This window comes from Curtobacterium sp. PhB128 (assembly GCF_004340725.1).
Taxonomy (GTDB): Bacteria; Actinomycetota; Actinomycetes; order Actinomycetales; family Microbacteriaceae; genus Curtobacterium.
Genome location: NZ_SLUR01000005.1, coordinates 228136 through 285806, shown reverse-complemented (window position 1 = coordinate 285806; position 57671 = coordinate 228136). Strand labels below are relative to the sequence as shown.

At 70.7% G+C, this 57671-nt stretch carries 50 protein-coding genes and 2 tRNA genes (2 of these 52 only partly in view); 19 read left to right on the top strand and 33 right to left on the bottom strand.

Translation table 11 applies throughout. The features are described from left to right. A protein-coding gene (locus EDF23_RS11150; RefSeq protein WP_131921676.1) for a hypothetical protein crosses the window boundary here: on the bottom strand, window positions 1-477 show its beginning. The gene continues 486 nt to the left of window position 1, outside the view; 477 of the gene's 963 nt are visible here — the first part of the coding sequence; its start codon is at window positions 475-477; its stop codon lies beyond the left edge, outside the window. A gap of 2 nt (window positions 478-479) precedes the next feature. After that, complete coding sequence (locus EDF23_RS11145; protein WP_131921675.1) at window positions 480-3368, bottom strand: Rne/Rng family ribonuclease; 2889 nt, start codon at window positions 3366-3368, stop codon at window positions 480-482. A 349-nt stretch (window positions 3369-3717) separates the two neighbouring features. Between EDF23_RS11145 and EDF23_RS11140 the strand changes: the two genes are divergently transcribed. Continuing rightward, window positions 3718-4320 (top strand): vitamin K epoxide reductase family protein, encoded by a 603-nt coding sequence (locus EDF23_RS11140; protein ID WP_243648896.1) that lies wholly within the window; start codon window positions 3718-3720, stop codon window positions 4318-4320. A gap of 122 nt (window positions 4321-4442) precedes the next feature. Further along, the gene (locus tag EDF23_RS11135) at window positions 4443-5294 is read left to right on the top strand and encodes a thioredoxin domain-containing protein (protein WP_131921674.1); all 852 of its coding nucleotides are present in this window, start codon (window positions 4443-4445) and stop codon (window positions 5292-5294) included. Window positions 5295-5366: 72 nt separating this feature from the next. Here the strand turns inward: EDF23_RS11135 and EDF23_RS11130 are convergent, their stop codons facing one another. The 5 genes from EDF23_RS11130 to ileS are packed head-to-tail and all read right to left on the bottom strand — an operon-like array spanning window position 5367 to window position 11823. Then, the gene (locus tag EDF23_RS11130) at window positions 5367-6215 is read right to left on the bottom strand and encodes a thioredoxin domain-containing protein (protein ID WP_123673367.1); all 849 of its coding nucleotides are present in this window, start codon (window positions 6213-6215) and stop codon (window positions 5367-5369) included. Between the two features lie 19 nt (window positions 6216-6234). Continuing rightward, on the bottom strand, window positions 6235-6654 hold the full coding sequence (ndk, locus tag EDF23_RS11125) for a nucleoside-diphosphate kinase (protein WP_111084529.1): 420 nt from the start codon (window positions 6652-6654) through the stop codon (window positions 6235-6237). A gap of 38 nt (window positions 6655-6692) precedes the next feature. After that, complete coding sequence (locus tag EDF23_RS11120; RefSeq protein ID WP_131921673.1) at window positions 6693-7109, bottom strand: DUF4233 domain-containing protein; 417 nt, start codon at window positions 7107-7109, stop codon at window positions 6693-6695. Continuing rightward, window positions 7106-8572, bottom strand: a complete 1467-nt coding sequence (locus tag EDF23_RS11115) for a folylpolyglutamate synthase/dihydrofolate synthase family protein (RefSeq protein ID WP_207895481.1) — start codon at window positions 8570-8572, stop codon at window positions 7106-7108. The genes EDF23_RS11120 and EDF23_RS11115 overlap by 4 nt, the downstream gene beginning before the upstream one ends. Beyond that, window positions 8569-11823, bottom strand: coding sequence for an isoleucine--tRNA ligase (ileS, locus tag EDF23_RS11110; RefSeq protein ID WP_131921672.1), 3255 nt, complete (start codon window positions 11821-11823; stop codon window positions 8569-8571). Before ileS ends, EDF23_RS11115 begins: the two co-directional genes overlap by 4 nt. 244 nt (window positions 11824-12067) lie before the next feature. On the opposite strand from ileS, the gene EDF23_RS11105 reads away from it, so the two are divergent. Beyond that, window positions 12068-13102: a cation diffusion facilitator family transporter gene (locus EDF23_RS11105; protein WP_131845445.1), complete on the top strand. Its 1035-nt coding sequence runs from the start codon at window positions 12068-12070 to the stop codon at window positions 13100-13102. Between the two features lie 23 nt (window positions 13103-13125). Here the strand turns inward: EDF23_RS11105 and EDF23_RS11100 are convergent, their stop codons facing one another. Then, the gene (locus EDF23_RS11100; protein WP_123293967.1) at window positions 13126-13725 is read right to left on the bottom strand and encodes a TetR/AcrR family transcriptional regulator; all 600 of its coding nucleotides are present in this window, start codon (window positions 13723-13725) and stop codon (window positions 13126-13128) included. 32 nt (window positions 13726-13757) lie between these two features. Between EDF23_RS11100 and EDF23_RS11095 the strand changes: the two genes are divergently transcribed. Genes EDF23_RS11095 through EDF23_RS11080 form a run of 4 tightly spaced genes read left to right on the top strand, consistent with a single transcriptional unit; the run spans window position 13758 to window position 18968 of the window. Next, window positions 13758-15377 carry an ABC transporter substrate-binding protein gene (locus EDF23_RS11095; RefSeq protein WP_131921671.1) on the top strand — a complete coding sequence of 540 codons (1620 nt, stop codon included), beginning with the start codon at window positions 13758-13760 and terminating at the stop codon, window positions 15375-15377. A gap of 5 nt (window positions 15378-15382) precedes the next feature. Next, a complete protein-coding gene (locus EDF23_RS11090) occupies window positions 15383-16405 on the top strand; it encodes an ABC transporter permease (protein ID WP_243648895.1) in 1023 nt (340 codons plus the stop codon). Next, a complete protein-coding gene (locus EDF23_RS11085) occupies window positions 16402-17298 on the top strand; it encodes an ABC transporter permease (protein ID WP_243648894.1) in 897 nt (298 codons plus the stop codon). Before EDF23_RS11090 ends, EDF23_RS11085 begins: the two co-directional genes overlap by 4 nt. Further along, window positions 17295-18968, top strand: coding sequence for an ABC transporter ATP-binding protein (locus EDF23_RS11080; RefSeq protein ID WP_131921670.1), 1674 nt, complete (start codon window positions 17295-17297; stop codon window positions 18966-18968). Before EDF23_RS11085 ends, EDF23_RS11080 begins: the two co-directional genes overlap by 4 nt. A gap of 116 nt (window positions 18969-19084) precedes the next feature. Here the strand turns inward: EDF23_RS11080 and proP are convergent, their stop codons facing one another. After that, the gene (proP, locus tag EDF23_RS11075) at window positions 19085-20671 is read right to left on the bottom strand and encodes a glycine betaine/L-proline transporter ProP (RefSeq protein WP_243648893.1); all 1587 of its coding nucleotides are present in this window, start codon (window positions 20669-20671) and stop codon (window positions 19085-19087) included. Between the two features lie 153 nt (window positions 20672-20824). Further along, a complete protein-coding gene (locus EDF23_RS11070; RefSeq protein ID WP_131921669.1) occupies window positions 20825-22087 on the bottom strand; it encodes a hypothetical protein in 1263 nt (420 codons plus the stop codon). Between the two features lie 213 nt (window positions 22088-22300). Between EDF23_RS11070 and valS the strand changes: the two genes are divergently transcribed. Then, window positions 22301-24895 carry a valine--tRNA ligase gene (valS, locus tag EDF23_RS11065; RefSeq protein WP_165901100.1) on the top strand — a complete coding sequence of 865 codons (2595 nt, stop codon included), beginning with the start codon at window positions 22301-22303 and terminating at the stop codon, window positions 24893-24895. A gap of 65 nt (window positions 24896-24960) precedes the next feature. Next, the gene (locus EDF23_RS11060) at window positions 24961-25212 is read left to right on the top strand and encodes a hypothetical protein (RefSeq protein WP_131921668.1); all 252 of its coding nucleotides are present in this window, start codon (window positions 24961-24963) and stop codon (window positions 25210-25212) included. 81 nt (window positions 25213-25293) lie between these two features. Here EDF23_RS11060 and EDF23_RS11055 read toward each other — a convergent pair whose 3' ends face one another. Continuing rightward, on the bottom strand, window positions 25294-26130 hold the full coding sequence (locus EDF23_RS11055) for an alpha/beta hydrolase (RefSeq protein WP_123938855.1): 837 nt from the start codon (window positions 26128-26130) through the stop codon (window positions 25294-25296). A 122-nt stretch (window positions 26131-26252) separates the two neighbouring features. Between EDF23_RS11055 and EDF23_RS11050 the strand changes: the two genes are divergently transcribed. Both EDF23_RS11050 and EDF23_RS11045 read left to right on the top strand, forming a co-directional pair. Then, window positions 26253-26852, top strand: a complete 600-nt coding sequence (locus EDF23_RS11050; protein WP_131921667.1) for a TetR/AcrR family transcriptional regulator — start codon at window positions 26253-26255, stop codon at window positions 26850-26852. 196 nt (window positions 26853-27048) lie between these two features. Continuing rightward, entirely contained in the window at window positions 27049-29073 is a 2025-nt protein-coding gene (locus EDF23_RS11045) for a M3 family metallopeptidase (RefSeq protein ID WP_131921666.1), read from the top strand. Between the two features lie 204 nt (window positions 29074-29277). Here the strand turns inward: EDF23_RS11045 and clpX are convergent, their stop codons facing one another. Then, window positions 29278-30558 (bottom strand): ATP-dependent Clp protease ATP-binding subunit ClpX, encoded by a 1281-nt coding sequence (gene clpX / locus EDF23_RS11040; protein WP_111084519.1) that lies wholly within the window; start codon window positions 30556-30558, stop codon window positions 29278-29280. 233 nt (window positions 30559-30791) lie between these two features. Here clpX and EDF23_RS11035 point away from each other — a divergent pair, with 233 nt between their 5' ends. After that, window positions 30792-31520, top strand: coding sequence for a YcnI family protein (locus EDF23_RS11035; RefSeq protein ID WP_123341090.1), 729 nt, complete (start codon window positions 30792-30794; stop codon window positions 31518-31520). 50 nt (window positions 31521-31570) lie between these two features. Further along, window positions 31571-32176 (top strand): copper resistance CopC family protein, encoded by a 606-nt coding sequence (locus tag EDF23_RS11030; protein WP_165901099.1) that lies wholly within the window; start codon window positions 31571-31573, stop codon window positions 32174-32176. Between the two features lie 62 nt (window positions 32177-32238). Here the strand turns inward: EDF23_RS11030 and EDF23_RS11025 are convergent, their stop codons facing one another. The 5 genes from EDF23_RS11025 to EDF23_RS11005 form a co-directional block, all read right to left on the bottom strand. Beyond that, window positions 32239-32898, bottom strand: coding sequence for an ATP-dependent Clp protease proteolytic subunit (locus EDF23_RS11025; RefSeq protein ID WP_111075987.1), 660 nt, complete (start codon window positions 32896-32898; stop codon window positions 32239-32241). Window positions 32899-32924: 26 nt separating this feature from the next. After that, window positions 32925-33554 carry an ATP-dependent Clp protease proteolytic subunit gene (locus EDF23_RS11020; protein WP_111084515.1) on the bottom strand — a complete coding sequence of 210 codons (630 nt, stop codon included), beginning with the start codon at window positions 33552-33554 and terminating at the stop codon, window positions 32925-32927. A gap of 169 nt (window positions 33555-33723) precedes the next feature. Then, a complete protein-coding gene (tig, locus tag EDF23_RS11015; RefSeq protein WP_159572754.1) occupies window positions 33724-35031 on the bottom strand; it encodes a trigger factor in 1308 nt (435 codons plus the stop codon). 52 nt (window positions 35032-35083) lie between these two features. Then, window positions 35084-35160, bottom strand: a tRNA-Pro gene (locus EDF23_RS11010). 93 nt (window positions 35161-35253) lie between these two features. After that, on the bottom strand, window positions 35254-35529 hold the full coding sequence (locus tag EDF23_RS11005; RefSeq protein ID WP_131921664.1) for a hypothetical protein: 276 nt from the start codon (window positions 35527-35529) through the stop codon (window positions 35254-35256). Window positions 35530-35582: 53 nt separating this feature from the next. Here EDF23_RS11005 and EDF23_RS11000 point away from each other — a divergent pair. Then, window positions 35583-35653: transfer RNA gene (locus EDF23_RS11000), tRNA-Gly, on the top strand. Between the two features lie 101 nt (window positions 35654-35754). Here EDF23_RS11000 and EDF23_RS10995 read toward each other — a convergent pair. The 7 genes from EDF23_RS10995 to EDF23_RS10965 all read right to left on the bottom strand — a co-directional run bounded on the left by EDF23_RS10995 (window position 35755) and on the right by EDF23_RS10965 (window position 44853). Next, complete coding sequence (locus tag EDF23_RS10995; RefSeq protein WP_131921663.1) at window positions 35755-36045, bottom strand: DUF1905 domain-containing protein; 291 nt, start codon at window positions 36043-36045, stop codon at window positions 35755-35757. Window positions 36046-36270: 225 nt separating this feature from the next. Further along, entirely contained in the window at window positions 36271-37191 is a 921-nt protein-coding gene (locus tag EDF23_RS10990; protein WP_131921662.1) for an endo-beta-N-acetylglucosaminidase H, read from the bottom strand. 49 nt (window positions 37192-37240) lie between these two features. Further along, window positions 37241-40240 (bottom strand): glycoside hydrolase family 38 C-terminal domain-containing protein, encoded by a 3000-nt coding sequence (locus tag EDF23_RS10985; RefSeq protein ID WP_131921661.1) that lies wholly within the window; start codon window positions 40238-40240, stop codon window positions 37241-37243. Between the two features lie 50 nt (window positions 40241-40290). Further along, on the bottom strand, window positions 40291-41685 hold the full coding sequence (locus EDF23_RS10980) for a cellulase family glycosylhydrolase (RefSeq protein WP_131921660.1): 1395 nt from the start codon (window positions 41683-41685) through the stop codon (window positions 40291-40293). Continuing rightward, window positions 41685-42506 (bottom strand): carbohydrate ABC transporter permease, encoded by an 822-nt coding sequence (locus tag EDF23_RS10975; RefSeq protein WP_123294190.1) that lies wholly within the window; start codon window positions 42504-42506, stop codon window positions 41685-41687. Before EDF23_RS10975 ends, EDF23_RS10980 begins: the two co-directional genes overlap by 1 nt. Before the next feature lie 176 nt (window positions 42507-42682). Further along, window positions 42683-43561: a sugar ABC transporter permease gene (locus EDF23_RS10970; RefSeq protein WP_131878500.1), complete on the bottom strand. Its 879-nt coding sequence runs from the start codon at window positions 43559-43561 to the stop codon at window positions 42683-42685. Then, window positions 43561-44853: a sugar ABC transporter substrate-binding protein gene (locus EDF23_RS10965; protein WP_131921659.1), complete on the bottom strand. Its 1293-nt coding sequence runs from the start codon at window positions 44851-44853 to the stop codon at window positions 43561-43563. The genes EDF23_RS10970 and EDF23_RS10965 overlap by 1 nt, the downstream gene beginning before the upstream one ends. 115 nt (window positions 44854-44968) lie before the next feature. Between EDF23_RS10965 and EDF23_RS10960 the strand changes: the two genes are divergently transcribed. The 3 genes from EDF23_RS10960 to EDF23_RS19230 all read left to right on the top strand — a co-directional run bounded on the left by EDF23_RS10960 (window position 44969) and on the right by EDF23_RS19230 (window position 46679). Beyond that, window positions 44969-46000: a LacI family DNA-binding transcriptional regulator gene (locus EDF23_RS10960; protein WP_123938866.1), complete on the top strand. Its 1032-nt coding sequence runs from the start codon at window positions 44969-44971 to the stop codon at window positions 45998-46000. Window positions 46001-46091: 91 nt separating this feature from the next. Then, window positions 46092-46424 carry a hypothetical protein gene (locus EDF23_RS10955; RefSeq protein ID WP_123293983.1) on the top strand — a complete coding sequence of 111 codons (333 nt, stop codon included), beginning with the start codon at window positions 46092-46094 and terminating at the stop codon, window positions 46422-46424. A 102-nt stretch (window positions 46425-46526) separates the two neighbouring features. Further along, window positions 46527-46679 carry a hypothetical protein gene (locus EDF23_RS19230; RefSeq protein WP_159572741.1) on the top strand — a complete coding sequence of 51 codons (153 nt, stop codon included), beginning with the start codon at window positions 46527-46529 and terminating at the stop codon, window positions 46677-46679. An 8-nt stretch (window positions 46680-46687) separates the two neighbouring features. Here EDF23_RS19230 and EDF23_RS10950 read toward each other — a convergent pair whose 3' ends face one another. The 3 genes from EDF23_RS10950 to EDF23_RS10940 are packed head-to-tail and all read right to left on the bottom strand — an operon-like array spanning window position 46688 to window position 49823. Then, complete coding sequence (locus tag EDF23_RS10950) at window positions 46688-47551, bottom strand: EamA family transporter (RefSeq protein ID WP_131878496.1); 864 nt, start codon at window positions 47549-47551, stop codon at window positions 46688-46690. Window positions 47552-47564: 13 nt separating this feature from the next. Continuing rightward, the gene (locus tag EDF23_RS10945; RefSeq protein WP_111084503.1) at window positions 47565-48227 is read right to left on the bottom strand and encodes a response regulator transcription factor; all 663 of its coding nucleotides are present in this window, start codon (window positions 48225-48227) and stop codon (window positions 47565-47567) included. A 39-nt stretch (window positions 48228-48266) separates the two neighbouring features. After that, a complete protein-coding gene (locus EDF23_RS10940; protein WP_123293985.1) occupies window positions 48267-49823 on the bottom strand; it encodes a sensor histidine kinase in 1557 nt (518 codons plus the stop codon). A 133-nt stretch (window positions 49824-49956) separates the two neighbouring features. Between EDF23_RS10940 and EDF23_RS10935 the strand changes: the two genes are divergently transcribed. Together EDF23_RS10935 and EDF23_RS10930 are read left to right on the top strand one after the other, a co-directional pair. Then, complete coding sequence (locus EDF23_RS10935) at window positions 49957-50799, top strand: helix-turn-helix domain-containing protein (RefSeq protein ID WP_165901098.1); 843 nt, start codon at window positions 49957-49959, stop codon at window positions 50797-50799. A gap of 101 nt (window positions 50800-50900) precedes the next feature. After that, window positions 50901-51482, top strand: a complete 582-nt coding sequence (locus EDF23_RS10930) for a hypothetical protein (protein ID WP_131921657.1) — start codon at window positions 50901-50903, stop codon at window positions 51480-51482. Window positions 51483-51531: 49 nt separating this feature from the next. Here EDF23_RS10930 and EDF23_RS10925 read toward each other — a convergent pair whose 3' ends face one another. The 6 genes from EDF23_RS10925 to EDF23_RS10900 all read right to left on the bottom strand — a co-directional run. After that, on the bottom strand, window positions 51532-53184 hold the full coding sequence (locus tag EDF23_RS10925; RefSeq protein WP_131921656.1) for an ABC transporter ATP-binding protein: 1653 nt from the start codon (window positions 53182-53184) through the stop codon (window positions 51532-51534). Continuing rightward, window positions 53181-53765: a MarR family transcriptional regulator gene (locus tag EDF23_RS10920; protein ID WP_123293989.1), complete on the bottom strand. Its 585-nt coding sequence runs from the start codon at window positions 53763-53765 to the stop codon at window positions 53181-53183. The genes EDF23_RS10925 and EDF23_RS10920 overlap by 4 nt, the downstream gene beginning before the upstream one ends. Then, window positions 53762-55171, bottom strand: coding sequence for a serine hydrolase (locus tag EDF23_RS10915; protein ID WP_243648892.1), 1410 nt, complete (start codon window positions 55169-55171; stop codon window positions 53762-53764). The genes EDF23_RS10920 and EDF23_RS10915 overlap by 4 nt, the downstream gene beginning before the upstream one ends. 84 nt (window positions 55172-55255) lie before the next feature. Further along, window positions 55256-56146, bottom strand: a complete 891-nt coding sequence (locus EDF23_RS10910) for an ABC transporter permease (RefSeq protein ID WP_123938873.1) — start codon at window positions 56144-56146, stop codon at window positions 55256-55258. Further along, window positions 56143-57084, bottom strand: coding sequence for an ABC transporter permease (locus tag EDF23_RS10905; protein WP_123293990.1), 942 nt, complete (start codon window positions 57082-57084; stop codon window positions 56143-56145). Before EDF23_RS10905 ends, EDF23_RS10910 begins: the two co-directional genes overlap by 4 nt. Continuing rightward, window positions 57084-57671, bottom strand: the end of a protein-coding gene (locus EDF23_RS10900; protein WP_131921655.1) for a M14 family zinc carboxypeptidase. The gene runs 807 nt beyond the window's last position; only the last 588 of its 1395 coding nucleotides appear in the window; its start codon lies off the right edge, out of view; its stop codon occupies window positions 57084-57086. The genes EDF23_RS10905 and EDF23_RS10900 overlap by 1 nt, the downstream gene beginning before the upstream one ends.

Genomic DNA, 57671 nt, shown 5'->3' with positions numbered 1-57671 from the left:
CAGCGCCAGGAACGCCCCCGCGTAGAACGGGAACGGCGCCAGGAACACCGAGGCGATGAAGCTGCCGACCAGGCTGGCACCCGCGCCGTAGTGCGCGAACGGGCTGACGACGAGGGACGTCCCGATGAGCCCGACGATGCCGGACACGAACTCGACCAGCACGAGGGACACCACGGCGATGAGCGCCCCGGCGGTGTTGTTCACCGAGGCGCCGGGCGCGAAGGCCCGACGCGGATCGGCCGGCGCACGGGGCGGTCGCGGCGGGGCGTAGGGCACCCCGGCAGTGGGCTGGACGCCGTGCGGCGGCTGCCCAACAGGCTGCCCGCCAGGTTGCCCACCGTACGGCGGCTGCCCACCAGGCTGCCCACCGTACGGCGGCGCGGAACCGCCGGCTCCCCCGGGTCCGGGCGGTGCGGGCTGCTGCCAGCCCGCACCGTAGTACCCACGATCCTGCTGCGGGTCACCGGGGTTCGTCACGCTCAGTTCCCCAGGATGACGGAGCCGTCGGTGTCCTCGCCGGATGCACTCTCGGTCGTGGCCGGCGCACTGATGCTCGGCGACGACACCCGGCGGGACCGCGAACGACCCTGACCCGGCTGCTTCGGCTCGGGCAACGCCTGGAGCACGGAGTCCAACAGCGACTCGGCGTCCGGGGCGACCTGGCGCGGCTCGCGCTTCGGGGCCGCGTTGAGCGGGATGTCCAGGATCGCGACCGTGTTGTCGGTCGGGGTCACCGTCGCGCTGGAGCTGACCCGACGGCGGGCCGGGGCCTTGGCCTTCGGTTCGGCGGCAGGAGCAGCAGCCTCGGCGACCGCCCGCTTCGGCGCAGCCTGCTTCGGCTCGTCGCGCTTCGGCTCGTCGCGCTTCGGCTCGACAGCGGCCTCCGCCTCGACTGCGACGGGCACCGACTCAGCGACCTCGGTGGCTTCGGTCGCGGCAGCGTTCGACTGCTCACCGCTCCGTCCACCACGGCCGCCACGGCGCCGACGCTTCGACCCGGTGGGCTGTTCGCCCGCTCCGGAGTCGTCGGACGCGGACGTCGCTGCGGGGACGTCAGCCGAGGCCGGTGCCTCCGCCGAGGTCGGCGAAGCCGGCGAGTCCTCGTGCGGGATCGTCGAGGCGGCGATCCGCGACAGCGCGCTCTTCACGTCGTCGGTGATCTGGTGCGCCTGGCTCGACTGCCCGTTCGACGAACCGGAACCCGAGCCACCGCCGGAGTTGCCCCCGCCGTTGCCGTGCCCGTTGCCACCGTTGCCGTTGCTGCCGTTGCCGTTGCCGCCGGCACCGCTGCGCCCCTTGCGACGCCCCTTGCTCGGGCCCGGGTCGGCGTTGTTGTCGTTGACCTTCGCGTTGACCTCGTCGAGCGACTCGCGCAGGCCGACGCCGATCTTCTTGCGGGTCATCTGCACGAGGCCGAGCGAGGTGACCTCGGCGACCTGGTGCTTCGTGCGGTCGCGGCTCAGGCACTCGATCAGGCGGCGGAGCACGAGGTCGCGGTTCTCCTCGAGCACCATGTCGATGAAGTCGACGACGATGATGCCGCCGATGTCGCGCAGGCGGAGCTGGCGGACGAGTTCCTCGGCGGCCTCGAGGTTGTTCTTCGTGACCGTCTCCTCGAGGTTGCCCCCGGAGCCGACGAACTTGCCCGTGTTGACGTCGACGACCGTCATGGCCTCGGTGCGGTCGATGACGAGCGAACCACCGGAGGGCAGCCAGACCTTGCGGTCGAGCGCCTTGTCGATCTGCTCGTTCAGGCGGTACTCCTCGAAGGAGTCCGGGCCCTCGTAGCGGACGACGCGGTCCTTCAGGTCGGGCGCGACGGCCGACAGGTACTCGTCGATGGTGCCGCCGGCGGCCTCGCCGTCGATGATGAGCTTCGTGAAGTCCTCGTTGAAGACGTCACGCACGATCTTGACGAGCAGGTCCGGCTCCGAGTGCAGCATCACCGGGGCCTGGCCACCGGCGACCTTCTTCTGGATGGCCTCCCACTGGCTGGTCAGGCGCTGGACGTCGCGGGTGAGCTGCTCCTCCGTCGCACCTTCGGCAGCGGTGCGCACGATGACGCCCGCGTGCTCCGGCAGGACCTCTTTCAGGATCTTCTTCAGGCGCGCACGCTCGGTGTCGGGCAGCTTGCGCGAGATCCCGTTCATCGAGCCGTTCGGCACGTAGACCAGGTAGCGACCGGGCAGCGAGACCTGGCTGGTCAGGCGGGCGCCCTTGTGGCCGACGGGGTCCTTCGTGACCTGGACCAGGACCTTGTCGCCCGGCTTGAGCGCGGCCTCGATGCGACGGCCGTGGCTGGTGTCGACCGAGTTCCAGTCGACCTCGCCGGCGTACAGCACGGCGTTGCGGCCGCGGCCGATGTCGACGAAGGCGGCCTCCATCGAGGGCAGGACGTTCTGCACCTTGCCGAGGTAGACGTTGCCGATCAGCGACACGTTCTCGGACTTGGTGATGTAGTGCTCGGCGAGGATGCCGTCCTCGAGCACGCCGATCTCGATGGTCGACGAGCTGGAGCGCACGATCATCTGGCGGTCGACGCTCTCGCGGCGGGCGAGGAACTCGTCCTCGCTCACGACCTGGCGGCGGCGTCCGGCGTCACGGCCGTCGCGGCGACGCTGCTTCTTCGCCTCGAGCCGGGTCGAGCCCTTGATGCGCTGCGGCTCGGTGATGAGCTCGGGTTCGCGGCGGCGGGGCTCCTGGTGGTCGCGCGGCTCGCGGGGCGCACGGGCCTCGCGGTCGGCGCTGCTCCCCCGACGACGCGAGCGTCGGCGGGATCCGCCCTGCTCCTCACGCTCGTCGGTGTCGTACCGGTCATCGCGGTCGAACCGGTCCTCCCGCTCCGAGCGCTCGGAGCGCTCGTAGCGGTCGTCTCGGTCGTCCTCGTCGCGTTCGTACCGCGCGGCACGGCGCGGCAGCTCCGGCAGGACGGGGGCGTGGAAGATCAGGCTGAGTGTGCTCGTCGCCTTCGGGACGAACGGCTCGGCTGGGGCGGCGGGTTCGCTCGCCTCGGCCGTCGGCTCGGTCTCGGTCGGACGGGAGGCACCACTCGGCTCCGCCACGTCGGCTGCGGGCTCGGTCGGCTCGGCCGTGACCACCGGCAGGTCGCCGGTCAGCGTGCTCACGTCGTCCGGCTCGGCGCTCTGCGCGGAGACGGCCTCGACCGCGACGGACACGGCTTCTGCCGGTGCCCCGTCCGCCGGTGCCCCGTCCCTCAGTGCGAGGGACTCGTCGACGGCCGGCACCTGCACGGCGTCGGCCGCGACCTGCTGGCCGGACGACCGGGCGCGGCGTCCGCCGAACAGGCGGGTCCGACGCTTCGGGGCGTTCTCGTCGTTGGTCGTGTTGTCGTTGTTCTGCTCCACCATGGACTGGCGCACTCCTCGGCCCCACTCGCACCCTTGTCAGGCGGCGGGAATTCTTTGGTTGTGGCGGTGGCGTCGACGCCCCGCGCTCGCTGTCTTCGTGATCGGTCTGCGTCAACTTCTCGTTGCGTCCGCTGCCGTTCCGGTCCGGGCACCCGGCCCGGGTCGGCTCGGCGTCGGAGTGACGCTGTCCCGACCACGGTGCGCTCTCACCGCACCTGATCGTCCGGACACTGCCCCGTGGGGCACTGCCCGGAAAGCTCTCTTCGGTCTGCGGTTGCCCGCACGACCTCCGGCCAGTATCGCACGCCGCTCCCGGAAAGGACCGGAAGCCACATGCGATGATGACGGCGTGAGCACGTCAGCGCCTGCCCCCCGTCGTCCGATCGCGATGGCCGTCTTCCTCTTGATCACCGGGTTCGTCGGCCTGTACGGGTCCTTCTCCCTGGTGCTCGACGAGTTCAAGAAGTACGCCGACCCCGACACGGTGCTCTCGTGCGACGTGAACCCGTTCATCAGCTGCTCGGACGTGATGGCGAGCTGGCAGGGCCACCTGTTCGGGTTCCCGAACCCACTGCTCGGCGTGATGGGCTTCGTGGCGCCGATCGCCGTCGCGGTGATGATGCTCGCGGGCTTCCGCAACGGTTCGCGGTGGTTCTGGATCGCGTTCAACGCCGGCGTGTTCCTGGCGTGGGTCTTCGTGACATGGCTCTTCACCCAGACCGTCTGGTTCATCGGCGCGCTGTGCCCGTGGTGCATGCTCGTGTGGTCGATGACGATCCCGATGTTCTGGGTGTTCACGATCTGGAACGCCGCGCAGGGCCGCTTCGGTGCCCGCACCCAGCGGGTCGGCCGGGCACTGCTCCCGTTCTGCTGGGCGTTCCCGCTGGCGAACTACCTGTTCATCGTCGTGACGATCATCATCAAGTTCCCGACCATCCTGACGGTCTTCTGATCCGCTGCTGGGCGTCCCCGATGCGGCGCCCATGACGCTTCGATGACGCGTCACCGAATTCCTGGGGGCTTCCCAGGCAGGACGCCCGATCGACCTCCGGGCAGCACCTACGCTCGATCTCGATGAGCGAGAACGAGAGCAAGAAGGTCCGTCGCGACGCCGCCCGAGAGCGCGCTCGCGAAGCCCGGGTGCAGGAGCAGGCGCGACGTCGCCGCAACAAGACGCTCGGGATCAGCGGCATCATCGTCGGCAGCCTGGCGGTCGTCGCCGTGGTCGTCCTGGTGATCGCGAACTCGGTGCAACCCGCGGGGCCCGGACCGCGCAACATGGCGAGCGACGGCATCCTGTTCACCGGCCAGAGCGGCGAGATCGTGCCCGTCGAGACGAAGGCGACACCCGACGGTGGGACCCCGACGGCGACGGAGCAGGACAACTCGGTGGCGAACATCACCGTGTACTCGGACTACATGTGCCCGTACTGCAACCAGTTCGAGACGGCGCAGATGGACCAGATCGAGCAGTGGGTGAAGGCCGGGTCCGCGACGCTCGAACTGCACCCGTTCAACCTGCTCGACCGGGTGTCGCTCGGGTCGAAGTACTCCACCCGCTCCGCCGCCGCGGCCGCCTGTGTGGCGAACTACGACCCCGACGCGTTCCTGGCGTACAACACGTCGCTCTACGAGAACCAGCCGTCCGAGAGCACCAAGGGCCTGACGAACGACGAGCTGGCGTCCCTGGCGAAGGACGCCGGCGCGACGAACAGCAAGGTCACCTCGTGCATCACCGGGCAGCACTTCGCCGGGTGGGTCGCCGACGCCACGAACCGGGTGATGAACGACCCGATCCCGAACTCGTCACTCGACAAGGTGACGAGCACCCCGACGATCATCGTGAACGGCAAGCAGTTCACCGGCTCCCTGACCGACACCGACGCCTTCGCGTCGTTCGTCGAGCAGAACGGCGGCGCCGCGTAGGCACGAGGCAGCGCGACGACGAAGGCCCCCGCTTCCGGATGGAAGCGGGGGCCTTCGCTCGTGCGGGTGGTGCTACTTCGCCGCGGCGTCGATCGCGGTGATGACCGTGCTGAGGTCGTCGAGACGCTTGCCGTTGACGACCACGGTCGGCGTGCCGAAGCCCTGCGTGCCCTGCAGCGCCTCGTCCGCGGTGACGAGCTTCGTGGACTTGGTCACCCAGCCCTTGAACTGCTCGGTCGACAGGCACTCGGAGACGTTCGACCCGGTCGCGCCGCCCGCCTTCACGAGCTTCGCGATCTCGGCGTTCGTCAGGCCCGAGGTGCCCTCGGTGGGCTGGTTGTCGAAGAACTGCGTCTGGACGTCCAGGAACTTGTCCGGCGCGTAGTTCGCGACGCACATCGCGGCGTTCGCGGCCCGGCTGGCGTAGCGCGAGCTCTGGTAGCTGCGGTCGAGGATCGACACCGGCTGGATGGCCAGCGTCGCGTCGCCCGACTTCACCTTGTCCAGGATCTGGTCGGCGTAGGCGGCCTCGAACTGCTTGCAGACCGGGCAGGCCCAGTCGACGTACTCGGTGACCGCGACCGCACCGTCGGTGTTCGACGTCGGGACTGCCGACGGGGTTCCCTTCGCGGTGACGGCCTTCGTGGTCACCGGGGTGACCTCGCCGCCCTCGCCGGTGAACTGGATCGCGCCGGTGGCCATGTTCTTCGGCCCGGCAGCGGACACGGCGGGCGCGTTGTTCACGTTCACCACGACGAGCGTGATGATCGCGGCGATCGCGATGATGCCCAGGCCGATACCGCCCTGCAGGAACCACTTGTTGCGGCGCTTGCGACGCTTCTCGGCGTCGGCGCGCTGGCGCGAGACCTCACGCGCGTGCTGGCGACGCTCGTTCTTGGTGGGTCGGTCGTTGTTCGTCACGAGTCGTTCCCCCGGCGTCTCAGGCGAACCAGAGCGCGAGCTCGCGCGCCGACGACTCGGTGCTGTCCGACCCGTGCACCAGGTTCTGCTGCACCTTGAGGCCCCAGTCGCGACCGAGGTCGCCACGGATGGTGCCGGGCGCGGCGCTGGTGGGGTCGGTGGTGCCGGCGAGCGACCGGAAGCCGGCGATCACGCCGTTGCCGGCGACGCGCACGGCGACGACCGGACCGGACTGCATGAACTCGACGAGCGGCTCGAAGAACGGCTTGCCCTGGTGCTCCTCGTAGTGCGCGTCCAACAGGTCGCGCGGCGCGGTGAGCATCTTCAGGTCGACGATCTCGTAGCCCTTCGACTCGATGCGGCGGAGGATCTCACCGGTGAGCTGGCGGGCGACGCCGTCGGGCTTGACGAGGACGAGGGTCTCTTCGAGGTCGGACACGCAGTACTCCTAGTGTGTTCGCGGGATCGGAGGGGTGGTCAGTCCTCGCCCATGGCGGCCCGGCGCGCAGCGTTCTGGCGGTCGAGCTGACCGCCCTTGACGAAGCAGAAGACCCACAGCGCCAGGAACACCACGGCGACCGCGAACATGAACGGTTCGATGAACCCGGTGGCGAGGATGGCCGCCTGCAGCAGCCACCCGAACCCTACACCGGCGGGGTTGCCGGTCAGGCGTGAGGCCAGCGCCAGCACGACCATCGCGCCGATGCCACCGCCGAACGCCACAGCCGGCGGCAGGGTCCCCTTGCCGAACACGACGAGCATCGGGAAGAAGAACATGATCGCCTCGAGCACGAGCGCGATCGACAGCAGGCTCTCCTGCGCCCCGCGGTCGCGTCGCGGCTTCCGGGTGCGCGGTGCGCGCCCCGGCCGGGAGGCACGTGGTGCGTTCGTCACTTCGTCTCGCCTTCCCGGTGGACCAGGTCCATGACCGCACCCACCATCACGATGGAGCCCGCGACGAGCACGAGGGCGTCCTCGGCGTCCGCCTCGTCCGCCAGGTCGCGTGCCTGCTGCAGCGCGGCGGCGAGCGACGGTTCGACGACGACACGGTCCGCGCCGACCTCGTCCACGACGACCTTCGCGAAGGCGTCCGCGTCGAGGGCACGCTCCCCCGGGGGCTGCGTGACGACGAAGGTCTCGACGGTGCCCTTCAGCGCGCGGACGAACCCGCGGGCGTCCTTGTCGCCGAGGATCCCGACGACGCCGACGACGTGCTCGGACGGGAAGGCCACCGGCAAGGCCTCGGCCAGGGCCTTGGCGCCGTGCGGGTTGTGCGCCGCGTCGACCACGACGGTCGGGTCGGTGGCGATCGGCTGGAGGCGACCCGGGCTGGTGGCACCGGCGAGGCCCTCGGACAGGACGTCCTCGTCGAGCGCCTGGGTGCCCCGACCGAGGAACGACTCGACCGCGGCGATCGCCACGGCCGCGTTGTGCGCCTGGTGCCGACCGAACAGCGGCAGGAACAGGTCGTCGTAGCGGCCGGCGATCCCCTGCACGGTGATGAGCTGACCGCCCACCGCCGGCGTGACGTCCACGACGCTGAAACCGGTGCCCTCGACGGCCAGGGTCGACTCGGTGAGCTCGGCGGCACGCTCGAGTTCGACGAGTGCCTCGGGGACCTGCTCGCTCGACACCACGGCGGACGACGGCTTGATGATCCCGGACTTGGTCCGCGCGATCTCCGCCACGGTGCTGCCGAGCTGCTTCGCGTGGTCGATGGCGATCGGCGTGAACACCGCGACCTGGCTCTGCACGACGTTGGTGGAGTCCCACTCGCCGCCCATGCCGACCTCGATCACGGCGACGTCGACCGGCGCCTCGGCGAAGCACGCCAAGGCCAGGACGGTCAGTGCCTCGAAGAAGGTGAGCGGGAGCTCGCCCTTCGCGGTGAGCTCCTGGTCGGTCAGTTCGAGGACCGGGGCGATGTCGTCCCAGTTCTCGACGAGCCGGCTCGGCTCGATCGGCTGCCCGTCGATGACGATGCGCTCCCGGATCGACACCAGGTGCGGGCTCGTCATCAGGCCGGTGCGCAGACCGTGGGCACGGACGATGCTCTCGGTCGTGCGCGCGGTGGACGTCTTGCCGTTCGTGCCGGTGATGTGGATCACCGGGTACGCCAGGTGTGGGTCCCCGAGCAGCTCGACGGCGCGACGGGTCGCGGTCAGGCGGTGCTCGGGCGACTGCTCACCGATCCGGGCGTACAGGGCGGCCTCGACGCGCTTGACCTCGTCGTCGTCACCGCCGTACGGCACGGCCTCGACCGGAGCGTCTCCGGACGGCCCCACCGGGATCCGGATGCCGTCCTCGTCGTGCTGGTCGTGCTGGTCGCGCTCGTCGTACTGGTCGTCGTCGCTCATGCGCGTGACACCTCCACGGTCACCTTCGCGCCGTCACCGACATCGGTGGTGGCGCCTGCCCCGAGGGGCACGATCTCGACGCTCGTCGCCAGGGTCTCCCCCGCGATGAGCTGCTGGTGGGTGCGCACCGACGCGTCGCCGGCCTCGTCGACCCCGAGGGTCAGGACGATGCGGTCGCTGACGTCCAGGTCGGCGTCGCGCCGGGCCTGCTGGACGGCACGGACGACGTCGCGGGCGAGCCCCTCGGCCTCGAGCTCGGGCGTGGTCACGGTGTCGAGCACCACGAAGCCGCCCTCGTCGAGGAACGCCACGGCGACCGACGGGTCGGCGACGGTGAGGTCGAGCGTGTACTCGCCCTCGACCAGGTCGACACCGCCGACGGTCACGCCGGACTCGGTCGCGGTCCAGTCGCCCTTCTTCGCGGCCGGGATCACCTGCTGCACGGCCTTGCCGATGCGCGGGCCGGCGACGCGGGCGTTGACGGTCAGCTTCCGCTCGATGCCGTACTGCGCCAGTGACTCCTCGGCCTGCGCCTCGAGCACGACCCGCTTGACGTTCAGCTCGTCGCGCAGGATGTCGGCGAACGGTTCGACCGCCGCCGGGTCCGGCACCACGAGGGTGAGCGTGGCGAGCGGCAGCCGGACGCGCTTGCCGGTCGCCTTGCGGAGCGCGAGGCCCTTCGAGGCGACGTCGCGCACGCGGTCCATCGCCGCGACGAGGGCGTCGTCGGCGGGGAACTCGGCCGCGTCGGGGAAGTCCGTCAGGTGCACGCTCCGACCACCGGTCAGGCCCTTCCAGATCTCCTCGGTGACGAGCGGGGCGAGCGGGGCCGCGACGCGGGTCAGGGTCTCGAGCACCGTGTACAGGGTGTCGAAGGCCGCACGGGCGTCGTCCCCTGCCGCACCATCGGCCCCGGTCCAGAACTTGTCGCGCGACCGGCGGACGTACCAGTTCGTCAGCACGTCGGCGAAGTCGCGGACGGCCTGGGCCGCGAGCGGGGTGTCGAGCGCGTCGAGGTGCTGCTGCACGTCGGACACGAGCACCCGGGTCTTCGCGAGCAGGTACCGGTCGAGGACGTCGGTGCTGTCCGTTCGACGGGTGGCCTGGTACCCCGACTCCCCCGATGCGTTCGCGTACAGGGTGAAGAAGTAGTACGTCGACCACAGCGGGAGCATGAACTCGCGGACGCCCTGGCGGATGCCCTCCTCGGTGACGACGAGGTTGCCGCCGCGGATCACCGACGAGGACATCAGGAACCAGCGCATGGCGTCGGCGCCGTCGCGGTCGAACACCTCGGAGACGTCCGGGTAGTTCCGCAGCGACTTCGACATCTTCTGACCGTCCGAGCCGAGGACGATGCCGTGGCTGATGACGTTCTTGAAAGCAGGCCGGTCGAACAGTGCCGTGGACAGCACGTGCATGACGTAGAACCAGCCGCGGGTCTGCCCGATGTACTCGACGATGAAGTCGGCCGGGTTGTGCGACTCGAACCACTCCCGGTTCTCGAACGGGTAGTGCACCTGGGCGTACGGCATCGACCCGGAGTCGAACCAGACGTCGAACACGTCGGTGATCCGGCGCATCGTCGAGTTCCCCGTGGGGTCGTCGGGGTTCGGACGGGTCAGGTCGTCGATGAACGGGCGGTGCAGGTCGACCTCGCCGTCGGCGTTCAGCGGCAGGCGGCCGAAATCGCGCTCGATGTCCTCGAGCGAGCCGTACACGTCGGTGCGCGGGTACTCGGGGTCGTCGGACTGCCACACCGGGATCGGCGTGCCGAAGTAGCGGTTGCGCGACACCGACCAGTCGATGGCGTTGCCGACCCACTTGCCGAACTGGCCGTCCTTGACGTTCTCCGGCACCCAGTTGATGTCCTGGTTGAGCTCGCCCATGCGGTCGCGGAAGTCGGTGACCCGCACGAACCACGACGACACGGCCTTGTAGATGAGGGGCTTCCGGCACCGCCAGCAGTGCGGGTAGCTGTGCTCGTAGGACGCCTGGCGGAGCAGACGACCGGCGTCCCGGACGGCCTTGGTGAGGGGCTTGTTCGCGTCGGACCAGAGCATGCCGGCGACCTCGCCGAACTGGGAGGTGAAGACCCCGCCCTCGTCGAGGGAGAGCACCACGGGGATGCCGGCGGCAGCACAGACCACCTGGTCGTCGGCACCGTAGGCCGGGGCCTGGTGCACGATGCCGGTGCCCTCGCCGGTCTCGACGTAGTCGGCGACCAGGATGCGCCAGGCGTGCTCCATGCCCTCGGCTTCGGCGAGGAAGTCGAACAGGCGCTCGTACTCGACGCCGTCGAGCTCCGCACCCGTCAGGGTGCGGACGACCGCGGCAGCGGCGTCCTCGGCCGTCTCGTAGCCGAGGTCCTTCGCGTAGGCGGCCACGGTGTCCGAAGCCAACAGGTACGAGACGGAACCGGCGTCGGCGCCGTCAGCTGCGCCTCCCGGCCCCGCAGGGAGCACCACGTACGAGACCGCAGGCCCGACGGCCAACGCGGCGTTCGTGGGCAGGGTCCAGGGGGTCGTCGTCCAGGCGAGCGCACGCACGCCGGCCAGCCCGAGCGACTCGGCGCGCGCACCCTGCAGCGGGAACGACACCGTGACGGACTGGTCCTGGCGCATCTTGTAGACGTCGTCGTCCATGCGCAGCTCGTGGTTCGACAGCGGCGTCTGGTCGTTCCAGCAGTACGGCAGGACCCGGAAGCCCTCGTACGCCAGGCCCTTGTCCCAGAGCTGCTTCCACGCCCACAACACGCTCTCCATGAACGTCGTGTCGAGCGTCTTGTAGTCGTCCTCGAAGTCGACCCAGCGCGCCTGGCGGGTGACGTACTGCTGCCACTCGTCGGTGTACTGCAGCACGGACTTCTTGGCGGCGGCGTTGAACACGTCGACGCCCATCTCGTCGATCTCGTGCTTCTCGGTGATGCCGAGCTGGCGCATCGCCTCGAGCTCGGCGGGCAGCCCGTGGGTGTCCCAGCCGAAGCGGCGGTGCACCTGCTTGCCGCGCATGGTCTGGTAGCGCGGGAAGACGTCCTTGGCGTACCCAGTCAGCAGGTGACCGTAGTGCGGCAGGCCGTTCGCGAACGGCGGGCCGTCGTAGAAGGTCCACTCGTCGCAGCCCTGGCGCTGGTCGATGGACGCCTGGAACGTGTCGTCGCCCTTCCAGAAGGCGAGGATCCCCCGCTCGACGGCGGGGAAGGACGGCGAGGGGACGACGCCATCGGCATCGGCGTTCAGCGGGTACGGCACCGGGACTCCTTGTGGGTTCGCTCGATCTCCACGAGGACGGAGCACGCTCCGCGGTACCACCTCGCTTGCCACGCCGTGCTGTCCGCACGTCACGACCGCTCGTGTTCGGGTTCGGTGCGGCCCGGTCCGCCCGGTTCTACTGACGAGCCGCTCGCGCGGACCGCGTTCTTCCGGGAGCTCCCCGGTGATGGCCGGATCGACGCTCGTGTGACACGAGTTTAGCGGACGGGAGCATGCTGGAGGGATGCCCGACGACTCTGCCTCCGGCGAACGCCCGGAGTCCTCCCTCACCGTCATCATCGCCTTCGGCGCGAACCTGCTCGTCGCGATCGCGAAGACCATCGCGTCGCTCATCTCGGGTTCGGCCTCGATGGTGGCCGAGGCGGCGCACTCGTGGGCGGACACCGGCAACGAGATCTTCCTGCTCGTCGCCGAACGACGGGGCGCGCGGAAGCGCGACACCGCACACCCGCTCGGGTACGGACGCGAGACCTACATCTGGTCGATGTTCGCCGCGTTCGGGCTGTTCACCGCCGGCGCCATCGTGTCGATCTACCACGGCATCTCCGAGCTCGGCGAGACGGGTCCGGCCGAGGACGTCCTGCTCAACTACATCGTGCTCGCACTGTCGTTCTGCCTCGAGGGCACGAGCTTCCTGCAGGCCTACCGCCAGGCGCACGGGGCGGCGACGAAGCGCAAGGTGCCGGTGCTGCGCCACGTGCTGCAGTCCTCGAACCCGACGCTGCGGGCCGTGTTCGCCGAGGACGCCGCTGCGCTCATCGGCCTCGTCGTCGCGTTCCTCGGGGTGTTCCTGCACCAGGTCACCGGCCTGGCGATCTTCGACGCGATCGGGTCCATCGCGATCGGCCTGCTGCTCGGGGTCGTGGCGATCATCCTCATCGACCGCAACCGCCGCTTCCTGCTCGGCGAGAGCACGTCGCCCGAGCTCGAGAACGCCGTGCTCGTCGAGCTGCTCGGCCGCTCGCAGATCGAACGTGTCACCTACCTGCACCTGGAGTTCGTCGGACCGTCGCGGGTGTACCTCGTCGCCGCCGTCGACCTGACGGGCAACGAGAACGAGGAGCACGTCGCGGTCCGGTTGCGCGACGTCGAGAAGTCGCTCGAGGACAGCCCGTACATCGAGGAAGCCGTGCTGACGCTGAGCTACCCGGGCGACGCCTCGCTGCGGCCGACGAGCGACGAGGTGCCCGAGGTGGTGCGCGACGGGACGGCCTCGGACGTGGCCGCCGGCGGCGCCGGGACGCTGCGCACCGACTGACGCGCGGGCGAGCGTCGTCGGCGTCAGCGGGCGTCGAGGCCGGCGACCACCGGGGTCAGCGCCGCCGCGACGTACTCGACGAGCGGTCGTCGGGCCACCCCGTCGGCGACCCACACCCCGAACGCCGCAGCAGCCGCCCCGAGCACCGCGCCCGAGACCGTCTGCGGCCAGAGCGACCCCGGTTGCTCCCCCGTGCGCCCGGCCACGAAGGCCGCGACGGCCCCGTGCTGCGCCATCACCCGGACGGCGACCCCGGCGACGAGCTCGGAGCCGATGCCCATCACCTCGGCCTGCGCGACCGCCCACGGCACCCGCTCGGGGTCGTGGGCCCGGGCCGCGGCGAGCAGGGCCTGCTCCACCGCACGCACCGGACTGGGTTCGGTCGAGGCCGCCAGGTACCCGGGCAGCCCCGCGACCGCGGCGTCGAGCTCGAGCCACATCACGTCCGACTTCGCCGTGAAGTAGTTGAAGAACGTCGCGCGACTGACCCCCGCACGCACGGCGATCTGGTCGACCGTGGTGCGTGCGTACCCCTGCTCGAGGAACAGCTCGGCAGCGGCGTCCGCGAGGACCTCGGCGCTCGAGCGTCGGGGCCGGCCACCGCGGCGGATCGGTTCGTCCATGGGCCCCAGTAAACCGCTAGACTCGTTCAGCCATGATCTTGGACTCAGTACAGAAAACCGTCGCCGCCGTCGCGAGCGCCACCGCCGTCGTCCTCGTCCTCGCGGGGTGCAGCGGCGCCGGGACGAGCACCACGAGCAGCAAGCCGGTGAGCGGCGGGACCCTGACGTACGCCTCCGGCGACGCCGAGCCCACCTGCCTCGACCCGCACGTCGGCGGCAACTACCCGCAGGCGCTCCTGGCGACGCAGTACATCGAGGAGCTCGTCGGGCTCGAGGACGGCGAGCCGACGCCCGAGCTCGCGACGAAGTGGACCACGAGCGACGACGGCAAGACCCTCACCTTCACGCTGCGCGACGACGTCACCTTCACCGACGGCACCCCGTTCGACGCCGCCGCCGTCGTGGCGAACATCGAGCACGTGCAGGACCCGGCCACCGCGTCGAGCACCGGGTACCTCGCGCTGCAGTCCATCACGAAGGCGACGGCCACCGACGACCACACCGTGACGCTCTCGCTGAGCCGTCCGGACAGCGCGCTGCTCGAGTCCTTCTCGCAGCCGTGGGTCGGCATGGAGTCCCCGAAGGCGCTCGAACGCAAGCAGGCGACGAACTGCGAGTCGCCCGTCGGCACCGGCCCGTTCGAGGTCACCGGATGGAAGCACGGCGACCGCGTCACCCTGACGAAGAACAGCGACTACTGGGGCACGACGAAGCCGCGCCTGTCCGGCATCACGTGGCGGTTCCTGCCCGACTCGACGTCGCGCTACGCGGCGCTGCAGTCCGGCCAGGTCGACGTCATCGACAACGCGCAGCCCGACCAGCTCAAGGCAGCGTCGGCGAAGGGCGCCATCCGCGACCTCGACGCCCCGCGCCCCGGTGCCTCGAACCGCCTCGAGCTGAACTCCGGCCACGGCGTGTTCCGTGACGAGGCCGTGCGGCAGGCGTTCATCGCTGGTGCCGAGATCGACCCCGGCCTGCAGTCGCTGTTCCTCGGCACCGCGAAGCGCTCGTACTCCGTGCTCTCGAGTGCCGAACCGCTGGCGTACTCGGAGAAGAGCCGGTTCGACTACTCGCCGTCGAAGGCGAAGCAGCTGCTCGACGACGCCGGTTGGAAGGTCGGGTCGGACGGCATCCGCGTCAAGGACGGCCAGCAGCTCACCGTGACGTTCCCGGTGTCGACGAACCAGTCGGTGCCGGCCGAGCGCAGCCTGTTCCAGCAGATCCAGGCGTCCGAGAAGGCCGTCGGGTTCAAGGTCGTGCTCGACGAACTCGACCTCTCCAGCTGGTACGCGGCGCTGGCTGCGAACGAGTACGACGTGGTCAGCGCCCCGTACACGAAGGTCGGCCCCGACGTCCTGCGGATCCTGTACGACAGCGCGAGCATCGAGCCGGCACCGTCCGGGTACTTCGCGAACCTCGCGCAGCTCGACGACCCCGCGCTCGACACCCTGCTCGAGCAGGCGGCCCGCACCTCGGACGCCGACGAGCGCGCCGACCTGTACGAGCAGGCGCAGAAGACGATCCTGGCGAGCGACACCGTGCTGCCCCTCTACGACCAGCAGAACCACTTCCTGGTGCGCTCGGCCGTGCACGGCATCCAGACGACCTCGGTGTCCACACCCTGGTTCGGCACGGCCTGGATCGACCGCTGACGCGGATGCCCTGGGTGTGGTGGGCCGTCCGACGGCTCGCGGGCGGGATCGGCGTGCTCTGGGCCGTCGCGACGATCGTGTTCGTCGCGATCCGGCTCATCCCCGGCGACCCCGCACTCGCGATCCTCGGTGGTCCGGGCTCGCAGGCCTCCGCCGAGGCCGTCGCCCAGGTCCGGCACGAGTACGGCCTCGACCATCCGGTGCTCGTGCAGTACGCGGTGTTCCTCGGACGCCTCGCCACCCTGCAGCTCGGTGACTCGTACGCCTTCCGCACCCCGGTCGCGACGCTGCTCGGCCAGCAGCTGCCCGTCACGCTCACCCTGGCGGTGGCCGGCCTGGTCGCCGCCTGGGTCCTGGCGATCCTCGCGGCCTGGTGGTCGACGCAGCGCGGTCGGTTCGCGGCCGGGCTGACGAGCGCGCTGAGCGTCACCGCGAGCGTGATGCCGCACTTCTGGCTCGGCAGCGTGCTCATCGTGGTGTTCGCGAGCGCCCTCGGTTGGGTGCCCGCGGTCAGCGACGGCACGGTGCGCGGCTGGGTGCTCCCGGTGCTGACGGTGGCCGTGCCGGTCGCCGGGTACCTGGCCGAGACCGTGCGCGACGGGGTCGTCGACGCGCAACGGTCCGCGTTCGCCCTCGCCGCCCGGGGCCGTGGTGAGACCCGCCTCGGGCTGTTCGCCCGGCACCTGCTCCGCCACGCGGCGCTGCCCGGGATCGCCCTGTCCGCCTGGGCCTTCGGGTCGCTCGTGTCCGGCGCCGTCGTGGTCGAGTCCGTGTTCGCGTTGCCCGGCATCGGTCGCGCCCTGGTGACCGCGGTGACGCAGCGGGACATGCCGCTCGTCGCCGGCATCGCGCTGGTGTCCGCCGCCGCCTACGTCGTGGTGCTCGCGGTCGCGGACCTCGTCGAGCGCGTCGTCGACCCGCGCACCGGAGGTCGGCGCACCGGCGCCCCGCGCGCCGGAGGCCCGCGCACCCGCGCCCCGCGAGCCGCGCGACGCCGTGGACCCGGCCCCGAGGCGGCGGCGCGGTGAGCGGCATCGCCGAGCCGAGCCTCCTGGCCGGTGAACCGGTCGACGGACGACCGGCAGCAGCACGCCGGCGGCGGCGGGGCCTCGGCGTCCCCGGAGCCGTCGCGGGTGCCGTGGTCCTGCTCGCCGTCGTGGCGGCCGCGTGGCCGGCGCCGCTCGGCGGCGCGGACCCGCTCGCGGTGCACCCGTCGGAGGCGCTGCTCGCACCGAGCGGCGCCCACCCGTTCGGCACCGACGAATCCGGACGCGACGTCCTGTCGCGGGTCGTCGCCGGCACGCGGGCCTCGCTCGTGGTCGGTGTCGCCGCGACCCTGATCGGCGGCGGGACCGGCGTCGTGCTCGGGGTCGTCGCCGGACTGGGCGCCGGCGCCGGGCGCATCGGCCGACTGCTCGACGCCGTGATCGGCCGCGTCACCGAGGTCGCGTTCGCCCTGCCGCTGCTGCTCGTCGCCCTGGTGGTCATCGCCGTCACCGGCCCCGGCCCGGTCCCCGCCGTGCTCGCCGTCGGCTTCGCCACCGCCCCCGGCTACGCCCGCATCGTCCGTGGCCTGGTCCGCGCGGCCCGGTCGTCGCAGGTCGTCGAGACCGCCGTGCTGCTCGGCCGCTCCCCCGTCCGCATCGTGGTCCGGCACGTCCTGCCCACCGCACTCTGGCCCGTCGTCGCGGTCGCCACGCTCGGCGTCGGCCAGGCGATCGTCTGGGCCTCGGCGCTGAGCTACCTCGGCGTCGGCACACCACCCCCGGCTCCGGAGTGGGGCGCGATGCTCGCCGACGGCCGGACCTACCTGCAGACCGCACCGTGGATGAGCACCTTCCCCGGGCTCGCCATCGTGGTGCTCGCGACCGCCGTCACCGTGCTCGGTCGCGCGATCCGCCGAACAGGAGTCGTCCGATGACCACCGTCCTCGAGGTCCAGGCGCTGCACGTCGCCATCGCGGGCACACCGATCGTGCACGACGTCGCGCTGCGGGTCGACGCCGGTGAGTGCGTCGCCCTGGTCGGCGCCTCCGGCTCCGGCAAGACCGTCACCGCCCGCGCCGCACTCGGCCTGTCCGCGCCCGGCTCCGCCGTCCGCGCCGACGCCTTCACCGTCGCCGGCCTCGACGTCCGCGCGTTCTCCGATCGTCGGTGGCGCCAGGTGCGCGGGTCTCGGGTCGGCTACGTCGGCCAGGAGGCCCTGGGCGCGTTGGACCCGCTGCGTCCCGTCGGACGCGAGGTCGCCGACAGCCTCCGCCTGCACACCGAGATGGGTGCGGCCGAGCGCGTGGACGCCGTGCGCGATGCCCTGCGGGCGGTGGGCCTCGACCCGGACATCGCGACCGACGGCCGACTCGCCGGCACGCTGTCGGGCGGGATGCGGCAGCGAGCCCTCATCGCCGCGGCCACCATCGGGTCGCCGGCGCTCGTGGTCGCCGACGAGCCCACGACCGCGCTGGACGCCGGGGTCGCGGTCACCGTGATGGAGCAGCTGCGGGTGGCGCAGCAGCGTGGGGCGGGGCTGCTCGTCATCACGCACGACCTCGGGCTCGTCGCGGGGTGGGCCGACCGGGTGGCCGTCATGCACGAGGGCCGGATCGTCGAGCAGGGCCCGGTCGCCTCGGTGTTGCAGGATCCGCAGCACGCCGCGACGCAGGCCCTGGTGCGCGCGGCCACTGGCGCTCGGTGCGAGGTAGATCACTCCGTGCGAGCTTCCGACGACGCACGGAGTGATCAACCTCGCACGGGGCACGGCGGGAGGGCTGGCGGAAGGGCTGGCGTCCTCGTCGCCACGGGGCTCGCGCGCGACTACGAGGGCGTCCGCGCCGTCGACGACGTGTCGTTCGGGCTCGACCGCGGGCGAGTGCTCGGGGTGATCGGCGCCTCGGGGTCGGGCAAGACCACCCTGGCGCGGATGCTCCTCGGGCTCGAGACGCCCGACGCCGGCACGGTCTCGCTCGACGGAGCCCCCTGGGTACCGCTCCCCGAACACGACCGACGACCCCGACGCCACCGGGTCGCGGCCGTCGTGCAGGACCCCGGCGCCACGTTCGACGAGCGGTGGTCGGTCGAGCGGGTCCTCGCCGACGCGTTCTCGCGGGGCGACGACCGCCGCGCCCGTGGCTCCCTCGCCGCCCGGGTGGACGCAGCCCTGCGGCAGGTGGACCTCGACCCGGCGCTCCGGCCGCGGTCGCCGCTGACCCTGTCCGGTGGGCAACGGCAGCGACTCGCGATCGCCCGGGCACTCGCCACCGACCCCGAGGTGATCGTCCTCGACGAGCCGGTCACCGCCCTCGACGCCACCGTGCAGGACGCCGTGCTGACCCTGCTCGAGCGGCTCCGCGACGACACCGGCGTGGCGATGGTGTTCGTGTCGCACGACCTGCGGGCCGTGCGCCGGATGGCCGACGACGTGCTGGTCGTGCACCGGGGCGCGGTCGTCGAGCACGGCCCCGCCGCGACGGTGTTCGCGCGCCCGGCGCACCCCGTGACCGCGCACCTGCTGCAGGCCGCGGAGCGGCTCGCCGCCGGCCCGAGTCTCGCGCAGGGCGACCAGCCTCGGGCCGCCGGCCGCGAGGCCGGTCGCTGACGCCGAGTCTCGTGGCCGGCGGCCACGTGCCCTGAACGTGACCGGAGGCCCGGTGTGCGTCCGTGGCGGACGTGCACCGGGCCTCCAGGGCGGGTTGCCGCGGGGCGGCCCCGGGGTCAGGAGTCGGCGGACTCCTTCTTCGCAGCGTCACCCGAGATGATCGGGATCTCACTCGTCGCGAACTCCTTCGCCCAGTCGGACTGCGCGAACTCCGAGTTCGGGTCGTTGTAGTCGTCGATCACGCCGGCGACCTCGTCCTCGGAACCGACCGTCGGGCCGGAGCCCATGAGCGGGGTGGCGGCGGTCTCCTTGGTGAAGTACACCGCGACGAGCCCGATGACGGCGGCGAGCATCAGGTAGAAGGCCGGGATGTCCTCGGCCCAGCCGTAGCCGGCGTCCTTCGCGGCGTTGATGAGCGCCGAGGTCGCGAGCGGGGTCGTGCCACCGAACAGCGACACCGAGACGTTGAACGCGATCGCGAGCGCGCCGTAGCGGATGATCGTCGGGAACAGCGCGGGCAGCGTCGACGGCATGGTCGAGGTGAACGTGACGAGCACGACACCGAGGATGAGCAGGCCGGAGAACACCCCGACGCCCGTGCCGGTCTGGACGAGCTTGAGGGCCGGCCAGGACAGCAGGATGAAGCCGATGCAGCCGGCGGCGAGCACCGGGCGACGACCGAACTTGTCGGACAGCCGGCCACCGAACGTGATGACGACCATCATGAGCAGCATCACGACGACGATCAGGATGAGGCCGAACGTGGCGTTCTGGCCGAGGTTCTGCTCGAGGTAGGTCGGCATGTACGACAGCAGCATGTAGTCGGTCACGTTGAAGACCAGGACCAGGCCGATGCAGATGATGAGCGCGCGCCAGTTCTCGGCGAAGAGCTTGAGGAACGGGGTCTTCTGCCCCTCGCGCTCGGCGGCCTGCTCCTGCTGCTTCTGGAAGGCCGGGGTCTCCTCGAGCTTGAGGCGCAGGTACAGCCCGATCAGGCCGAGCGGGCCCGCGATGATGAACGGGATGCGCCAGCCCCAGCTGAGCAGGGCGTCCTCGGACAGGCCGAACTGCAGGCCGGTGACGATCGACGCGCCGAGCACGTAGCCGGCCAGGGTGCCGAACTCGAGCCACGAGCCCATGAACCCACGGCGCTTGTCGGGCGAGTACTCGGCGATGAAGGTCGCGGCGCCGCCGTACTCACCGCCGGTCGAGAAGCCCTGCACGAAGCGGGCCACGAGCAGCAGGACCGGGGCCCAGAAGCCGATCGAGTCGTACGACGGGATCAGGCCGATCATCAGCGTGCCGGCGGCCATCAGGATCATCGTCAGCGCGAGGACCTTCTGCCGGCCGATCCGGTCGCCGATCGGGCCGAAGACGGCGCCACCGATCGGTCGGACGATGAACGCCGCGGCGAAGAACCCGAAGGTCGCGACGATGTTCGCGGCCGGGTCGCCCTGCGGCAGGAATACCTGCGAGATCGTGACGGTCAGGTACGCGAAGATGCCGAAGTCGAACCACTCCATCGCGTTGCCGAGGGCGGCGGCCGCCACGGCGCGCTTGAGCAGCGACTCCTCGACGACGGTGACGTCGTCCTTCGTCAGCTTGCGCCGAGCGCGCTTCGCAGCGCCCTTCGAGCGCAGCGGTCGGTCGCCGTGCGGCAACGGCCGATCGCCGTGCGGGTGGGGTGCGTCGTTCGGTGCCAAGTCGTTCCTCCGGTGTGCGGTGCGTCCTTCGGGCGTCCGGCGGACGGCAACGGTGCAGTTCCTGCGAACCCGCGCTCGCCGGACAAACTCCGACAGACTACCAGGTCTCCGGCGTGTCCGACAGGTCGGTGTGGTAATCGCCGCTCCGACGCGTCACCGATCGGAGCGGAGGAACACCGGGGCCGCCCGGACCCGCACCGATGCCGCACCGCGGACCACGGTCAGCCGGCTCGTCGCCCCGGTCGCCGAGACCAGCGAGGAGCCGCCCGGCACGCCGACCGACGTCGTGCGGACTCCCGACGTCGACCAGACGACGCGGACCACGTCCCCGCCCGAGCCGTACCTGACGATCCAGACCCCGCCCGTGCCGGCCCGTTCGACCGCCACGAACCGGCGATCACCGACGGTGCGCACGAGGACCGCGTAGGCCGCGGCAGCCCGCCGCGCCGTGTACCCACCACTGGCGGAGCCGTACAGGCCGTACCCGGTCGGTGTCGACCCCGCGTCGTTCAGGGTGAACGGCACGACGAGCGTGACACCGAGGTGCGCGGCGAGCGCTCCCCAGCGCACCAGCCAGGCGGACTGCACTGCGGGGGTGACGGTACCCGCCTGCCCCGGCGGACCGGCCTGCCAGCCGCCTTCGGTCCACCAGACCGGGACGGAGCGGTGTTGCGCCGTGAGGGCCGTCCGGAGCTCCCGCATCGCGGGCCCCAGAGTCGTCTCCGGCGGTCGTGTCCCGGTGTACGCGTGGACCGACACCGCGTCGACCGTCGCCGGACCACCTGCGGCGAGCCACTGCCGGAGCCACGGGTGCAGGCCGTCCACCCCGAGCAGGCTCATGGCGGGACCCGCCACCACGGAGCCCGGCGCCGCGGCGTGGACGGCCGCGGACGCCGCCCGGGTCAGTGCGACGTAGCGTGCAGCACTGCGGGCCTCCGGCGCGACGGTGTTCGGCCACTCGTTCCAGATCTCGTACCCCGCCACGTCCGGGCCGAACGTCGCGGCGACGAACCCCGCGTACCGCGCGAACGCGGCGATGCCGGCGGCTGTGGTCGGACCACCACCGCCGTCGTGGTGGGGATTGCCGTAGTCGAGGACGATGAGCGGTCGGATCCCCGCCGCGCGGAGACGGTCGACGGACTTCCGGTACGACGCGGGCATGACGAGTTCGTCCCGGGCCTTCTCGACGCCCGTCCACCACAGGTCGACCCGAGCGGTCCCCACGCCGAGCCCCGCCGCGAGGGCCACCTTCGCGCCGTCCGCCGTGGTGTCGATGCCGGAACCGATCCCGAACCGAGCCGAACCGGTCGCGGCCGCAGCCGCGGCCGCGGCCGCAGCCGGCACCGGCGGGGACATCGGCAGGAGCAGCGCGGCCACACCGACGAAGGCGGTCGCGACTTTCTCGAAGGTATTCACGGATTGCACCCTACGAGCATTTCCGATCAATGCAAACAATTGCATTCGTGCGGCATTTGCGTATTTCCGCCGAAAGAATTCCCCATCCAGCATTCCCGCGGTCGACTCCGGGTCTCCGGCACCGGGTAACCTTGGGACACCACGCACCAGGCGTGGACACTCAGGCACCTCATCACGGACTCGGTGCCGCACACACGCACGGAAGGCGCAGCCATGACCAAGCCCATGCCCGAGAAGCCCAGCGTCGACGGACTCGAGCAGGTCTGGGGGCCGGTCTGGGAGCAGGACGGCACCTACCGCTTCGACCGTGACGCCGCCGGCCACCGCGACGCCGTCTACTCGATCGACACCCCGCCGCCGACCGCCTCGGGGTCGCTGCACATCGGGCACGTCTTCTCGTACACGCACACCGACCTCAAGGCGCGGTTCGAGCGCATGCGGGGCAAGCACGTCTTCTACCCGATGGGCTGGGACGACAACGGCCTGCCGACCGAGCGCCGCGTGCAGAACTACTACGGCGTCCGCTGCGACCCGACGCTCCCCTACGACCCCGACTTCACGCCGCCGTTCGAGGGCGGCGACGGCAAGTCGTCGAAGGCCGCCGACCAGCTGCCGATCTCGCGCCGCAACTTCATCGCGCTGTGCGACCAGCTCACGGTGCAGGACGAGCAGCAGTTCGAGGAGCTCTTCCGCACCCTTGGCCTGTCGGTGGACTGGACCCAGTCGTACCGCACCATCGACGACACCTCGCGGGCGAGCGCGCAGCGTGCCTTCCTCCGCAACCTCGCGCGCGGCGAGGCCTACCAGGCCGACGCCCCGACCCTGTGGGACGTCACGTTCCGCACCGCGGTCGCGCAGGCCGAGCTCGAGGACAAGGAGATGCCCGGCGCGTACCACGGCATCGCGTTCCACCGTGCGGACGGCGGCGACGACGTCGTGATCCAGACGACCCGTCCCGAGCTGCTGCCGGCGTGCGTCGCCCTCGTCGCACACCCCGACGACGAGCGGTTCCAGGACCTGTTCGGCACCACGGTCCGCTCGCCCCTGTTCGACGTCGAGGTCCCGGTGCTCGCGCACCACCTGGCGCAGAAGGACAAGGGCGCCGGCATCGCGATGGTCTGCACCTTCGGCGACACCACCGACGTGGTCTGGTGGCGCGAGCTGCAGCTACCGAACCGCGCGATCCTCGGCTTCGACGGCCGTGTCCGTTCCGACGAGCCCGCGTGGATCGAGTCGGCGACCGGCAAGGCGCTCTACGCCGAGATGGCCGGCAAGACCGTGTTCTCGGCGAAGAAGGTCGTCGTGGACGCCCTGACCGAGTCCGGCGAGCTCGTCGGCGACGTCAAGACGATCAACCACCCGGTGAAGTTCTTCGAGAAGGGCGACAAGCCCCTCGAGATCGTCTCGACCCGCCAGTGGTACATCGTCAACGGCGCCCGCGACGAAGCCCTGAAGACGACGCTCCGCGCCCGCGGCGAGGAGATCGCGTTCCACCCGGACTTCATGCGCGTCCGCTACGACAACTGGGTCGGTGGCCTGTCCGGCGACTGGCTCATCTCGCGCCAGCGGTTCTTCGGCGTGCCGATCCCGGTCTGGTACCCGCTCGACGCCGACGGCAACCCGGTGTTCGACCAGCCGATCGTCCCGACCGAGGCGCAGCTGCCCGTCGACCCGTCGTCCGACCCGGCACCCGGCTACTCCGAGGACCAGCGCGGCGTCGCCGGCGGGTTCCAGGGCGAGCTCGACGTCATGGACACCTGGGCCACGTCGTCGCTCACCCCGCAGCTCGCGGGCAAGTGGGAGACCGACCCGGCGCTGTACGACCTGGTGTACCCGTACGACGTCCGACCGCAGGCGCAGGACATCATCCGCACGTGGCTCTTCACGACGGTGCTCCGCAGCCAGCTCGAAGCGGACACCGTGCCGTGGAAGCACGCCAGCATCTCCGGCTTCATCGTCGACCCCGACCGCAAGAAGATGTCGAAGTCGAAGGGCAACGTCGTCACGCCCCTGTCGATCCTCGAGCAGCACGGTGCCGACGCGGTCCGCTACTGGGCGGCCTCGTCCAAGCTCGGCACCGATGCGGCGTTCGACCCGCAGAACCCGAAGCAGATCAAGGTCGGTCGTCGTCTGGCGATCAAGGTCCTGAACGCCGCGAAGTTCGTCTACGGCTTCCCGCTGCCCGAGGGCGCCACGAGCGTGACCGAGGCACTCGACGTCGACATGCTCGCCGAGCTCGGTGCGGTCGTCGAGCAGGCCACCGCCGCGTTCGACGGCTTCGACCACGCCCGCGCGCTCGAGATCACGGAGCGGTTCTTCTGGACCTTCTGCGACGACTACCTCGAGCTCGTGAAGGAACGTGCCTACGGCACGGCCGCCGACGCGACGCACGAGACCCAGGCGAGCGCGGTCCTGGCGCTGCGCGGCGCGATCGACGTGCTGCTCCGACTGCTGGCACCGTTCCTCCCGTACGCGACGGAAGAGGTGTGGGCCTGGACCCACGAGACCAGCGTGCACCGGGCCTCCTGGCCGACCGCGGCCGACCTGCCCACCGACGCGGCCCCCACCGGGCTGCTCGCGGCCGTCGGACAGGCGCTCATCGGGATCCGCGGCGCGAAGACGTCGGCGAAGGCGTCCCAGAAGACGCCCGTCACGCGTGCCATCGTCGCCGCGCCGGCCGAGACGCGGGCGCTCATCGAGCGCGCGGCGGTCGACCTGGCGGCCGTCGGCCGCATCGAGAACCTGTCGTTCGTCGACGGCGACGAGCTCGCCGTCACCGAGATCGAGCTGGCGGAACAGCAGGCGTAACGTCGGTCGTCCGGGCCGGGTCGCGTCTGCGACCCGGCCCGTCCACCACCGGACAGGAGGCACGGATGCAGTTGGGCACACGATGGAGCGTGGGTGGGGAGTCGCCTGCGCGACTGCCCGAGGCGATGGTCGTCGCCGTGCGCGGGGTCGAGGACGAACTGGCGGCCGAGTCGGTCGACACGGGGACCTGGGGCTGGACCCTGACGTTCCTCGAGGGCAAGCCGATCGTCGAGCTCGACGACGGCACCTCGATCCACCTCGACGATGCCGGGCACGCCCAGGTCACGAACCCCGACGACGCCGCGGAAGAGGACTGACGCGGGGCGCGTTCGCTCGGTGAGCAGAAATGGTCGGGTCCCCGGTGGGAACCCGACCATTTCTGCTCACGATGCGAGCGGCTACTCGGCGAGCCAGGTGAGCAGGACCTCGTTCACCTCGGCGGTGTGCGTGGTGAGCAGGCCGTGCGGGGCGCCCTCGATCTCGACGTACTTCGCGGCCGGCAGCGCCTTGGTGAAGCGGCGACCGGTGGCGTCGATCGGCAGGATGTTGTCCGCCGTGCCGTGCACGATGAGCGCCGGGACGGTCACCTTCGGGATGTCCTGACGGAAGTCGGTCGGCCACGTCAGAGGTGCTGCGGCGGACGCGATCGCACCCGAGCCGGCGGCGATGTTCCAGGCGTTGCGGACGGCCTCTTCAGAGATGCGCGAGCCGAGGTTCTCCGACAGGTTGAAGAAGTCCTGGTAGAAGTTCGTGAAGTACGCGTACCGGTCCTTCTTGACGTCGGCGGCGATGCCCTCGAAGAACGACATCGGGCCGGCGCCGTCGGGGTTGTCGTCGGTGATGGCCAGGAAGGGCTCGAGCGAGGCGAGGAACGCGACCTTGGCGATCCGGTCCTGTCCGTGGCGGCCGATGTAGCGGGCGATCTCGCCGGTACCCATCGAGAAGCCGACCAGGATCACGTCGCGCAGGTCGAGGGTCTCGAGGACGGTGTGCAGGTCGTCGGCGAAGGTGTCGTAGTCGTAGCCGGTGCTCGGCTGCGAGGACTGCCCGAAGCCGCGGCGGTCGTACGTGATCACGCGGTAGCCGGCCTCGAGCAGGGCCGGGGTCTGGCCCTCCCACGAGTTGCCGTCGAGGGGGAAGCCGTGGATCAGCACGATCGGCTGACCGGTTCCCTTGTCCTCGTAGTGGAGTTCGATGTCGACGCTGTTCTCGGTTCCGACGGTGATGGCACCCATGATCGTTTCCTTCCCTGAGCCTCGCGGAGAACGTCCGTTCTCCGTCGATGTGCCTTACACTAGAGAACGATCGTTCCCGGCGCAACTCGGGAACGGTGAACACGCAGCGAACGGGGTACGTCATGGCAACCAGCACCATCAGCACGGTCGGCGCCGACGTCCGCGCACACATCGTGGACGTCGCCGACGAGCTGTTCTACGCGCGCGGCATCCAGTCCGTCGGGATGGACGAGATCCGCACCGGCGCAGGCGTCTCCCTGAAGAAGCTCTACGCGGCCTTCCCGGGCAAGGAGCAGCTCATCGCGGCCGTCCTGTCCGGGCGCCACGACATCTGGGAGCGCGGCGTGCACGGTGCGGTCGAGGCGGCCACGACCCCGCGCGACAAGCTGCTCGCCGTGTACGACTTCCTCGAGTCGTGGTTCGGCGACGACACGTTCCGCGGCTGCGGGTTCATCAACGCCTTCGGGGAGCTCGGCGCGACCTCGCCCGCGGTCGCCGAGATCGCCCGCGACCACAAGGACTCGTTCCAGCGGTTCGTGCAGGAGCTCACCGCCGAGGTCGTCACCGATCCGGACCGTGCCGAGGAACTCGCCGCACAGCTCGCCCTGCTCGCCGAGGGCGCGCAGACCACGGCCGCCATCGCCGGCACCACGGAGCCCGCGGCGCACGCCCGCCGTGCCGCGTCGACACTGATCGACGCCGCCACGGGGCCGTCCCGCTGACCTGGCCGTTCCGGGCGTACTTGGTCGTTCCGGGCGTACCTGGTCGGTTCTTCCGACCAGGTACGCCCGATTCCGCTTTCCAGTCCGGTCGCGATGGGAAGGAACGCGACCACAGGGCGGTCGGGAGGCGCGGGGCGGGGCCGCCACGGGCCTCCCGTCCGCCCCGTCGCGGCGCGACGTCCGTAGGGTGGTTGCCATGGCAACCCCGTTCGACGTCCCGAGCACCCTCCCCTACGCCCTGCCGCCCTTCGGCGACGTGCGACTCGAGCACTACCGACCGGCCTTCGAGGCCGGCATGGCCGAGCAGCGCGCCGAGGTCGAGGCCATCGCCACCGATCCGCACGCACCGACGGTCGAGAACACCCTCATCGCCCTCGAGCGCTCCGGGCAGCTGCTGACCCGTGTCAGCCACGTGTTCTTCACGCTGTCGTCGGCGGACTCGACGCCGGAGCTGCACGACCTCGAGGCCGAGGTCTCGCCGTTGCTCGCCGCCCACCGCGACGCGATCACGCTGGACTCCCGGCTCTACGCCCGCGTGCAGTCCGTGCTCGACGGCGCCGCAGCCGCCGGGCTGGAGGGCGAAGCGCTCCGCCTGGTCGAGCGCACCCACGCGGAGATGACCCTGGCGGGCGCCGGGCTCGACGACGCCGGCAAGGAGCGCCTGACCGCGATCAACCAGGAGCTGTCCACGCTCACCACCACCTTCGAGCGCAACCTGCTCGAGGACACCAACGACTCCGCCGTGCACGTCACCGACGAAGCCGAGCTCGAGGGGCTCGACGGGGGTGCGAAGTCCGCCGCTGCCGGGTCCGCTGCGGACCGCGGCCTCGAGGGCTGGCTCATCACCCTGCCGCTCTACACCGGCCACCCGTGGCTGCCGTCGCTCGCGAACCGCGACCTGCGCGAGCGCATCATGCACGCCTCGCTCGCTCGCGGCCGCCGCGGCAACCAGTACGACAACCGCGAGGTCCTGCTGCGCATCGTGCGGCTCCGTGCCGAGCGCGCAGAACTGCTCGGGTTCCCGAACCACGCCGCCGTCGTCACGGCCGACGAGACGGCGAAGACCCCCGAAGCCGTCGACGGCCTGCTGTCGTCGCTCGTCGGCGCTGCAGCCCGGAACGCCGACGACGAGCGGGCCGTCCGGTCCCGCACGGTCGGGTTCGACATCGAGTCGTGGGACTGGGCCTACGCCACCGAGATCCTGCGCGGGGAGCAGTTCGCCGCGGACAGCTCGGCGCTCCGACCGTACTTCGAGGCCGACCGGGTCCTGCACGACGGCGTCTTCCACGCCGCGGGTGCCCTCTACGGCCTGACCTTCACCGAGCGCCCGGACCTGCACGGCTACAACGACGAGGTCCGTGTCTTCGAGGTCACCGGCGACGACGACGAACCGGTTGGCCTGTACCTGCTCGACCTGTACACGCGCGACGGCAAGCGCGGCGGCGCGTGGATGAACCCCGTGGTCGAGCAGTCCGAGCTGCTCGGCACGCTCCCCGCCGTGGTGAACAACCTCAACGTCGCGAAGCCGGCCCCCGGGTCGCCGACGCTGCTCATCCAGGACGAGGTCGAGACGCTCTTCCACGAGTTCGGCCACGCGCTGCACGGCCTCATCGCCCGCACCACCTACCCCCGGTTCTCTGGCACGAACGTCGAGCGCGACTTCGTCGAGTTCCCGAGCCAGGTGAACGAGATGTGGGTGTCGTGGCCGTCGGTCTTGGCGAACTACGCGAAGCACCACGAGACCGGCGCCCCGCTGCCGCCCGAGCTCGTCCTGGGCCTGAGCGAGTCCGAGGGCTTCAACGAGGGCTTCGGCACCACCGAGTACCTGGCCGCGGCGTTGCTCGACCAGGCGTGGCACCGGCTGTCCTCCGCCGACGCCGCTGCGGTCACGTCCGTCGAGGACTTCGAGCGGAACGCCCTCACCGCCGCCGGTATCGCCGTCGAGGCCGTGCCGCCGCGCTACTCGTCGACGTACTTCGCCCACACGTTCTCGGGCGGGTACGACGCCGGGTACTACGGCTACATCTGGTCCGAGGTGCTCGACGCCGACACGGTCGAGTGGTTCCGTGACAACGGCGGGCTGGACCGCGCAGCCGGTCGACGCTTCGCGGAACGACTGCTGGGCGTCGGTGGCTCGAAGGACCCGATCGAGGCGTACCGCGACTTCCGCGGCCGTGACGCCGAGGTCGGCCCGCTGCTGCGCCGCCGCGGGCTCGAGTAGGGCGCTGCGGGACCGGGCGCTTCCGGGCGTACCGCGTCGAATCGGGCGTACCTGATCGGAACTTCCGACCAGGTACGCCCGATCTCACTTTCCATCGCAGCCGTCATGGGAAGAACCAGACGTCGATCCGCCGGCCGCGCCGACCGCCCCACCACGACGAAGCCCCGCACCGATCCGGTGCGGGGCTTCGTCGCGAGCGGAGCGCTACGCCGACTTCTCGACGCGCTTCGCCCGCGGCCGGGGCACGATGGTCGGCGCTGCGTTCTCGAGCACGGACTCGCGGGTGATCACCACGCGGGCGACGTCGTCGTCGGACGGGACGTCGAACATCACCGGGCCGAGGACCTCTTCGAGGATGGCGCGCAGGCCACGGGCTCCGGTCTGGCGGAGCACGGCCAGGTCGGCGATCGCCTCGAGCGCACCCTGGTCGAACTCGAGCTCGACGCCGTCGATCTGGAACATCCGCTGGTACTGCTTGATCAGGGCGTTCTTCGGCTCGGTCAGGATCTGCATGAGGGCTGCCTGGTCGAGCTGCGACACCGTGGTCACGACGGGCAGACGACCGATGAACTCGGGGATCAGGCCGAACTTGTGCAGGTCTTCCGGCAGGACCTCGGAGTAGAGGTCCTGGTGGTCGGTCGCACTGTGCAGCGGCGCCCCGAAGCCGATCCCCCGCTTGCCGACGCGCGAGGACACGATGTCCTCGAGCCCGGCGAACGCACCGGCCACGATGAACAGGACGTTCGTCGTGTCGATCTGGATGAACTCCTGGTGCGGGTGCTTGCGACCACCCTGCGGCGGGACCGACGCGACGGTGCCCTCGAGGATCTTGAGCAGTGCCTGCTGCACGCCTTCGCCGGAGACGTCGCGCGTGATCGACGGGTTCTCGGCCTTGCGGGCGATCTTGTCGACCTCGTCGATGTAGATGATGCCGGTCTCGGCGCGCTTGACGTCGTAGTCGGCGGCCTGGATCAGCTTGAGCAGGATGTTCTCGACGTCTTCGCCAACGTAGCCGGCCTCGGTCAGGGCGGTGGCGTCGGCGACGGCGAACGGCACGTTGAGGCGCTTCGCCAGGGTCTGCGCCAGGTAGGTCTTGCCGCAGCCGGTCGGGCCGATGAGCAGGATGTTCGACTTCGCGATCTCGATGTCGTCGCGGTCTTCGGCAGCGGTGATCTGCCCCTGCGCACGGATGCGCTTGTAGTGGTTGTAGACGGCCACGGCGAGGGCGCGCTTCGCCGGGTCCTGCCCGATGACGTACTCCTGCAGGAAGTCGAAGATCTCGCGCGGCTTCGGCAGTTCGAAGTCACCGCTCGAGGTGTCCTCGCCGGCTTCCGCCAGACGCTCCTCGATGATCTCGTTGCACAGCTCGACGCACTCGTCGCAGATGTAGACACCCGGACCGGCGATCAACTGCTGGACCTGCTTCTGGCTCTTGCCGCAGAAGGAGCACTTGAGGAGGTCCCCGCTCTCTCCGATGCGTGCCATTGCCGTGCCTCCCTGGTTGGACGTGCCGGCCCGCGCACTCGCACCGGCCGCTGGTGCACCGCTGCTGGTGGGCACCTCGTCGTGGACACGAGCCTAACCGCAACCGGTGACACCGACCGTGCGGCGCCGCGGGATTTCGCGCGCGCGTTCGCCCAGGGCGTTCGGGCCTGCTACCGTGATCCAGTCTTCTCTACAAGTTGTAGAAACACCGTCCCGACCATCGAAGGATCCCCATGCAGAAGCGTCTCGCCGCCGGCGGCGCCGTCACCCTCGGCGCCGTGGCCGTCATCGTCCTCGGCACCGCCGGCGCAGCCAGCGCGCACGTGTCCGCGACGGCCACCTCGACCGCCGCGAACTCGTACACCACGGCGACCTTCTCGGTCCCGCACGGCTGCGACGGCTCCCCCACCACGAAGATCGAGTTCCAGGTGCCGGAGTCCGTCATCGAGGTCACCCCCACCGTGAACCCGAACTGGAAGATCACGAAGGCGACCGAGCCGTACACGAGCCCCTCCGCCGCGGCCGACGGTGAGCACGCCGAGGACGCCGCCGAACGTGTCACGAGCATCACCTACACCGCCAAGACCCCACTCCCCGCCGACGAGCGCGACACCTTCGCCCTCTCCTTCTCACTGCCGGACGGCAAGGCCGGCGACCTCGTCGAGTTCCCCGCGATCCAGACCTGCGAGAAGGGCTCGGTCGAGTGGAACCAGGAGCAGCAGGCCGGCGAGGCCGAGCCCGAGCACCCGGCCCCCTCGATCACGCTGACCGCGGCCGAGGCCACGGACGACGACGGTGACCCGGTCGCCACCACCCCGACCGCCGAGGCCGCAGCCGGCTCGACGACCCCCGCGGACCCCGACCTGGTCGGCCGCTTCCTCGGCCTGGGCGGTCTGGTGCTCGGCGCCGTCGCCCTGGTCGTCGCCGTCGCCGGCACGCGTCGTCGGAGCTCCGCCAAGTGACACAGCGCGGCTCGCGTCGGGCTCGGCTGCGGTCCTCTGCCTGGAGGCTCGTGGCCGGGTCCGCCGCGGCCGTCGCGATCGCGGGCGGTGCGGTCCTCGGGCTCGCGGGCCCCGCCAGCGCGCACAACTACCTGATCGCGTCCACCCCGGAGGTCGGCGGCACGCTCACGAGCCTGCCGAAGGCGTTCGAGATCACCACGAACGACAAGCTGCTCGACATCGGCGACTCCGGGTCGGGCTTCGCCTTCCGGGTCGTGGGCCCGGACGGGAAGTACTACGAGGACGGCTGCGTCGACATCGACGGCCCCTCGATGACCACGCCCGCCGCGCTCGGCGACTCGGGGAAGTACACCGTCGAGTGGCAGATCGTCTCCGCCGACGGCCACACCGTCTCCGACGAGTACGCCTTCACGTGGAAGACCCCGTCCGGCTTCTCCGCGGCCTCGGGGTCCACCACGCCGCCCACCTGCGCCACCGCGGGAGACGACTCCACCGAGGCCGCCACCACCGGCACCGCCTCGGGTGACACCGACTCGGCCGCGACCGACGCGCTCTGGATCGGCGCCGGCGGCGTCGTCCTCGTCGCCGCGGTCGTCGCGGTCCTGCTGCTCCTGCGGCGCCGCCCCGCGCCCGAGACGGACGACACCGACGACTGACACCGCTGCACGACGAAGGCCCCACACCGATCGGTGCGGGGCCTTCGTCGTTCCTGCTGGTGCTACTTGACGAGCGCCGGCAGGTTCTTGCGGCTGGTGAGGACCTGGTCGATCAGGCCGTACTCCACGGCTTCCTGCGCGGACATGATCTTGTCGCGCTCGATGTCGTGGTTGATCTCCGCCGGCGTCTTGTTGGAGTGCTTCGACAGCGTCTCCTCGAGCCAGGTGCGCATGCGGAGGATCTCCGCCGCCTGGATCTCGATGTCCGACGCCTGTCCGCCACCCTGCTGGACAGCGGGCTGGTGGATGAGCACGCGGGCGTTCGGCAGGGCCAGACGCTTGCCCGGCGTGCCACCGGCGAGGAGCACCGACGCGGCCGAGGCGGCCTGACCGAGGCAGACCGTCTGGATCTGCGGACGGATGTACTGCATCGTGTCGTAGATCGCCGTCATCGCGGTGAACGAGCCACCGGGCGAGTTGATGTACATGACGATGTCGCGGTCGGGGTCCATCGACTCGAGCACGAGCAACTGGGCCATGACGTCGTCAGCCGACGCGTCGTCGACCTGGACACCGAGGAACACGATGCGGTCCTCGAAGAGCTTCGCGTACGGGTCCTGGCGCTTGTAGCCGTAGGCCGTGCGCTCCTCGAAGCTCGGCAGGATGTACCGATCGGAGGGAGCCGGGACGTTCTGCGCGCCACCGAGCATTGGGAGATGCATTCTCGTTTCCTTTTCTTCGGTGGGGGTCAGGACTGGGCGTCGGGGTCGGCAGCCGCGGTCGGCGTCGCGCCGTCACCGACGGTGCCACCACCGCCGACGACCTCGGCCGACGAGGCACGCAGGTGGTCGACGAAGCCGTACTCGAGGGCTTCCTGCGCGCTGAACCAGTTGTCGCGGTCGTTGTCCTTGAGGACCTGCTCGATCGACTTGCCGGTCTGCTCGGCCGTGAGCTCCGCCATGCGCTGCTTCATGTCGAGGATGACCTTGGCCTGCGTCTGGATGTCGGCAGCGGTGCCGCCGAACCCGCCGGACGGCTGGTGCAGCAGGACGCGGGCGTTCGGCGTGATGTAGCGCTTGCCCGGCGTGCCGGAGGACAGCAGGAACTGTCCCATCGACGCGGCCAGGCCGATGCCCACGGTGACGATGTCGTTCGGGACGAACTGCATCGTGTCGTAGATCGCCATGCCGGCGGTGATCGAGCCACCGGGCGAGTTGATGTAGAGGTAGATGTCCTTCTCAGGGTCCTCGGCGGCGAGCAGCAGCAGCTTGGCTGCGATCTCGTTCGAGTTGTCGTCGCGGACCTCGGAGCCGAGCCACACGATCCGGTCTCTCAGAAGGCGGTCAAAAACACTGGGGTTCAGTGTTGCTTCGGCCATGGAAAAGCTCCCGTTCAGTTGTCGCTTGTTGTCGAACTTATCGGTTGCAACGCACCACTTCGCGTGTGTTCGCCGACAGCAATGCGGTGGTGCGGAAAACACGAGACGGGAGGCACGGTGCCAGCTGGCACCGTGCCTCCCGTCTGTATCGCTGGTGGCGTCGAGTTCGTTACTCGGCGTCCTCAGCAGGGGCCTGCGCGACGCCCGCCGTGAAGGCGGACAGGTCGACTGCGTCGCCGTTGGTGTCCTTGACGGTCACCTTCGACAGGACGGTCGCGACCGCCTTCGAGCGGGCGACCTCGCCGACCATGCCCGGGATCTGGCCGTTCTGGTCGATGACCTTGATGAACTCGGCCGGCTCCATGCCGTACTGCGCAGCAGCCTGGATGAGGTACTGGGTCAGTTCCTCCTGGGAGACCTGGATCTCCTCCTTCTCGGCGATGGAGTCGAGGAGGATCTGCGAGCGGAAGGCCTTCTCGCTGGACTCGGAGACCTCCTTGCGGTGCTCGTCGTCCTCGAGGCGGTTCTCCTGCTCGAGGTGACGGTGCACCTCGTCCTCGATGAGCTGCTCCGAGATCGGGATGTTCACGTCCTCGATGAGCTTCTCGACGAGCTTGTCGCGAGCCGCGGCGCCCTGACCGAAGGTCTTGGACTTCGCGATCTGCTCCTTCAGGTCCGCCTTGAGCTCGTCGATCGTGTCGAACTGGCTGGCGATCTGGGCGAACTCGTCGTCGGCCTCGGGGAGCTCGCGCTCCTTGACGGCTGTGACGGTGACGGCGATCTGGGCGGTCTCGCCCTCGCGGTCGCCACCGACGAGCTTCGACTCGAAGTTCGTCGACTCGCCGGCGGTCAGGGACTCGAGCGCCTCGTCGATGCCCTCGAGCAGGTCGCCGGAGCCGATCTCGTAGGAGACGCCGGTGGCCGAGTCGACCTCGTCGTCGCCGATGCTGGCGGTCAGGTCGATCTGCGCGAAGTCGCCGGTCTTCGCCGGACGGTCGACGGTCACGAGCGTGCCGAAGCGGGTGCGCAGGTTCTGCAGCTCCTCTTCGATCTCGTCGTCCGACACCTCGACGGCGTCGACGGTGAGCTCGTACGCGGAGTAGTCCGGCAGGTCGAACTCGGGACGGACGTCGACCTCGAAGGTGAGGACGAGGTCGCCCGCGAAGTCGGCGAGGTTCGGCAGTTCGGCGACGTCGGCCTCGGCACGGCCGAGGATGCGCAGCTCCTGCTCTTCGACCGCCTGGCGGTAGAAGTTGTCGATGGCGTCACCGACGGCGTGGTTCAGGACCTCGCCACGGCCGACGCGCTGGTCGACGATCGCCGGCGGGACCTTGCCCTTGCGGAAGCCGGGGATGTTGATCTGCTCGGCGATGTGCTTGTACGCGTGGTCGATGCTCGGCTTGAGATCTTCCGGCGTCACGTTCACGGTGAGCTTGACGCGGGTGTCGCTCACCTTGTCGACGGTGCTGGTGGCCACGGGATGTTCTCCTGTTGGTTGACGTTCGTGTGGTCGATGGTTCTCGAGGACCTGGTCGGGGCGACAGGAGTTGAACCTGCGACCTCCCGCTCCCAAAGCGGGCGCTCTACCAAGCTGAGCTACGCCCCGTTTGACTGGGCCAGGGTGTCCGCGCGCGCCGAAGGGCGCATGCGACGCCGATGAGTCTAGCGGTCCCCCGGTGCGCGGTTCCCGGGAGGGACGTCACTCGTCCGCTGCGGCGCGTCGCAGGCCGTTGCGCCACCGCACGCCGACCACCACCTGGACCCCGAGCGCCGCGACAGCGAGCACGATGCCGACGACGATCCGCCACACGTGCAGCAGGGCGTGCGCGGGCTGCGACTGCGGATCGCCGAACAGCTCCGGGCGCATCGAGAACACGATCGCGGCGAGGACCACCAGCGCGTACGAGACCACCCGCGACCGCTTGATCCGCCGCGCATCGGCGTCGGTCGGCGGGAGCATCACACGGGGTGGCATGTCGGTACTCGTTCGTCCGCTACGATGGTCGGGCTGCGACACGTGCGCAGCGCGGGGATGTAGCTCAATGGTAGAGCCCCAGTCTTCCAAACTGGCCACGCGGGTTCGATTCCCGTCATCCCCTCTCTTGCTTCAGCTGGTGCGCGGTTACACGCTCGGTGCGAGGTTGTTCCGGCGCACCGAGCGATCAACCTCGCACGGAGCGAACACGCGCACCGTGCGTGGTCAGGGGCCGCCGAGCTCGAGCGTGATCTGCGGGGCGTCCCCGAGGTCCACGTGCGCACGCTTGCGCTCGGCCGCCCGGAGCGGCACGAGGTACCCGCCGTCCTTCGGGAACAACGAGGTCGTCCAGGTCACCGGGCCGATCGTCACCCGGGCGGGGATCACACCCCACCCGTAGGTGAGCATCGGCGCGAGGTCGGCGATGACCTCGGCGGCGTCCGGCGGCACGACGGCGAAGAAGAACGGCGAAGGGCCGCGCCACTCGATGACCTCACCGCGGAACTCGAGCTCCATGCCGCGATCGTACGGCCGCGTCGTCGAGCGCGCCGGACCGGGTTCCGATCTCGGTCCGTGACGGTTCCGGTTCACGATCACCGGGATCTGCGAACCGGAACCGTCAAGCGCGAGGAGGAACTGGTGCCTCCTCGGAGCCAGCGGGACGTGGAGGACGGACGCGCCCCGTGTTTCCAGGCCGGAACCGGGGAGCACGGGGCGCGAGCTGCCGTCAGCGCGAACGCGTCAGCGGTACGTCGCGGCCTGACCGTAGAGCTGCTGCGTCAGGGCGGAGACGTAGGCGGACTTGTCACCTCCCGGCAGGTTGTACGTCATGAAGACGCCGTACCCGTCCGCCTTCGTGCGCTGCGCGAGCGACACCGCCGTCGACTGCGAGGTGTTCTGGATGTCCACCGCCGCAGCGGACAACCGGTCCTTGCCGAGCCCCGGGATCGACGGCGCCGAGTACGTGCCGTAGTAGGGGTTCCAGGCGTAGTCGAGCTTCGAGCCGACGGTGCTGCTCGACGACGACAGCGAGGACGAGGCCGGGCCGATGTCGTAGAACGAGATGAGCTTGCCGGGCATCTGGGCACGCAGCGCGGTGATGAGCCAGCCGATCGACTGCTGGTTCGGCTGCGGGGTGCCGTTCGCGCCGTAATCGGAGTACTCGTCGTCGAGGTCGACGCCGTCGAGTCCGTACTTCGACACGGTGGCGGCGATCTGGGACGCGAAGTCCGACGCCGCGGCCTGGGTCGGGAAGTTGGCGATGCCCGCACCCTGGTGGTTGCCGAGGACCGACAGCGACACCTTGATGCCCTTCGCCTGCAGCGGCTTGATCTGCGTGGCGGCGTTGTCGAGGGTCGCCTGCACCTTGTCGTTGTTGACCAGAACCGCCTTGGAGCCGTTCCAGTTGATGTTCGCCGCGAAGATGATCGCGACGTCGAAGGCGTTCGCACCGCCGGACAGCGTGTAGCGGCCGACGTTCGCGAGCTGGTCGTTGTTGACCTCGACGTAGGCGATGCTCGTCGGCCCCGACTTCGTCGCGGCGGCAGTGCCGGCGGCGGCTGCAGCAGCGGTCGGTGCTGCGGTCGCGGCTGACGGCACCAGTGGCGCCGCCACCATCGCGGCGATTGCCGCCACGATCCCGAACTTCATGGACTTCTTCATGACACTCCTCTTCGAGTGATGAACCGGCCGGCGGTCGCCGACCGGGGTCTCAGACGCGCGGGAACCGGAAGGTCCGCACCTCGTACGCGTCGACGGCGAACGACGACGCATCCGCGTCGGTCAACGGCTCTTCGAGCAGGGTGACCTCGGCAGCCGGTCCGAACGGCCCGTCGACCTCGATCCCGCCGGTCCCCCGCCGCCCCACCGGCTCGTACACCCGCACGACCAGGTCGCCGGAGCGGTCGTCGGCGAGCTTGACGCTCGACAGCACGACCCCGCCGGACACCCGCACGAGCGGCGCGAACCCGTGCGCCCCGATGAGGGTCCGCCCGCCGGCGTTCATCCGGACGCCCGCCGCGGTGGCCCCGAGCTGGTCGGTCCCGATGACGATCCCGTACCGGTGTGTCTGCACGCCCTGGTCGGTCTCAGGGTCGGGGAACCGCGGTGCGCGCAGCAGGGACAGCCGCACGGTGGTGGTGACGTGCCCGTCGACGGCGTCGCGGGTGGTGTCGAACCCGTGGATCGAGTCGTTCACGAGCGCGACGCCGAAGCCCGGCTCGGACACCAGCACGTAGCGGTGCATCGACGTCTCGAACTTCGCGGCCTCCCACGAGGTGTTCGTGTGGGTCACCCGCTTCTGCGCCCCGAACTGCGTCTCGGCGACGGTGTGCTCGGCGCGGACGTCGAGCGGGAACGCGACCTTGAGGAACTTCTCGGTCTCGTGCCAGTCGGTCGTCTGGTCGAACTCGAGCGTGCGGGAGTCCGGTGCGAGGACGATCTCCTGCCGCACGGTCGAGTCGCCGAAGGACCGGGACACGACGACCCGGGCGACACCGGCGTCGTCCACCGACGCTGTCAACCCGGTGACCGCCACGAGGTCCTCGACCCGGTTCCGGTAGTACCGGTCGACGTCCCACGCGTCCCACATGTTCGGGAAGTCCTGGTGCAGCTGCAGCAGGTTCGCGGTCTGCCCGGCGGCGATCGCCTCGCGCCCGCTGGCCAGGTCGACGGCGCTCGTGACGAGTCCCTGGTCGGTGACCGTGACACGCACCAGCTCGTTCGCCAGCACGTACCCGCCGTCCTGCTCCGTCAGCGTGACAGCGGTCGGTTCCGCCACGTCGGTCGCCAGGACGGCGCCCTGCGCGGGTGCGCCGGCCTGGAGGAACGGGGCCGGGTTGACGACGACGGCCGCATCTCCGGCACCGGCGAGCGCCGAGAGCGCCTGGCCGATGATCGCGGTCAGCGCCGCGGCCGTCTCGGCGTACTTCGCCTCGGCTTCGCGGTGCACCCAGGCGATCGAGGTGCCCGGCAGGATGTCGTGGAACTGCTGGAGCAGCACCTGCTGCCACAGGGCGTCGAGCTCGTCGTACGGGTAGGCGAAGTCGCTGCGTGCGGTGGCGGTCGTGGCCCAGAGCTCGGCCTCGATGAGGAGCTGTTCGCACCGGCGGTTGCCCTGCTTGGTGCCGTGCTGGCTGGTCAGGGTGGCGCGGTGCAGCTCGAGGTACAGCTCCCCCACCCACACCGGCGGGTCCGGCAGTTCGGCCTTCGCGCGGTCGAAGAACGTGTCCGGGTGCTCCCACCGGACCTTCGCGCTGCCCTCGAGGTCGGCGAGGCGTGAAGCCGTGCCGGTCATCTCGCGGGTCGTGCCGCCGCCGCCATCGCCCCAGCCGACCGGTGCGATCGAGCCCGTGGCAAGCCGGTTCTCACGGAACTGGCGGGAGGCCTTCGCGACCTCGCTGCCGGACAGGCGCGAGTTGTAGGTGTCCATCGACGGGAAGTGCGAGAACACCCGTGAGCCGTCGATGCCCTCCCACAGGAACGTGTGGTGCGGGAACTTGTTGACCTGGTTCCACGAGATCTTCTGCGTGAAGAACCACTCGAAGCCCGCACGGCGCATGAGCTGCGGCAGCGCCGGCGAGTACCCGAAGCTGTCCGGCAGCCAGACGCCCTTGGGTCGGATGCCGAACTCGCGCTCGAAGAACCGCTGCCCCTGCGAGAACTGGCGGACGATGCTCTCGCCCGTCGGCATCACGGTGTCAGACTCGACCCACATGCCGCCGATCGGCAGGAACCGTCCGGCCTCGACGGCGGCCTGCACCCGGGCGTAGACCTCGGGCCGGTGTTCCTTGATCCAGGCGTACTGCTGCGCGCTCGACATGCCGTACAGGAAGTCGTCGGTCTGGTCGATGAGCTCGGTCATCGTCGAGGTGGTGCGGGCGACCTTGCGGATCGTCTCGCGCACGGGCCAGAGCCACGCGGAGTCGATGTGGGCGTGCCCGACGGCCGAGATCGTGTGCGCGGAGGCCTCGGCGGGAGCGGCGAGCACCTCGGCGAGCGCCGCACGGGCGTCCCCGGCGGTCTCCGGGATGTGCTGCAGGTCGAGCGCGTCGAGGGCGTCGTCGAGGGCCTGCAGGATCCGCATCCGTCGTGGCCCCTCGGGCAGCTCGGCCTGCAGTTCGACCAGGACGTCGATGTCGAGCGCGAGTTCGTGCACCTCGGACTCGAACACGGCGAGGTCCATCCGGCGCGAGGTGTAGAGCCGCTTCGACGACGAGGTCTGGACGTCGCCCTCGTGCGTGACGAGGAAGGGGTGGTAGTCGAGCAGGACCGGGTTCGACGCCGCCTCGACGAAGAGCTCGATCGTCTCGCCGCCCTCGGCCCGTTCCGTCAGCAGCACCCACTGGTTGCGCGGGTTGATCGACTTCACCGGCGTGCCGTCGGCCAGGTACACGAGGCCCTCGCACTGGAACCCCGGCATGTTCTTGTCGAACCCGAGGTCGATCACGGCCTCGACCCGACGTCCGGCCCACTCGCTCGGCACCGTCCCGGTCAGCCGGAACCACGTCGTCCCCCAGGCCGCACCCCAGGGTGTGCCGACCTCGTACGGCGTGAACTCGAGCGCGAGTCCCTGCGCCGGCGGGATCGGCTCCCCCGGCAGCTCGTGCCAGGCGGTCTCCAACGGCACGGCGGTGGCGTGCACCGCCGGCGTGATGCGCTCGTCGAGGACCCGGCGGGCCCGTCCGGTGGTGAGGGGGATGTCGTCGTGCATGGGGCCTTCCAGGGTCGGGGCGTGGGCGCGGGTCAGCGCGTGGTCGCGGGTCAGCGCGTGGTCGCGGGGTGCGCGACGCGGATGGAGGTGGAGTCGAGCTCGGCGGGCACGTCGGCGCAGCGGTCGATGCCACGGGCGGCGAGCATCCCGGTGTCGCCGAGTCGGGACCGCAGGACGACCTGCGGGCCGCGACCGTCCGGTTCCGCCGACGCGACCGCGAGCCAGGCGGCGGCGAACCGTCCGCCGGGGGCGCAGTCGGCACGCATCCCGTGTCGGTCCGAGCCGTCGGGCAGCACGTCGTCGAGCACGAGCGCCGTGGCCGGCGGCGCAGCAGCGGTGTCGGTGGCGCCGGACCGTGCGACGGCCGCGAAGGCCTCGCCGGCGGGCTTGATCCGGCCGTCGTTCGTGAAGAGCCCGAGGTCGTACTCGAGCTCCGGGAAGTCGGCGAGCGACCTGGCGACGTCGTGCGAGCACCACCACGTGACACCGAGCACCTCCTGCGCCCCGAGCACGTGCCGGATGGTCTGCTCGGTGAACGAGGCGGCGTCCTCCGGGGCGACGACGTTGGTGGGCGCCCCGACTTCCTGCAGCCAGTTCGGCCGTGCGGGGTCGCGGTTCCACGCGGCGGCGAGCTGGAGCAGGTACTCGCCGTGCCGCACCGATCCCGGTCCGAGTGCGCCGTGCAGGGCCGCCGAGCCGTTGAACACCCACGAGTGCGTGACGGTGGCGTCACCGTGGTCCGCCGCGTGCTCCGGTCCGAACGGCTGCGCGTCGTCGTACCAGGCCGCGTCGTACTGCGCGACGGTGACCAGCGGCCGTGGACGCGACCCACTGCCGGACGGAGCCGACGCGGACGAGTCGACCCGGGCCTCCAGGCCGGACGAACCTGCCGAACCTGCCGAACCGGGCGGACCGGACGCGAGCCCGGACCGTGCCGCCGCGACCATCGCTGCCGCCCACGCGTGCCCCTGCTCCGCCGTGATGTCGTGCGGGGCGGGGTGCGGCGCGTGCGCGAACTGGTTCACCTCGTTGCCGATGGTGATGCCGAGCAGGTTCGGCTTCTCCGCGACCGCTGCGGCGAGGGCCCGGACGTACGCCGCGGTCGACGCGACGACGTCCGGGTCGGTGAACATGTTCCGACGGTGCCAGCTGTCCAGCCACGAGGGCACGAAGTCGAAGCTCGACAGGTGCCCCTGCAGGGCGTCGACGTTGACGTCGAGCCCGAACGAGCCGGCGATGTCCACGACCGTCGCGACGTCCTGCAGTGCCGACGCCCGGATGAGGGTGCGGTTCGGCTGCACCACCGGCCAGAGCGGGAAGATCCGCACGTGGTCGGCGCCGAGCGAGGCGATCGCCTCGAGGTCCCTGGCGGTGTCCGACGGTGAGAAGTCGAGCCACGAGTGGAACCAGCCGACCGAGGGCGTGTAGTTGACCCCGAAGCGCATCAGCCCTTCACACCGCCCTCTTCGACGCCCTTGAAGAAGAAGCGTTGCAGGACGGCGAAGATCACGGCGATCGGGATGAACGCGATCATGGTGCCGGCGGCGATCATGCGCTGGTCGGTCGCGAACGTGCCCTGCAGGTACTGCAACCCGACGGTCAGGGTGAGGTTCTCCGGCGACTGCAGCACGATGAGCGGCCACAGGAAGTCGTCCCACGCCCCGATGAACGAGAAGATCGCGATGACGGCGATCGTCCCCTGCACGGCGGGCAACGAGATGTACCGCAGCCGCTGCATCGCGTTCGCACCGTCCATCACCGCGGCCTGGTCGATCTCCTCGGGGATCTGCCGGAACGCGTTGAACATGAGCAGCACGTTGAGTGCGGCGATCATGCCGGGTAGGGCGACGCCGACCAGGTTGTCGGCGAGGCCGAGGTCCTTGACGGTGACGAACTGCGAGATGATCGTCGCCTCGCCGGGCAGGACGAGGGTGGCGAGGAACAGTCCGAGCACGAGCTTGCGGTGCCGCCACTGCAGCCGCGCGAGGGCGAAGCCGGCGAGCGTCGCGAAGACGATGTTGCCGAACACGTCGATCGCGGCGACGAGCAGCGAGTTCCCGATGTAGCGCCACACCGGGATCGCGGCGGCCACCTTGAGGTAGTTCTCGATGGTCGGCTCGGTCGGGATGAACGACGGGTTCGCGGTGTAGATGTCCTCGCCGGCGCCCTTGAGCGAGGTGGACAGCTGCCACAGGAACGGGCCGATCGTGATGAAGAGCACCACGATGAGCAGGACGTAGCGCACGACCTTCTCGCGGGTGGACATGACACCCCAGACCGCGCGACGGCGCTTGCGTCCGCCTCGTCCGTCTCGTCCGTCTCGTCCGTCTCGTCCGTTCGGCCGGGAGGCCCGTCCCGCGTCCGTCGCGCCGGTCACGTCCGGCGTCGGGCTGGCTGCACCGCGCGCCCCGCCCAGGGCGGGTTCGGTGGTCGTCGTGTTCGTCACTTGTCCGCCTTGCTGTTCATCCGCGCGAGGGCGAGCATCGGGATCAGCGTCACGACGAAGAGCAGGAGGCTCAGGGCGGACGCGTAGCCGAGGTTGCCGGTGAAGCCGCGGGCGTACTGCTGGATGAGCATGACGAGCGAGTTGTCCTGCCCGCCGGGTCCACCGGTGCCGTTGGTGAGGATGTAGAGCTCGCTGAACACCCGGAGCGCGGAGACGCACACCAGGATCCCGACGAGCGTCATGGTGCCCCGGACCCCCGGCATGGTGACCGACCAGAACCGGCGCACCGACCCGGCGCCGTCGAGGGCGGCCGCTTCGTGCAGGTCCTTGCCGACGTTCCCGAGAGCCGCGAGGAAGATGATCATGTAGTAGCCGAGGCCCTTCCAGACCGTCAGGCTGATCGCGCTGAGGAGCAGCAGCCACCGGTCGGTCAGGAACGGGACGCTGCCCTGCACGACGCCGAGCGCCTGCGCCATCTCGTTGATGACGCCGCGGTCGTCGAGGATCCAGGTCCAGATGAGCCCGACGACCACGGCCGACGCGATGACCGGCGTGTAGAACGCCGTGCGGAAGAACGCGATCCCCGGCAGCTTCTGCTGGACGAGCACCGCGATGAGCAGCGGCAGCACGGTCAGCAGGGGCAGGCAGATCGCCATGTAGATGACGCTGTTGAGCAGCGCCTCCCACACCTGCGGATCGGCGAGCAGGGTCTCGAAGTTCTCGAGCCCGACCCACTGGCTCACGCCCCCCAGCGGGCTCGCGTTCGTGAACGACAGCCGGACGGTGTTGATCGACGGCCAGAGGCTGAACGCGACGAGCCAGACGAGGGCCGGCAGGACGAGCAGCCAGGGCGTGAACCAGCGGTTGGCGCGCATCAGCCGTTGGCCAGCAGGCTGTTCATCTTGGTCTGAGCCGTCTGCAGCGCCTTCTCCGGCGCGACCTGGCCCTTCATGGCGAGGGCGATCTGCTGGTCGAGGAAGTCCGTCATCGCGGAGTTCGCCTCGACCGGGTTGAGGACCTTCGCGGTCTTCAGGGCCTCGTTCGCCAGGACACGGGCCTCGCCGTTGACGGTGCCGTCGTCCTTCGAGAAGTACGGGTCGGACTGCGAAGACGTGGTCGACGGGAAGATGTTGACCTTGTGCGCGAACGCCTCTTGGTTCTCCGCGTTCGTCATGAACTTCGCGAACGCCTCGGCGGTGGCGAGGTGCTTCGACTTGGCCGACACCGACAGGCCCTGCACGTACAGCGGCGGGGTGTCGAGCGCCGGGCTGACCGTCACCTTGCCCTTGAGTGACGGGTTGTTCTTCTCGAAGTCGGCGAGCGAGGTCGCGCCGCCCGTGGTCCAGGCGACCTTCTGCTGCGTGAACAGCGTCGAGTTGCCGAGGTAGTCGCTGTTCAGCACGTTCGAGGGCATGTAGCCGTCCTGGTACGCGTCCTTGTAGCGCTCGATCAGGTCGGCGGCCTTCGACGAGTCGGCGAAGGTGAACTTCGTGCCGTCCGCGTTGAGGACCTTCACGCCGGCCAGGGTGAAGTCGCCGAGGCCGGGCTTCCGGCTCATCAGGTAGTCGGCCGGGCAGTTCTCGTGCATGGTCTTCGCCTGCGTGAACAGCTCGTCGGTGGTCTTCGGCGGGTTCTTCGCGTCGAGGCCGCACTTCGCGAACATCGTCGCGTTCCAGTAGTCGACGTCGGTGTTGAGGTACCAGGGGTAGCCGAACGTGCCGTCGACGCCCTTGTACTTGTAGGAATCGAGCGCGCCGGCGAGGTACGTGCTCGCGAGCTTCGTGTCGTCCTTCGCGACGTCCTGCAGGAACCCGCGCTTCGCGAGCGGCAGGGCGATGTCCGGCGGCAGGTTGATGACGTCGGGCAGCGAGTTCGACGACGCCTGGCTGAGCACCTTGTCGGCGTAGCCGTCGCCTGGCTGGTCCTGCAGCTTGACCTTCGCGTCGGGGTGGGCCTTCTCGAAGTCGGCGATCACCCCGTTCAGGTAGCCCGTGTACGTCGGCGTGAGCGCCCACGTCTGCAGCGTGATCGACCCGCTGATCTCCCCGCTGCCGGTGTCGGCCGCGTTGCCGCCGCTCGAGCAGCCGGTCAGGACGAGTGCCGTGGCGGCAGCTCCTGCGAGCAGCGCTGCGGCGCGGCTCCTCGTCGCACGTGTGGTGGTCCTCATGGCGTCTGACTCCCTCGTCATCCTGCGTGGTCATCGTGCTGAACCGGTTCAGTTCCTGTCCCTGAACCCGCTTGTGGCAGTGACTATGGAGGACTAAAACGCTATAGTCAAGCCCGTGGCCACGAACCGTCGAACGACGATCTCCGACATCGCCGCGCGTGCCGGCGTGTCCGTCAGCGCGGTCTCGTTCGCCCTCAACGACCGCCCCGGCGTGTCCGACGAGACCCGCGAACGCGTCCGCGCGATCGCTCGCGAACTCGACTGGCAACCGCACACCGCAGCGCGCGCCCTGGGCGGCGCGAAGGCTGGCTCGATCGGCTTCGTGCTGAACCGGCCGGCCCGCACGCTCGGCACCGAGTCGTTCTTCGGCGACCTGATCTCCGGCATCCAGCTCGGGCTCGCCGGCACCCACGTCGGGATGAACCTGCTCGTGGCACGCGACGCGGCCGAGGAACTCGAGACCTACCGGGCCTGGTGGCGCGGGCACCGGGTCGACGGCGTCGTCGTCATCGACCCGCGGCGCGACGACGACCGGCTCACCCTGCTCGCCGAACTCGGCATGCCCACGGTCGTCGTCGGCTCCCACCCCTCACCCGAGGGCTCCGCACCGAGCGTGTGGATCGACGACGGCGACGCGACCGACACGGTCCTGCGGTACCTGCACGCGCTCGGGCACCGGCGCATCGCGCACGTCGCCGGGCGCCCCGAGTTCGAGCACACCGCCATGCGGATCGGCCGCGTCCGGGCCTTCGCGGCGACCGAGGGGCTCACGGACGCCGTGTCGATCCCGACCGACTACTCGGCCGAGGCCGGCGCAAGTGCGACCCGGACCCTGCTGTCCCGCAGCAGCCGACCGACGGCGATCGTGTACGACAACGACGTCCTGGCGGTCGCCGGACTCGGGGTCGCGAGCGAGATGGGCGTCGCCGTGCCGACCGACGTCTCGATCGTGTCGTTCGACGACTCGGCGATGATCCAGCTCGTCCGGCCGTCCATCACCTCGCTGACCCGCGACACCGTGGAGCTCGGGCAGCGCGCGGCGACACTCCTGCGAGCGCAGATCGACGCCACTGCACCGCTGGCGTCACGGCCCGGACCACCACTGACCTTGAGCGTGCGGGAATCGACGGCGCGCGCGCAGCCCTGACCGCTCCCCGACACGCCGAGCGGCGCGTCGGCGTCCGTCCACGGCGCGCGGCGGACTTGACTCCCGTTCGAACACACGTTCGAATACCGTCGTGGGACGGCGTCGCGAGAACCGGTGGCAGCCCCCGGAGCACCCGGAGGTCGAACGTCCGCGCGCCTACTCGCTCTCAGAGGACGCCCGCGGGCCCGACGTCTGCCACGCCGTCACCCCCGTGCCGGTCTGGGCGTGGATCCAGTTCCCGACATTCCACGTCCGGGTGAAGGCCTTCGCGAAGAGCTGGACCCGCGATGCCGTCATGGTCGAGTGGGCCCAGTTCGGACAGCAGGCGGACGCGTGGGTGTGGCGGTCCGCCGTGAAGCACCGCACCCTGCGCGCCGACCAGGCGGAGCGCGCGATGCGGAGTCCGCAGAACGCAGCGCGTTGACTTCTGCTCGCACCCCGAGGATGGTTTGTCGAACACCGGTTCGGCAAGTAACTCACTGATCGAGGCATTCGTTCGAGTGTCGCTCCGGGACGAGGAGGCACCATGAAGAACACAGCGGTGCCGTCCTGGGTCGCCCACGTGCTCACCCCGCCCGAGGTCATCAGCGCCTACGTCGAGGCCCGGGTCAACGATCCGGCCCTGCTGTCGGGCGAGCACACGGAACCCACGTACGCCGACTTCCTCGGCGACGAGTAGACGGTCGTTCAGCGGCGTCGGCGGCGCGCGGACAGCGTGACGCCGACGCTCGCAGCGGTGACGCACACCAGCGCCACCGTCTCCAGCACGGACAGCCCCTCGCTGAGCACCACGAGACCGGCCAGCGCGGCGATCGCCGGGCCGAGACTCTGCAGCACGCCGAACACCCGCGTCGGCATCCGCCGCAGCGCCAGCATCTCGAGGGCGTAGGGCAGCACGCTCGACAGCACCGCGACCGCGCCGAAGACGAGCAGGAGCAGGGGTTCGCGGGCCACGCCGTCGACCGCGGACGGGAGCCCGAACGGCAGCGACACGAGCATCGCGACCACCATCGACACCACCAGGCCGTCGACACCCGGGATCGCGGCGCCGACGTGCCGGTTCATCACGATGTAGCCCGCCCAGCACGCCGCCGCGAGCACGGCCCAGACCACGCCGCCGACCTCGGTCACGGCGCTCGGACCGACCCCGAGCAGCACGACGCCGGCGAGCGCCAGGGCGGCCCAGAGCGCGTCCCGCCACCGCCGGGTGTGCACGAGGGACAGGGCGAGTGGACCGAGGAACTCGATCGTCACCGCGACCCCGATCGGGATGGTCGCGAAGGCCAGGTAGATGAAGACGTTCATCCCGCCGAGCGCCAGCCCGAGGCCGACCGCGCCGAGCCACTGCGCGCGGGTCCAGTGCCCGATGCGAGGACGGACGACCAGCGCGAGCACCACCGCGCCGATGACGAGCCGGAGCGTCGCGGCCCCGACCGCGCCGACGTCGTCGAAGTGGGTCTTCGCGATCGCGGCCCCGAGCTGGACGGACACCATCGCGGTGAGGGCGAGCAGCGGAGCCGGGATCCGGTCGGTACCGCGGGCCTGGTTCATCCGCGGGACCGGCTCATCCGAGGTAGGCGAGCACGGCGAGGACGCGGCGGTGGTCCTCGCCGGTGTCCTCGAGCGCGAGCTTGCCGAAGATGCTCGACACGTGCTTCTCGACGGCGCCGGTGCCGATGACGAGGGCGCGGGCGATGGCCGCGTTCGTGCGACCCTCGGCCATCAGGCCGAGCACGTCGCGTTCGCGCGGGGTGAGCGCGGCGAGTGGGTCGCGCCGTCGGCTCATCAGCTGCGTGACGACCTCGGGGTCGAGCACGGTGCCACCGGCCGCGATCCGACGAACGGCGTCGTCGATCTCCTCGAGCCGGGTGACGCGGTCCTTGAGCAGGTAGCCGATGCCCGTCGCACCGGCGGCGAGGACGTCTTCGGCGTAGGTGGCCTCGACGTACTGCGAGAGGAGCAGGACCCCGGTGCGCGGGGCGATCCGGCGGGTCTCGACGGCGGCGCGGACGCCTTCGTCGGTGAAGGTCGGCGGCATCCGGACGTCCATGACGACGACGTCGGGAGCGCCGTCCGGCAGCGTCGCGAGGAACGCACGGGCGTCCGCGTACTGGCCGATGACGTCGATGCCGGCTTCGTCGAGCACGCGGGCCAGGCCCTCGCGCAGCAGGACGGCGTCGTCGACGACGACGGCCCGGATGCGTGCTGCATCCGGGCCGTCTGTCATGCCGACCAGCCTAGTGGGAGCGCGGGCGCTCCCGTGGGGTCACGACCGCGGGTTCGCCGTCGTGGGGACGCCGTTCAGGGCGCCGAGCGGGATCCGCGCTGTTGCCTCGGTCGGGCCGCCCTCGGGGCTCGCGACGACCAGGTCGCCGTCGAGCGCGCGCATCCGGCCGATCAGGCCCTCGATACCGTGGCCCTGCTGGGGTCGTGCTCCGCCGCGGCCGTCGTCGGTCACGCTGACGGTCAGGTACCAGAGCCCGGAGGCGTCGACCACGAGGCCGAGGTACACCCCGGCGGTCGTGGCACCGGCGTGCTTCATGGTGTTCGTCAGGAGCTCACTCACCGTGAAGTACACGTTGCGCTGGATCTCCGTCGCGAGCTCGAGGCCCTCCGGCAGGCGGACGTCGAGGCCGACCGGGATCGGGGTGCGGGCGACGAGCGCTTCGAGGGCCGCCACGAGCCCGCGATCGAGCAGGATCGGCGGGGCGAACCCGCGGGACAGCGCACGCAGTTCGTCGAGGGCGTCCTGCGCGTGCTCGGAGGCCTCGCCGATCAGCTGCTTCGCCTTCTGCGGGTCCTTCTCGAACGCGCGTTCCGCTGCCGACAGGTCCATCCGGAGCCGCACCAGGCGCTGCTGGGGGCCGTCGTGCAGGTCGCGCTCGATCTGGCGCAGGGCCTGACCCTCGGCGGTCACGGCACCGGCACGGGAGGCTTGGAGTCCGGCGACGCGCTGCTCGAGCTGCTCGGCACGGAACCCGCCGAGCAGACCGAAGTCCACCCAGTAGTGCGCGATGACCGAGCCACGGGCCCAGAGCGGGAACAGCACGACCGAGGCGGCCATCGACAGCAACCCGAGGAACCCGAACCCGACGACGGAGGTCATGTCCCACCCGAAGTACTGCGCGCTCAGGCCGTTCGCGAACGCGACCACCGCGAGCCCGACGGGCCAGAGGAACCCGGCGAGCAGCAGGACGCCGGCACCCACGGTGAAGAGCGCGACGAGTGGGTACACGACCGCTGCGTGCAGGAGGTAGAGCCAGTAGTGCGGGTTGGCGACCGCGGAACCGGTGCGCGTCCACCAGTTCTGCTGCCAGCGGGGCGTCCAGTCCACCGGGCGGATCGGACGCCGGTCTGCCCATCCGATGCGGAGCTTCTCGAACTGTCCGAGCCACCGCGCCACGAACAGCGCGATGAAGAACATCAGCAGCACGAACGGGTTGAACAGGTCGCGGAAGCCGCCGCCGAAGATCGCCGCGGGGAACGCGAAGTAGAGCGTGCAGAGCAGCACCCCGGTCAGGGCCATGTAGCCGAAGTCGCGCGGCAGGCGCTTCCACGACTCGCGGTAAAACGCGCCGGCGGTCATGCCCGAGCCCGCACTGCCGCCCCGGCCGCCACCCGGCGCCGATCCGTTCGGCGGGGTCGCTCCCCACGACGCCGGCGGCGTCTGCTGGTCGTGCTGTCGCGGGTATTGCGGCATCGGCTTGGTGGCTCCAGGTGGGACGGAGTCGCCCAGCGGGACGGTCTGGGCCTGGTCGGGCGAGGGCGTGACGTCGTCCAGCGGGACGGTTCGCGCCTGGTCGAGGCGGTCGGTGTCGGTCATGACTCCAGCCTCGCGATCACGGGGCCGTTCCCCCATCCTGCCCCCTCCCCACCCCGGGTGGGGTTATCCCCCCTCTCCACAGATCTCCCGAGGCCGATCGTCGCGGGACGGCCCGCAGGACATGCTCGTGGTGATGGGCGACGCACTCCGAGCACTGATCGACGCCGTCGGCCTCGAGGTCGGCCCCGGCGAGGAGATCCGATCCGACGACGACCGCTGGACGCTCGATCTCGATCCGGACGGTACGCACGCCTGGGTCGCGACCCGGCACCGGCCGGTCTGGCTCCACCGCGACGACGCACTCGTGTTCATCGAGGCTGGTGGAGCCGCACTGGTCGAGCAGCACCCGACGACGTCGATCGGCTCCGACCCCGAGCGGCACGGTCCGCCTCGAACTGCTCCTTCGTACGACTTCCCGCACGAGGCCCTGTTCGCCGACACCGGCGTCGTCGTCGGATCGGCGACGCTGGGGCCACTCGCTGCCGAGGTCCTCGCGCTCCCGTCGATCGCCACCACCCAGCCCGCGGACTTCCCGTCGGCGGACGTCGTGCTGGCGCTGCGTCACGTCGGTCACCTCGACGGCGGCCGGTGGCACGGCGTGCAGCAGGATGCGCTCGCGCGACTCGTGGTCACGACCGTGCTCCACGACAACCCACCGCCCTCGCTGCGCGACAACAGCCTGGCGAGGGTCCTCGACCGGCTCTTCGACCCGGCGGGCGGGCACTCGACTGCGGACCTGCTCGACGGCGTCGGCATGTCTCCGCGCACCCTCGAGCGTCGGTGCACCGAGACCACGGGCTGCACGCCGGCCCAGCTCGGGCGGTGGTTCCGGAGCCTCGCTGTCCGGAGTGCACTCACCCGGGGTGACCGTCCCGCCGAGGTCGCTGCCCGCTTCGGCTTCAGCACCACCGCCTCCATGCGACGCGCGCTGCAGCGGGTCCGCGCACCGGAGACCGACCTCCCTCGGAGGTTCTGACGGTTCTGGTTCACGAATCCCGCGGTTCGCGAACCAGGACCGTCAGCCGCCCGGACAGAACATGCTTTCCCCGCCGCGCGGGCTGCGCGTAGTGTGCGGGCATGCAGAACATCACGGGTGTTCGGGTGGTCTCGGCCGCGGCGGTCGTCGCAGCGGTCGTGTTCGGGGCGCGCGGACTGGTCGGGACGATCTGGCTCGCGCCGTGGGACCTGCCGAACGGGCTGCTCCTCGTCGCCACGGCGCTCGCCGGGCTGGCGGGTGCGGTCGTGCTCGTCGCCGCGGTGCGCGCTCGGGACCGTCGGGCGCTCGCGTTCGCGGTGTCCGTCCTGGCGTTCGCGCTCCTGTGGCCCGCGCCGGGCTGGGCCACCGCGGTGCTCGTCGTCGTCGCGCAGGGTGCACTCGTGGCGTTCGGCGTGCTGACCGTCCGGAACGAGGACGGCGTGCAGCGGGCCTTCGGCTGGGTCGTCACCGTGGCGGCGTCGCTGTGGTTCGTCACCGCGCTGCTGTCGAACGCGGCGCTCCTCACGGCGCTGCCGCAGGAGGCACTCGGCATCGCGTTCTCCGTCCCGGGGCTGCTGCAGACCGTGGCCTACCTGGCGGCGGCGGTGCTCGTCGCGGTCCCGCTCCTGCGTCCGGTGGGCCGGGGCGTGAACGCGCTCTGGGCCTCGGCCGAGGTGCGCTGACTCCGCAACGACGCTGAGACCGCAGGGCCGCTGAGCCAGCGAGTGCCCCTCAGCCGGCCCGTGCCGCCAGGCGCTCGGATCGGCGCACTGCCTGCTCGTCCGGGTCCGGCACAGGCGCGGCTTGGATGAGTCGACGCGTGTAGGGGTCCTTCGGCGACCGGAGGATGGCGTCGCGACTCCCCTGCTCGGCGACCTTCCCGCCGTGCAGCACGACGACCCGGTCGCACAGCGTGTCGACCACGGCCAGGTCGTGGGTGACGAACAGGCACGCGAAGCCGAGGCGTTGCTGCAGCTCACGGAAGACGTCGAGCACCCGCGCCTGCACCGAGACGTCGAGGGCGCTCGTCGGCTCGTCGGCGATGAGCAGTGCGGGGTCGAGTGCGACGGCGCGGGCGATCGCGACGCGCTGCCGTTGGCCGCCGGAGAGCTCGTGCGGGAAGCGCTCGCGGTACCCGCCGTCCAGGCCGACGTCGGCGAGCAGCCGGTCCACCCGTTCGTCGATCTGGGCCGACGGCAGGCGCAGGATCTGCCGGAGCGGCTCGGCGACGGTCTGTCCGACCGTGTAGCGCGGGTTGAGCGACCGGAGCGGGTTCTGGAAGACCACGCCGACGTGTCGCCGCATCTCCCGGCGAGCTGCTCGCCGGGCGACTGCCACGTCGGTGCCCTCGACGACGACCGAACCGGACGTGATCGGTGCGAGCCCCACGGCGGCGCGGCCGATGGTGGTCTTGCCGCTGCCGGACTCGCCCACGAGTCCGACGATCTCACCGCGACCGACCGTGAACGACACGTCGTCGACCGCGCGGAACCGCCCGCGCAGTGCACCGCCGTACTCGACCACGAGGTGCCGGACTTCGAGGACGATCGATGGAGCCTCCGTGACGGGGTCGACCCGCGCCTCCCGGCCGACCTCGGTGCCCATGCGTGGGACCGCAGCGAGCAGGTCACGGGTGTAGTCGGCGGACGGTGCGGCGAAGACCGCGGCGACGGTGCCCGTCTCGACGACGCGACCGCGGCGCATGACGACCACGCGGTCGGCGATGTCGGCGACGACGCCCATGTCGTGGGTGATGAGGAGGATCGCGGTGCCGGTGCGTTCGCGCAGCGCACGCAGGACGTCGAGCACCTCGGCCTGCACCGTGACGTCGAGTGCGGTCGTCGGCTCGTCGGCGATGAGCAGGTCGGGGTCGGCGGCGAGCGCCATCGCGATCATCACCCGCTGCGCCTGTCCGCCGGAGAGCTCGTGCGGGTACTGGCCGAGCCGGCGTTCGGGTTCCGGCACCTCGACGGCACGCAGGAGTTCGAGCGAACGGTGCCGGACGGCGGCGCGGTCGTGCGAGGCGTCGGCGCGGCGGACGGCCTCGGCCAGCTGGAACCCGACCGTGAACACCGGGTTGAGCGCGGCCGACGGGTCCTGGAAGATCATCGACACGCTGCGGCCGCGGACCCCGCGCAGGGTGCGTTCGTCGGTGCCGAGCACCTCGAGGTCGCCGAGCCGGATGCTGCCGGAGGAGCGCGCGCCGTCCGGCGCGATCCCCATCGCCGTCATCGCGGTCATGCTCTTGCCGGATCCGGACTCCCCGACGACGGCGACGACCTCGCCGCGGCCGACGGTGAACGAGGCGTCGTCGACCGCGCGGACCTCGGCGCCGTCGACGTCGAAGGTCACGGACAGGTGGTCGACGGTCAGGACGTCGGTCATGGGGTCTCCGAGCGGTCGGTGCGGTCGCGGGCGGCCTTGAACGCCTCCCAGTCCTCGAGCATCTTGTGGTGGTGGCCCTGCAACCACTGCATGTAGTCGCGGCCGTTGAGCAGGCGCTCGCGGACCTCGGCGTCGACGTCGCCCGCCCCGGTGCGGCCGGCGTGCTCGACCACCGCCAGGCCGTGTCCGATGATGTCGCGCTGCCGGTCGAGGTACTTCCGTTCCCCGGCGAGCCAGGAGCCCCAGACGTCGGCCTCGGCGCGGAAGTAGTGGCTGCGCTCGCCGGCGACGATCTGCCGCTTCACGAACCCGGAGTCGACGAGCCGGCGCGTCGCCATCGAGACCGAACCCGAGCTGGCGCCGAGCGCGCGTTGGAGATCGGCGGACGACGAGTGCGGCGCGCGGGTCATCATGAGGTAGCCGAGCACGCGGGCGTCGGTGAGCGCCATGCCCGCACCGTCGTTGAGCATGAGGGCGAACTCCTCGACGAACGCCTGACGCTCGGGTTCGAGCACGACGTCGTCGTGCCCGACACCGTCGTCGTGCCCGACACCGACGCCCCGACCGTCGACGTCGCTCACGGTGCCAGCCCTGCCGCGACCTCGGGCGACTCGGTCGGGATCGCCCACGGTTCCTCGGTCATGCCACCGCCGGCGCGGATCGACCGGACGGTACCGTCGGCGTCGCGCGTGAAGGTGATGTCCTCGTCGACCGAGCCGAAGCGGTTGCCGTGCGTCATCCGGAGCGTGTCCGCGTCGACGACCTCGAGCCGGGTCGGGGTGTCGAGCGGTTCGGGTCCGGACGGGTCGACCTCGACGAGCCGGTCGCCGATGCGGGCGATGTCGCTGACGCCCCACGGGTTGGCGAAGCGTCCGGTGTACGCGGCGGTGTCGACGTCGTCGGGCACGGTGGTGCCCGGCGCGGACGTGTCCGCCGCGGCGTCGAGCATCTGCACGACGGCGGTGGCGATGAGGGTGGCGGGCCCGGCGGCGGCGCTCGTCATGACGGACACGACGAGTCCGGATGCCGGGTCGAACAGCGACTGCGTGATGTGCCCGGGGAACCCGCCCGAGTGGCCGCGGACGTCGCGCCCTCCGATGCGGTCGACGATGAACCCGGCGCCGTAGCCGCGGGCGGCCGGGTCGTCGGTGGCGCTCCAGGCCTTGCGCTGCGCGAGTCGCTTCGAGTGGTCGTCGAGCAGGCTGCCGGCCCCGATGACGTGCTGCGAGAAGTACTTGACCAGGTCGGAGGCGGTGCCGTGGAACCCGGTGGCGGCGGCCATGGCGTGGGTGTCCACGTGGTCGATGCGCTGCCGCTGCCGCGCGGTGTGGAACCCGGTGTACCCGACCACGAAGTCGTCGGCGCGCGTGGGGTCCCAGTCGGGGCCGGTGTTCCGCAGGCCCAGGGGTTCGGTGATCGACTCGCGGACGAAGTCGTTGTAGGACTGCCCGGAGACCGCGGCGATGACGAGCCCGAGCAGCGAGTAGCCGAGGTTCGAGTAGTTGAACGACGATCCGGTGGGGACCTTCTGCCCGCGGTCGAGCACGAGTGCCAGCAGCTCCTGCTCGTCGGGGAACGGGCGCAGGAGCGACCAGTAGTCGCCGTCGTGGCCGTCGCGGATGACCCCGGCGCCCATCTCCATGAGCTCACGGATCGTGGCGTCGGCGAGCGGGGAGCCGCCGTCGACCAGCGCCGGGATGTACGTGCCGACGGTGTCGTCGAGCCGGAGCGACCCGCGCTCGGCGAGCTGGAGCAGTGCCGTCGCGGTGAAGGTCTTCGAGTGCGAGGCGATGCGGAACAGGTCGGTGGTGGTCAGGCGGCGCCCGGCCTCGACGTCGGCGTAGCCCCAGGCCTCGTCGAACAGCACCTCGCCGCCGAACCCGATGGCGACCTGCACGCCCGGCACCCGCAGCTGCCAGACCTTGTACGACACCCACTCGTGGATGTAGGGCAGGGTCTTCCGGTACGCGGAGAGGGTGTCGGTCACGGTGGTCCTTTCGAAGGGCGGTGGTTCGAGTCTGGCGCGTCGGTCGCGACGGTGCCCACCGCGACGCGGCGTGCACCGTGCAGGTCAGCGCCGACGCGGGTCGAGCGCGGCGCGCAGCGTGTCGCCGAGCGCGATGACGGAGAGCACCGTGACGGCGAGGAACGCCGCGGGTGCGATGAGCATGTGCGGGGCGCGGAGGAACTGCGACGTCGCGGCGGAGAGCTGCAGCCCCCACGAGATCGCCGGGCTCTCGAGCCCGATGCCGAGGTAGGTCAGCGACGACTCGGACACGATGACGCCGCCGACGGTGATGGTCGCGAGCACGAGCAGCGGCGAGATCGACGACGGCAGCACGTACCGGGTGGTGATCCGCCAGGTGGACAGCCCCATCGTGCGGGCGGCGAGCACGAACTCGGCGTTCCGCACGCTGCGGACGCTCGACCGCACGAGCCGGGCCATCGTCGGCCACCCGAACAGCGCGAGCACGAGCGACACCGTCAGCACGGACCGCTCCCCCACGCTGTTGAGCACCACGACGGCGCCGAGCAGGAACGGGAAGCCGAGGAACACGTCGGTCAGGCGGGCGAGCACGGCGTCGACCCAGCCGCCGACCATGCCGGCGATCGTCCCGACGACGACGGCGACCATGCCGGCGAGCACGGTGGTGAGCACTGCGACGGCGATCGACGACCGGGTGCCGTACACGACGTTGGCGTACACGTCGCAGCCCTGCAGGTCGAAGCCGAACGGGTGCCCGCTGGTCGGCGAGGCGCCGCTCTGCCCGAGGTCGCACACCCGGGGGTCGCCGTGGCCGAACAGTCCGGCGAACAGCTGCGGGAACGACGCGATGAGCAGCACGACGACCAGGACCGATGCCGGCACCCAGAAGCCCGGGGTGCGGGCCGCGGCCAGCAGGGGTCGTCGTCGGCCGCCGACGACGGGTTCGACGGTGGCACTGAGCGCTGAGGTGGTCATGCGGCTGCTCCGGTCCGGACGCGGGGGTCGAGGGCGGCGTGCAGCAGGTCGACGAGCACGCTCGTGACGAGGAACACCAGGATGAGCGCGGTCGAGATGCCGACGACGACGGCGCCCTCGTGCGACCGGATGCCCTGGAACAGAAGGTTCCCGACGCCGGGCAGGTTGAAGATGCCCTCGATGATCACGGTGCCGCCCATCAGGTACCCGAGGTCGGTCGCGAGGTAGGTGGCGGTGGGGATGAGCGAGTTCCGCATCACGTGCACGCCGACGATCCGACCGGGCGCGAGCCCCTTGGCCCGTGCGGTCCGGACGTAGTCGGCGTCGAGCGTCTCGATCATCGAGGTGCGGGTGAGCCGGGACACCGCTGCGAGGCCGAAGAGCGCGATGACGAACGCCGGCAGGATGTACGCCGTCGGCCAGCCTGCGGTGACGCCGGCGACCGGGAACCAGTGCAGTCGCACCGAGAACACGAGCTGCAGGGCGACGCCGAGGACGAACACGGGGATCGCACCGACGACGATGGTGCCGACCAGGACCGTCTTGTCGAGGGCGGTCCCGCGCTTCAGGGCGGAGAGCACCCCGAGCCCGATGCCCAGGACGATCTCGAGGGCCCACGCGGTGAGCGCCAGGGTGATCGTGACGGGCCACCGCGAGGCCATCTGCTCGCCGACGGACTGCCCGTTGAAGTCGGTGCCGAAGTCGCCGCGGAACAGCCCGCCGACGTACTGCACGTACTGCAGCCAGAGCGGCTGGTCCAGGTGGTACTCGGCCCGGAGCGTGCGGACGACCGCGTCGCTGAGCGGCCGGTCGCCGCCGAGCGCCCGGATCGGGTCACCGGGCAGCGCGAACGTCATCGCGTAGATGAGGAACGTCACCCCGAGGAACACGATGGCCAGGCCGCCGAGCCGGCGACCGACGGCGAGCGTCGGACGCATCACGCGCCTCCCGACACGGCCGCCGACACCGGACGGGAGGCACGGGTCGGGTCCGCCACGTGCGCCGCGCAGGCGAGGATCGCCCCGTACTGCACCCCCACCAGTTTCCGCACCGGGATCGGGTCCGCCTCGGTGGCCGCGTCGGCCTGCCAGTGCGCGTAGCGCTCCGCCAGGCGGTCGCGCAGGCGCCGGAGCGGCGCGGACGCCGTACCGGCGGTGGTCTCCGCCTCGAACGCCCGGAGCAGCATGCCGCCGTAGCGCAGCCGGAAGCAGCGGACCAGGTCCTCGCAGCCGAAGCGCTCCGCGACGGTGGCCCGCCGGTCGACCGGCTCGCGGTCGGCCCGGCGGCGGTCGGTGTCCGCCGTGCCGACGAGCATCGGCACGAAGGCCCGCGACGCCTCGAGGAACGGCGACTCGATCGACAGCATCGGCGACGCCTCGTCGAGCAGCTGCTGGAGTTCCTCGCCCGAGGCGCCGAGCTCGGCGGAGCAGCGCCGCAGCAGGTCGGCGTACGACTCGTCGGTCGGACGCTGGTCGTCGGCGTCCGGGTGGCTCCAGTACGGCAGTTCGGCCACCATGCACAGTGC

Coding starts and splice junctions, on each gene's coding strand:
- EDF23_RS11145 (WP_131921675.1), bottom strand. CDS start 3,368: ATGGTGGAGCAGAACAACGACAACACGACCAACGACGAGAACGCCCCG.
- EDF23_RS11135 (WP_131921674.1), top strand. CDS start 4,443: ATGAGCGAGAACGAGAGCAAGAAGGTCCGTCGCGACGCCGCCCGAGAG.
- EDF23_RS11115 (WP_207895481.1), bottom strand. CDS start 8,572: ATGAGCGACGACGACCAGTACGACGAGCGCGACCAGCACGACCAGCAC.
- EDF23_RS11105 (WP_131845445.1), top strand. CDS start 12,068: ATGCCCGACGACTCTGCCTCCGGCGAACGCCCGGAGTCCTCCCTCACC.
- EDF23_RS11100 (WP_123293967.1), bottom strand. CDS start 13,725: ATGGACGAACCGATCCGCCGCGGTGGCCGGCCCCGACGCTCGAGCGCC.
- EDF23_RS11095 (WP_131921671.1), top strand. CDS start 13,758: ATGATCTTGGACTCAGTACAGAAAACCGTCGCCGCCGTCGCGAGCGCC.
- EDF23_RS11090 (WP_243648895.1), top strand. CDS start 15,383: ATGCCCTGGGTGTGGTGGGCCGTCCGACGGCTCGCGGGCGGGATCGGC.
- EDF23_RS11080 (WP_131921670.1), top strand. CDS start 17,295: ATGACCACCGTCCTCGAGGTCCAGGCGCTGCACGTCGCCATCGCGGGC.
- valS (WP_165901100.1), top strand. CDS start 22,301: ATGACCAAGCCCATGCCCGAGAAGCCCAGCGTCGACGGACTCGAGCAG.
- EDF23_RS11060 (WP_131921668.1), top strand. CDS start 24,961: ATGCAGTTGGGCACACGATGGAGCGTGGGTGGGGAGTCGCCTGCGCGA.
- EDF23_RS11055 (WP_123938855.1), bottom strand. CDS start 26,130: ATGGGTGCCATCACCGTCGGAACCGAGAACAGCGTCGACATCGAACTC.
- EDF23_RS11050 (WP_131921667.1), top strand. CDS start 26,253: ATGGCAACCAGCACCATCAGCACGGTCGGCGCCGACGTCCGCGCACAC.
- EDF23_RS11045 (WP_131921666.1), top strand. CDS start 27,049: ATGGCAACCCCGTTCGACGTCCCGAGCACCCTCCCCTACGCCCTGCCG.
- clpX (WP_111084519.1), bottom strand. CDS start 30,558: ATGGCACGCATCGGAGAGAGCGGGGACCTCCTCAAGTGCTCCTTCTGC.
- EDF23_RS11035 (WP_123341090.1), top strand. CDS start 30,792: ATGCAGAAGCGTCTCGCCGCCGGCGGCGCCGTCACCCTCGGCGCCGTG.
- EDF23_RS11025 (WP_111075987.1), bottom strand. CDS start 32,898: ATGCATCTCCCAATGCTCGGTGGCGCGCAGAACGTCCCGGCTCCCTCC.
- EDF23_RS11020 (WP_111084515.1), bottom strand. CDS start 33,554: ATGGCCGAAGCAACACTGAACCCCAGTGTTTTTGACCGCCTTCTGAGA.
- EDF23_RS11005 (WP_131921664.1), bottom strand. CDS start 35,529: ATGCCACCCCGTGTGATGCTCCCGCCGACCGACGCCGATGCGCGGCGG.
- EDF23_RS10995 (WP_131921663.1), bottom strand. CDS start 36,045: ATGGAGCTCGAGTTCCGCGGTGAGGTCATCGAGTGGCGCGGCCCTTCG.
- EDF23_RS10990 (WP_131921662.1), bottom strand. CDS start 37,191: ATGAAGAAGTCCATGAAGTTCGGGATCGTGGCGGCAATCGCCGCGATG.
- EDF23_RS10985 (WP_131921661.1), bottom strand. CDS start 40,240: ATGCACGACGACATCCCCCTCACCACCGGACGGGCCCGCCGGGTCCTC.
- EDF23_RS10980 (WP_131921660.1), bottom strand. CDS start 41,685: ATGCGCTTCGGGGTCAACTACACGCCCTCGGTCGGCTGGTTCCACTCG.
- EDF23_RS10975 (WP_123294190.1), bottom strand. CDS start 42,506: ATGTCCACCCGCGAGAAGGTCGTGCGCTACGTCCTGCTCATCGTGGTG.
- EDF23_RS10970 (WP_131878500.1), bottom strand. CDS start 43,561: ATGCGCGCCAACCGCTGGTTCACGCCCTGGCTGCTCGTCCTGCCGGCC.
- EDF23_RS10965 (WP_131921659.1), bottom strand. CDS start 44,853: ATGAGGACCACCACACGTGCGACGAGGAGCCGCGCCGCAGCGCTGCTC.
- EDF23_RS19230 (WP_159572741.1), top strand. CDS start 46,527: ATGAAGAACACAGCGGTGCCGTCCTGGGTCGCCCACGTGCTCACCCCG.
- EDF23_RS10950 (WP_131878496.1), bottom strand. CDS start 47,551: ATGAACCAGGCCCGCGGTACCGACCGGATCCCGGCTCCGCTGCTCGCC.
- EDF23_RS10945 (WP_111084503.1), bottom strand. CDS start 48,227: ATGACAGACGGCCCGGATGCAGCACGCATCCGGGCCGTCGTCGTCGAC.
- EDF23_RS10940 (WP_123293985.1), bottom strand. CDS start 49,823: ATGACCGACACCGACCGCCTCGACCAGGCGCGAACCGTCCCGCTGGAC.
- EDF23_RS10935 (WP_165901098.1), top strand. CDS start 49,957: ATGGGCGACGCACTCCGAGCACTGATCGACGCCGTCGGCCTCGAGGTC.
- EDF23_RS10930 (WP_131921657.1), top strand. CDS start 50,901: ATGCAGAACATCACGGGTGTTCGGGTGGTCTCGGCCGCGGCGGTCGTC.
- EDF23_RS10925 (WP_131921656.1), bottom strand. CDS start 53,184: ATGACCGACGTCCTGACCGTCGACCACCTGTCCGTGACCTTCGACGTC.
- EDF23_RS10910 (WP_123938873.1), bottom strand. CDS start 56,146: ATGACCACCTCAGCGCTCAGTGCCACCGTCGAACCCGTCGTCGGCGGC.
- EDF23_RS10905 (WP_123293990.1), bottom strand. CDS start 57,084: ATGCGTCCGACGCTCGCCGTCGGTCGCCGGCTCGGCGGCCTGGCCATC.